This window comes from Brockia lithotrophica (genome assembly GCF_003633725.1).
GTDB lineage: Bacteria > Bacillota > Bacilli > Thermicanales > DSM-22653 > Brockia > Brockia lithotrophica.
In genome coordinates this window covers 193,934-251,604 of record NZ_RBIJ01000001.1, presented here as the reverse complement: position 1 = coordinate 251,604, position 57,671 = coordinate 193,934, and the positions used below count along the sequence as shown (strand labels likewise).

The window sequence follows — 57,671 nt, the reverse complement described above, 5'->3', positions numbered from 1 at the left end:
TCGTTAGGGGGACCGACGAGGACGAAGTCGTTGTGCATGACGAGGCGGTAGTTCGTCACCGTGCCGTCGTCCACGAGCGGCTTTTCGGAGGCGGGAGCGTGCGTGAGGAGGACGTCGGCTTCGCCCCGCTTCCCCATCTCAAGCGCCTGCCCCGTGCCGACGGCGACGACCTTGACCTTGTAGCCCGTTTGCTTTTCGAAGATCGGTACGAGGTAGTCGAGAAGGCCCGTGTCCTGCGTGCTCGTGGTCGTCGCGAGGACGACGTCCCGCACGGCGGGCGCCGGTTGCGGCGTTTCCGCGGACGGAGCCTTCGTTTCCGGGGATGTCCCGGCAGGGGCCGACTTGCCGCAGCCGGCAAGGGCTCCAAAGACGGCAAACCAGAAGACAAGGGCGGCGACCGCCCAGCGGCGCTTGCCCGCGATCGTTCGGAACATGCGGAACCCCCTATTCGTCGTTTGTGTGCCTCTTTTCGTCGGAATACTTGTAGTAGGACCCTACATCTTGTCCGCGGCGGGAGCCTTCCTGCGGGACTTAGACAACAAAACTCCCCGACACCCAGAATCCCAAACGCGGGTTACTTCTGGACTTCCCCCTCTTCCGTCCACGCGAGGGCGCGGGCGTACTCCTCGGGCGTGTTCATGTTGAAGAAGATGCGTTCCGCCTCCTCCGGAGTGAGCCCGAGCTCTTCCGCCCGGACGTAGCGCACACGGATTCGTTCGTACACGTCGACCATGCGCCGCCGCCCTTCGAGGAGCACGGCTTCGAAGTGCGGCGCCGTTTCTTTGCGGTACACCGCATATAGGGTGTGCACCTGACCGCCCACTTCGGGGACCGCGGCGTCGTATCCTTCAGAAAGCTCCACCAGGCGAAGGGCGACCTCCGCGGAGACGAAGGGCATGTCGTTTGCCACGACGAAGACGCGATCGAAGCGGGCGAGAAGGAGTCCCGCGTGTACGCCGGCTACAGGACCCTGTCCCGGGTAGCGGTCGCGTGTCATGGGAAGGCCGAGGTCTTCGTAAGCTTCCGGATCGTTGGTGACCAGACAGACGTCCGGAAAGTGCGGGCGCAAGGTCTCCACGATGCGGCGGATGTTGGGAAGCCCGGCGACGGGGAGAAACGCCTTGTTGCGCCCCATGCGCGAAGATTTGCCGCCGGACAAGATGCACGCGCTCCGCACGCGCCTCCCTCCTTCTCGAACTTTGGAGGGCGAGATCCCTACCGATCTCGACCTTCCTCCGCCTGGGGCCTCCCGTAACCCTCCTCTTCGGCGGCGACGTCTAAGGGGTAGGTAAAGGCGTCCAGGAGGAGGAGCTCGAACGGGTCGGAGAGTTCGAGCGCGGGAATCCCCTTTACGTAATGGCCGCAGCGATCGCACACGTCGACGCGAACCCTGTCGCGATCCACGTCAAAGAAGAGGACTTCCAAATGATTTGGGTCGTCCTCGCCGCAGGCGGGACAGCGAAGCCGCGGAAACTCCCACGCGGCGCCGCAGCTCGGACAACGGAGAACCCGTTCGCCTCGGTCCCCCACGAACTCTCCCAAGTGCGGAAGGGCGCCGCAGAAGGGGCAGCTCCCGTGGCCCCAAACCTCGAGGGGTACCCGATCTTTGCCCAGCCACGCCTCCCGTACGGCCACACGCGTCGGGTACAAGGCGAAGAAGAGCCACGCCTCGAGCGCCTTAGGCTGCACTTCCAGGCGTTCTGCCGCTTCGTGAACGGCAGCTCCCTCCCCCGCCCACGCCGCGGCGAGGAGCGCAAGGCGCTCCGCGGGTAAAGTCTTCTCCAGGACCTCCCAAAGCGAAGCGCGCACTTCTTCGGAAAACCCTTCCCAGGCGGCTACGAGCGGAAGCAGACTTTCCGCGTGGGAGAAATCGACCGAGGCTTCGATCGCCCGAAGAAGTGGCGTTCCCGCCCGAAGGTGCGCTTGAACTTCTTCTTCGGGCACCCGGGGAACCGAAGCGGCAAACGGGTGTGCCGCATACACCCCGAGAAGGTCGACGTACGCTTCCCGAAGCTTTGCAAAACCTTCGTCTTCCTTGATTTCTTCGGGAAAGGGCATCGTCTCCCACATCTGCACAATGCGCTGTACGTCCACGTCCGTCGCTCCTTTAGACGCTTACTCACTCGACCCGGAAATCGCCCCGACGCGCCTCCCGCAGAGAGAGAAGGGCGGGGCTCCTCCGTCTCCTTCGCCCGTCCGGTAGACGAGGAGCCCCTTTGGGGAATCGTCTTTTTCCCTTTGCTCCTTAAGAGGACGAGGTTACGCCTCTCCTGCGACCTTCCCGCCGGTTCCCCGGGTATGCGGGACTTCTTCTCGGGCGAGCACCTGCTTCACCCACTTCGGACTGTGCTCCTCGGCAAACTCCAAAGGAACGTACCCTGCTCCGAACCGGAACATCCCCTTGAAGTCGTCGAAGAGGTAGAGAGCCAGGGGAATGTGGACTACGAGCACGAAGAGCGTCACGAAGAGGGTAAACCACACGTGTACGTCGAAGAAGATCTTATTCCACACGTGCGGCAACGCGCCGGGGAAGAAGTACATCTGCCACCCCGTAACGATCACGGTGGGAATGGCCAAAAGAACGACGACCCCGAAGAACTTTTGGCCTGCGTTGTACTTCGTCTGCGGGTATTCTTTGGGCTTCCCAAGGCGGAGGATCTTCTGCGGGTACCCGCCCAGGTTCGTCCACCACAGCCACGTATCGCGATCCCAGGTGAACATCTCGCGCACGAGGGCGGTAAAGCTCCGCCAGGCAAAGAGAACGTACCCGAGAGACGCAAAGGTGAGAAGCGCCCCGGCGTATACGTGCCACTGGATGAAGGACACCGCCGTAGGTCCGCTCACCCACCCGAATTTTACCCCAAACCCCGTTACCGCAAGCGTAAACCAAGAGAGAAGGAGGAGAAAGTGCATCGTCTGACTCGGCAGGCGATGCTTGAGAATCCACCGCCGCGTCTCGGCCATTGGCCGCCACCCCCGTTTCCACCGCGTTTTCGTGCGGGTTTACCGCCTTCCGCGCTCACTCGCTTTCTTCCTTAATCGTCGGCGCATCCGTCCGCGCGTCCGCGAGGGCGGCGAGGCCGACGAGTCCCGCCGCCACGGCACCGACGACGCCGAGGACGGGAAGTTCGTTTTCGCGGTTCGGCACGGAAACCTCTTCCGGCAGGCCGTACACCTTGGGCTCGTCCAACAGGATGTAGAAGACGTTCAGCCCGCCGGCGATGTCCTCGCCGTACACGCGCGCCTTGTCCTCGCCGCGCGCCTGAAGCTGGGCCACGCGTTCGCGGGCGTGCTTCCGGAGCTCGTCCACGTCGCCGAACTGGATCGCGTCCGTTGGACAGGCTTGGGCGCACGCCGGCTGCATCCCGTGTTGCAGTCGGTCGTAGCAGAGCGTGCACTTTTGCGCCACGTGCTTTTTGGCGTCTACGTGAATCACGCCAAAGGGGCAGGCCCGCTCGCACGAACCGCAGCCGATGCACACGTCCTCCTGCACGTACACCGATCCGAACTCCGTGCGCACGATGGCGCCGGTCGGGCAGACATTCATACACGCGGCGTCCGTACAGTGCTTGCAGGAATCGGAAAGGAAGAGCCAGCGTCCGTTGTGGTTTTCGTCGAACTGCTCGATGAACTTCACGTGGCGCCAGGTGGTCGCCGTAAGGCGGAGCGTGTTGTCGTAGCTGTCCCCGGAAAAGCCGATGTGCTCTTCCATGGGGAGGTCGTTCCACTCCTTACAGGCCACCTGACACGCTTTACATCCGATGCACAACGACGTATCGATGAGCATCCCCTTAGCTCCCAACGCCGACACCCCCTCGTGCTCCCGCGTTTAGCCTTCGACCTTGCGGATGTTGCACGTGAAGACCTTGGATTCGTGGATGCGCGAGTTCGGCTCGCCGACGATTGCCGTCAGGTTGTTCGTGATGTCGCCCTTCACCACCGCTCCGGCGTACCCCCAGTGGATCGGAAGCCCCACGACCTGGTAGACTCGGCCGTCGACGACGTAGGGGCGGATGCGCCGCGTGACGAGGACACGGGCGCGCACGCGGCCGCGTTCGGTGGTGATCTCCACCCAGTCGCCGCTCTTCACCCCGATTGTCTTGGCGAGTTCCGGCGAAATCTCCGCGAAGAGCTCGGGCATGAGCTCCGAAAGCCACGGGAGGTTGCGTGACATGGCGCCTCCGTGCCAGTGTTCCGTGAGGCGGTACGTCGAGATGATGTACGGGTACTTCTCGTTCGCCACGCCGTGGAGGACGTTCCGCGGGATCTTTTTGTAGTAGACGGTCACGGGGTTGTGCGGGTACTTGGGATACAGGAGGTTCCCCACGGGCGTCTCCACGGGTTCGTAGTGCGTCGGAAGCGGTCCGTCGGCAAGCGGGGCAAAGATCCCCAAACGTCCGTCGGCCATCATGATGAATGGATCGCGTCCGGAATGGGCGTCGAGGCCGATCCCGTCGGGCTTCGCCTCGGCGGTGGGCGCCTTGGCCGCCGGGAAGTCCGGAACGTCGTCTCCGACCCACTTCTTTTGCGCCTCGTCCCACCAGATGAGCTTCTTGTTTTCCGCCCACGGACGCCCGTTCGGGTCGGCGGAGGCGCGGTTGTAGAGGATGTGGCGGTTTGCCGGCCATGTAAAGCCCCAGTTCAAGGCGTAGCGCCCCTGGGGATCGCGGGAGGCGGCGCGGTTCGTCTTGGGGTCGGGGTAGATCCCCGCGTAGATCCAGTTCCCGCACGCCGTGGAGCCGTCGTCCTTGAGCTCGAGGAAACTCTTCACGTGGGAGCCGTCGGCCACGTTGTAGCCGTTGATCTCCTTGAGAATTTTGAGGATGTCCGGCCCTTCGTTCGGGTCGCTCCCCTCGTAGTCCCACGTGAGGTGCTGGATCGCCCAATCGCGCGGGTTCGTGCTGTTCGCGTAGAGCTTCTTGAGCCGCTTCCCGAGTTCGTACGTGAAGTACAGATCGCCGCGGGCGTCTCCCGGCGACCTGCCGGCCTTTTCTCGCCACTGCGCCGTGCGCCCAGTGTTCGTGATGCTCCCGGACTTTTCGGCGAAGGCGGCCGCAGGGAAGACGAAGATCTCCGTCTGGATTTCTTCGGGCTTGAGCTTCCCTTCTTTGACCTCTGGCGCGTCCTTCCAGAAGGTCGCCGACTCCGTGAGGAACGGGTCGACGATCACCATCCACTTGAGCTTAGGCAGGGCGTCCGTGCGAATGAACGAGGCGTGCTGCCCGCTCGTGGCGATGTTTTGCCCCATCTGGATGAGACCCTCGACGATCCCCTGGCGCATCTGGTCGAGGATCCCGAAGATCGTGTGGTCTCCGAAGGCCCGCGGGAGCGAGTTGAAGCCGAAGTCGTTTTCGGCCGTCGCGTGTTCGCCGAACCACGCCTTCAGAAGGCTCACGACGTACTTCGGCGTGTTCGCCCACCACCCCGTGGGCTTCGTCACCTTGAGGAGGTACTCCTCGAGGCTGTTGGCACCCTTCTGCGGGAAGGCGATGTACCCCATGAGGTAGTTGGCGAGAAGTGGGAAATCCGAGGCGCCCTGTACGTTGGAGTGCCCGCGCATCGCGGCAATCCCCCCGCCGGGGCGCCCGATGCTCCCCAAGAGTCCGAGGAGGATCGTCGAGGTCCGGATGATCTGCGCGCCTACCGTGTGCTGCGTCCAGCCCATGGAGTAGACGAATGCCGCCGTCTTGTCCGGCCGACCTACCTCCGCGAGCGTCTTGGCGACGTAGAGGAAATCCTCTTTGGATACTCCGCAGATCTTTTCCACCATTTCTGGCGTGTAGCGGCTGTAGTGGCGCTTCAAGATCTGGAAGACCGTGCGCGGATGCTGTAAGGTATCGTCACGCTTCGGCCGCCCGACGCGGAGCTTTTGCGCGACGCGCTCCGTGAGCGTCTTGGGCTCTTGAGAGGAGGGCACGAGCTCCTCGCGCTCGAAGTCCCAGAGCTTCTGGTTGTAGGCGCCCTTCTCCGGATCGTAGCCGACGAAAAGCCCTTCCAGGTCTTCCGTATCCTTAAAGTTCTCGTTCACGAGGAAGGGGGCGTTCGTGTAGTTCACGACGTATTCCTTGAAGTACAGGTCGTTTTGCAAGATGTAGTTCACGAGCGCCCCGAGGAAGACGATGTCTGTCCCCGGCCGGATGGGCACATACTTGTCCGCCGCGGAAGCGGTGCGCGTAAAGCGCGGGTCGACGACGATGAGCTTAGCCCCGCGCTCCTCCTTGGCCTTGAGCACCCAGCGGAAGCCCACGGGGTGGTTCTCTGCCATGTTCGACCCCATGATGACGACTACGTCGCTGTTGTAGAGGTCCTGCACGGCGAGGGTCATCGCCCCGCGTCCAAAGGAAGCCGCGAGGGCGGGAACGGTGGAGGCGTGGCAGAGGCGGGCGTTGTCGTCGACGTTTACGAGTCCGAGGGCGCGCAGGAGCTTGATGTGAAGGTAGAGCCACTCGTTTTCGTTCGTCGAACCGCCGAGGTGGGCGATGGCCGGCGTGGCCATGATGAGGTTTCCGTCCTTGTCCTTCTCGACGAACGTGCGGTCGCGCGTTTCCTTGATGAGCTGGGCGACGCGGTCGAGGGCCCAATCGTACGGCTTCTCTTCCCACTCCGTCCCCCCGGGGCGGCGGTAGAGAACCTTCGTATTGCGCGCGGGGTTGTTCACGAGCTGGAGGGCGGCCGACCCTTTCGAACACAGGGCGCCGCGGTTGATCGGGCTGTCGGGGTTGCCCTCGATGTGGACGATCTTCCCGTCCACGGACGTGGCGAGCATTCCGCATCCTACGGAGCAGTAGGGGCACACCGTCGGGTACGTCTTGCCCTTCTTGATGTCGAGCTGGATCTTCGCCGTTCGGGCAAAGGCCTTCTGCGCTCCCGAAAGGCCAAAGATCGATGCGGCGGTCACGGCAAATCCCGCACGCTTCAAAAATTCGCGCCGCGTGATGACGGCCATGGAACTCCCCCCTCAAGTCGCGTTTAGAGTGAGCTGGCGAGCTCGCTTCCCACCTTGTCCCCCTCGAGCCGGCCGCCCGAGGTGTAGAGGATCGCGTTGCCGCCGCGGACGTAGCCGAGGACGTCCATCCCGAGTTCTCCTGCGAGGAGGACCGCCTGATGCGTCGCCGCACTGCGCGAAGCCGCGACCCCGATGCCATAGCGAGCCGCCTTGAGGATCATCTGAAGCGTGAGCCTCCCCGTTCCGAGGAGGAGAATTTCCTCCCCAGGAATCCCGTGCCGCAGGGCGTAGCCGATCACCTTGTCCACCGCGTTGTGTCGTCCCACGTCTTCCCGAAGGATGAGTTCCCCTCCCTGGGTGACGATGGCCGCCCCGTGGACCCCACCCGTGGCCTTGTACTTTTCCATGGAACGCACCATCGCCGTCATGTAGTCCTTGATCTCGGCGATCGTACCGCGCCAGGCACCGCGCACGGGGTAGATCTCCGATGCCCGCAAAGCCGAGCGCAAGCTTTCGCACCCGTCCCCGATGCCGATGAACCGGGCGAGCTCTTGCCCCGCCCGCTCCCAGGCGCGCCGCGCACGAAGCGGGTCGCGAAGCGCCACGCGGGCTTCGAGGACGAACCCGCGGCGCACGAATTCCACGTCCCGAATGTCCTCAGCCGTTTCGATCATCCGGTTGGCGTACAAAAAGCCGGCAAGCCAATCCTCGAGATCCTCCGGCGTAATTTGAAACGACCCCGCGGCGACCCCCTCTACGACGAGCTCCAGCGTGTACTCCTCGGGCATGCCCTTCATCGCCCTTCACCTCCTCCGCGGGCACCGAGAATACCCCTATAGGCATAGTGGAAAGCGAATGAAATGTAACCGCTTTCACGTCTTCAGCCTTACTCTACCTTTTCTCCCCTTGTTCGACAATAGGTACGCAAAAACGGGACACAAAGTCGGGCTTGCGGGATTGAGAAGAAAAGTACATCCTGTAAAAGAACAGAGGAGAGGGGATTCTACCTGAGAAACGTTCTCATGAACGTCCTTTCACAAAGTCTCGACCGCCGCCCACGCGCAAGGAAAGCAACCCCGCCCGCCTTTGCCAGAAACAACCCCAAAACGCGAAAACGCGGCAGGCACCTTCGTGCCCGCCGCGACGGAAAGGATGAAAAACATGCGAAAAACAAAAAAGCCGCTCGGCCCGGGCTCAACCCCCGCTCACCGGCGGAATTACGGCCACGAGCGACCCCGGAGAAACCGGATCTTCGTCCGAAGCGTAGGCTTCGTCTACGGCAAACGCGGAAACCTCCCAAAGGTCCCGAGCTTCGGGATACCGCTCGGCGAGGGCGGAGCGGATTTCGCCTACGGTGATTCCTTCCCGGTAGGGAACTTCGACCTCGCGTGCGCCGACGCGCTCCGCGACGGCGGAAAAGAGGCGAACGCGGACCGAAGAAGCGGACACGGAGCCCCCACCTCCTCACGAAAACCGGGGCGGAAAAGCGAAACGTCACAGGCGAGGAGTAGGATCAGAGACGACTTCCGTAGTCGAGGAAGCGGAAGGCGTATTCCCGACCGGTCCCCCTCCCCTTTCCTGCCCGACGCTTTCTCCCATCGCCTCGGGCGCCGCTCCCCCACCCGCCGCAGGAGGAGGAGTCTTTCCCCGGTACAGGTGGAGCTTTTCGGCGACCCAGGCGACGAAGACGCTCAACTCGTAGAGGAAGAGAAACGGAAGGAGGGCAAAGAAGCTGGACAGGAGATCGCCGCGGAAGCCGAAGACGACGAGGAGAGCCCCGGCAAAGTACACGTAAGGCCGGAGGCGTACGAGGGAGGCGTGGTCGAAGACGCCGATCTGCCCGAGGAAGAGGACAATTACGGGAACTTCGAAGATGAGCGACACCGGTAAGGCGAGCCGGAAGAAGAAGCTGATGTACGCGTTGGCGCTCAAGAGGAGGGGCAAATCGAGGAGGTTGTTGAACCAGGTGAGCACGTCAAAGAGGACGGGAAAGAGGATCGCATAGGTGAAGAGGATCCCCACGAGGAACGCGAGGACCGTGAGGGGGATGTAGCGGACGGCGATCCTCGCTTCTTCCTCCGTGAGCCCCGGGCGGACGAAGAGGTAGATTTCCCAAAGGGCGTACGGAATGGTCACGAACAGGGCGAAGTAAATCCCCACCTTGAGGTAGAGGACGATCGCGTCCGAAGGGGCAAAGGCGTACCATTGAATCCCCACGGGGTTTAGAAGCGGGAGAATCTTGCTGGAGAGAAAAATCCCGAGAAGCGCGGAAAAGAGAAAGAAAAAGAGGATGCGGATGAGCCGTTGCCTGAGCTCACCCAAGTGCTCCGTGAGGGTCATCCGCTTTTCCGGCCCGTAGGGATCCTCGCGTTTGCGAAACACGACGCCTCACCTGCCCTTTGGGGACACGTCCGGAGTGTGCCCCAAAATCCAAGCCTCCCCGTCCTCCCGGTGTTCCTTCTTCCAAATCGGCGTGATTTCCTTCACCCGGTCGATCACGTAGCGGTTGGCCGCATACGCCTCCGCGCGGTGGGGTGAGGCCGTGGCGATCGCGACGGAGGCTTCGGAAATCGCGATCGGGCCGAGGCGATGGACGACGGCCACCCGTACCTCCGGCCAACGCGCGCGCACCTCTTGGCCAATTTCCTCGAGGGTCTTGAGCGCCATAGACTCGTACGCCTCGTAGGAGAGGGATAACGTGCGCTTCCCTTCCGTCCATTCCCGGCCGACGCCCAAAAAGAGGACTACCGCCCCCATCTCCGGACGGGTCACGAATTCGAGGAGCGGTCCGGGGTCGATCGGCTCCCGAACGAGCCCGAAGCGCCCCCATTCCACCTCCCGCCAGAGGGGGAGTTCCCCATCCCCTCCCGTTTCCCGGCGTTCCATCGTCGCAGATCTCTCCTTTCCGCATCTTCGCCCGTGGTCGATCCCGGGGCGAAAACCCCTTTTCACCGAGCGGACGAACCGGAAAGCTCGTACGTTCGCCGCCCGAATCCCGCCATTTTGCGGTCCAGGCGGCGTACGCCGTCGGCGATTAGTGCGGCGCCACGTCGAGGAGGACGGTTTCCACCTCCGTCCCTGCGGGAAGGTCTTCCCCCGCGGGCAGGTAGAGAAGGGCGTTGGCGCGAACGAGGGTGGAGAGGTACGAAGAGGAATCGGGCCCGAGCGTTCGCGCTACGATGCGACCGCCCTCCCAGCGGTAGCACCCGCGGGCGTACACGGGAAGGCGCCTGCGTCCGGGGATCGCCTCCTCGAGTACGGCGGGAACGCGGGGATGGAGGGCGCGTTCCGGAGAAAGGCCCATATACGCGAGGACGTAAGGGCGGACGAAGATGTAAAAACCGACGAAGGCGGCCCCGGGATTGCCCGAAAGCCCAAAGAGCATGCGCCCGTCGACGTGCGCGACCGTCGTGAGTTGTCCCGGACGAAAGGCGAGGCGGTCGAAGAGGATTTCTCCGCCCACGCGCCGAAACGTCTCGGGGATCAAGTCGTAGTCCCCGACGGCAACGCCCCCCGTCGTAATGAGCACGTCGACTTCCTCGAGGGCCGAGCGGACGCGGGCGTAGAGGAGCTCCCGTTCGTCGGGAACGACACCGTAGACGTGGGCGCCCATACCCAACATAGCGACTTGGGCCCCGAGCATGAAGGAGTTGGACTCGCGGATCTTGCCCAGGACGAGCGGTTCGTCGGGGGCGAGAAGTTCGTCGCCCGTGACGAGAATTCCAATGCGGGGGCGGCGCCCTACACGCACGCGCGTTCGGCCGAACGTCGCAAGAACGGAAATCGCCCCCGGAGTGAGGAAATCGCCGGGACGGAGGAGGACTTCTCCTTGACGGATGTCCTCCCCCGCCTCAAACACATCGCGTCCCGGGGGAAGCGGGCGGCGGACGACGAGCGTGTCGCCTTCGACCTCTCCGTCCTCGAGGCGCAGGAGGGTGTCGGCGCCTTCGGGAAAGGCCGTGCCGGTCATGAGGCGCACGGCTTCTCCCGCACCGAGCGGGGCATCGTACGTCCTTCCCGCGGCGAGTTCTGCCACGATGCGCAGGCGAACGGGACGATCCGGAGAAGCCTTTTCGACGTCTCGGCTCCGGAGGGCAAACCCATCGGCGCCGGCACGGCGAAACGGCGGAAGGGAAAAGTCCGCCACAAGGGTATCGAGGAACACGCGGCCCGCCGCCTCCGCCAGCGGTACCTCTACGGGTTTTGGCGGAGGAACGTGGGCCACGATCCTCGCGAGGGCTTCTTCGTAGGGAATCGGCGTACGTTCGGTAACGGGCAAAAGGTACACCCCTCTTCCTGCTGGATTGGCTGGCGCCCCCTCCCGCGCAGCGATTCTCTCGCCTCGGCTTTTGCCGGCAAACGTCGCGACGCGGCCGAAGGCTGTTCGCTCTAGACGCACGTGCGCGGAAGAGGCTCAGTCCTCTTGTAGTCCCCGGACTTTCCCCCCCGCTTCTCGAGAAGGTACGCGGGGCCGAGGACGAGCGTCCGGTCGACGGCCTTGACCATATCATACACCGTAAGCGCCGCGACCTGCACGGCCGTAAGCGCTTCCATTTCCACGCCCGTCTTCGCCGTCGTCTTTACCTCGGCGCGGATTTCGAGAACGCGCTCCTCGGGAAAGAAGGCGAAATCGATGTCCACGGAGGTGATGGGCAGGGGGTGGCACATGGGAATGAGTTCCCAGGTGCGTTTGGCGGCCAAGATGCCCGCAACCTGCGCGACGGCGAGGACGTCCCCTTTGGCGATCCCCCCTTCTCGGATCCTTTGCAAGGTTTCTGCCTGCATCTGTACGCGGGCCACGGCAACGGCAACGCGCTCGGTTTCCGGCTTCGCGCTGACGTCCACCATGCGCGCCCTTCCGTGTTCTCCGATGTGGCTCAGTTCGTGCTCCATGCTCGAACCCGTCCCGCCGTAGGCGCGGGGACGGAGTTCACCTCCCCTTTCGATTGTCCGCCGCACGGAGGTTCCTCTCCAGATAGCGCGCGATGTCCTCCGCAAGGCAATCTACGTGCGCGAGAAGGCGGCGAATTTCCCCGGGTGTGGCGGCGTCGATGTGGATCCCCGCCGTCACGACCGCGGCGCCGCGCACGCGACTCTCGACGGCCCGGAGGATACGCCGCACCACCTCGTCTTCCCGGTGTCCCTTCCGCACGAAAGGCTTCCCCGAAGACTCGGGTTCTTCCGGAACGAAAATTCCCAAGGCCCCTACGTGAGGTCGGGTTCCGCCGCCCACCACGATCACCACGTCCTCGCCCGCATGGACGAGAAGCGCCTCCACGCGGTACGGTCCATCGCCGCAGGAAAAGCGAAGCGGCATCCCCATTCCCTCGGCGCTCACGCACCACCCTCCCCCGGCGCGGGCACGTGCCCGCAGATTTCCTCCCAGAGGGCGCGCAAATCGCCCGGCACCGGCGACACGACCGCGTGTTCCCCCCGTCCGCGGAGGTCGGGAAAGCGGAGGATCTCTGCGTGCAGGGCGATGCGAAAGGATCCCGGGGGCCTTCCCCCCGACCCTTCGTCCCCGAGATCCTCGGGGACGAGGCGGTTCCCTCCGCCTCCATCGCCTCCCCGTACAGGCTGTCCCCGAGTACGGGATGCCCCAAGGAGGAAAAGTGGACGCGAATTTGGTGCGTTCGGCCGCTTCCCAAGACCGCCCGCACCCACGTGGCCCGACCGCAACGCCGTACGACCCGGAAAGACGTCTGCGCCGGCCGACCTTGGGGGTGCACCTCGCGCACGAGGAGGGAGTCTTCCCGGCGGCGAATCCCCCCTTCGATCGTCCCCGCATCGGCGGGTAGGTCTCCAGCCAACAGGGCGGCGTAGACCCGACGCACCCGACCTGCGGCAAGGGCGCGCGAAAGGGCGTACTTTGCCCACGGGTGCAGTGCGACGAGGACGAGCCCGGATGTTGGGCGGTCGAGCCGATGCACGAGGTGCGGGTACCACGCGGGACCGCGGGTCGACACCAAATACGCGTAGACGCGGGCGAGGAGGCTGTCCCCGCGTTCCCACGGGAGGGGATGAACGAGGAGCCCCGGAGGTTTATCGACCACGAGAACGTCCGCGTCTTCGTAGGCTACGGTCACGGGACGCGAAACCGGCTCTACGCGCCTTTCGGGCGGCGGCGGAAAGACGACCTCCACGCGTTGCCCCGAAGCCAAAACGAACGGCCGACCTCCCGGCGTCCAGGGGCGGTCGTCTACGCGGACACCCCCCGTCTCCGCAAGCTGACGCACGAGCCGCCTGGAAAACCCCCTCCCGCGAAGGAAGGCGCGGACGTCCTTCCCCGCCTCCCACGCGCTCACCCGAAACGAAACTCCGGGGACGAACGCCCGCATATCGCGGTTCACATGCGTTCCTTCTTCTGCACCCAGTTTTGCGGGGGTTCCAGGAGGTGGACCTGTGTCGTCAGCTTTACCTTGCCGCGGTAGAAGGTGAGCGTCACGGTGTCCCCGATGCGCTTCGTGTACAAGACTTGGCGAAACCGCAACTTGTCCGTGACGGGCGTGTCGTCCACGGCGACGATCACGTCAAAGGGCTTGAGTCCGGCATCTTCCGCCGGCTTTTGCGGAGGTTCTTTGATGTACACCCCCTGGTATACGGACGCCGGGAGGTGGAGGTTGCGAAAGTTGTCCTCGGAGAGGTTCATGAGGTTGTCGACAACGAGGCCGATGTACGGCCGCCGTACGTACCCGTACGCGATGATGTCCTCGATGACGGGCCGGGCGACGTTGCTCGGGATGGCGAAGGCGATGCCCTCCACCCCCTGTTCGATCACCTTGGAGGCGTTGATTCCCACGAGCTGCCCGCTCAGGTTGATGAGCGCACCTCCGGAGTACCCTCGGTTCATCGGGGCGTCCACCTGGATCACCTTGAGTTCCCAATCCGGTCCCCGATCCTCGGGACCCAGGTACACCGGAAGCGGCTGCGCGGGATTGGAGACGATCCCGTGCGTCACCGTATCCAGGTACCGCCCGAGGGCAGAGCCGCGGGCCATGACCCACTCGCCCTTGCGCAGCGCGTCGGAATCGCCCCAAACGGCGACGTTTTGCGCGTAGCGAATCGGGACGCGGAGCACCGCGAGGTCGGTGAGTGGGTCGTAGCCGACGACCTCAGCGACCACCTTCTGCCCCTCGTTTCCGCCTACGCGAACTTCGAGCGAAGTCGCCCCTTCGACGACGTGGGCGTTCGTAGCGATGAAGGCCATCCCGCCTTCCCGGGCGACGAACACCCCGGAAGCGTAGTACTCCTCCTCTCGGCCTGCCTCCCCCTTTCGCTTTCCGACAATGCTCACCACGGTGCCGTCGGTGACGGCCGCCGCATGGTCAAACGAAGGGAAAGCCCCGGGCGTTCCGCTCGGATCTCCGGGGGAAAAAGAGTGGGCATGGTTCGCCTTGAGCCACGCTACGCCGTACCCCGCGGCCGCGGAAAAAGATACGAGAAGAAAGAGGATGATGCCCGTACGCGCAACTTCCGACGCCGACTTACGACCCCCGTTCACCGGCTTCCAAGACACCGCAACCCACCTCTTTCCCCGTCGGCCCCCGGACTTCCCCGTAGTGCAACGCAAAGCCCACATGCCGAAGCCGGTGTGCGCCCTGCCGGCGCCCCCCCAAAGCCCCTTCCCTTGGCGGCAGGTTCGGTACGGTGCGCCTTTCGGCTTCATCCGCACCCGATCGTCACGAACGGATCCCACGTCACGCCGCTTTCCCGCACCTCGACTTCCCACTCCCGCTCGGCAAACGCCCGCCGGAGGTACGCGGCTACCTCGGGAACGAACACCGCCTCTACGTCATGTCCTACGTCGAGAAGGGCGATGCCCATATCCAAAGCTTCGCGCGCGCGGTGGTACCCCACGTCTCCCGTGACGAGGACGTCTGCCCCCGCCTCGCGCGCCGCAACTGCCCAAGAGCTTCCCGACCCGCCCACGACGGCGACACGGCGCACCTCCCGTTCGAGAGGGCCCACGACGCGGACGGTTGGCCGTGCGAGACGTCGCTTCACCTCGCGGGCGAATTCGCCGAGGGGGGTGGGAGTTTCGAGTTCCCCGATGCGGCCGAGACCGACTTCGCGCCGAGGCTCCCGAAGCGGGTACACGTCGTAGGCGACCTCTTCGTACGGGTGAACCCGCCGCATGGCCGCAAGGACGCGGGACAGACGTTCTTCCGGGACGATCGTCTCCAGGCGGCGCTCCTCGACCTCTTCGAGCCGCCCCACCTCTCCCACGAAGGGATCGGCCCCGGGAAGGGGGCGAAAGGTGCCGGTCCCCCGCCCTAGAAAGGCCGCGTGGTCGTAATTTCCGATGTGCCCCGCCCCGGCCTCCGCCATCGCCCGCAGCACCTCGCGGGCATGGCCTTCAGGGACGAAGACGACGACCTTGACGTAGCCCACTTCGCTGCCCGGTCCGAAGGGGCGCACGTTCACAAGCCCGATCCGCCGGGCGAGCACGTCGTTCATCCCGCCCGGAGCGGCATCGTAGTTCGTGTGCATCGCGTACACGGAACGGTCCTCGGAGAGAAGGCGCGCGAGGACGGCAACGTTGCCGCGGTCCGTGCGAAGATCGGCCAACGGGCGAAAGATCGGCGGGTGGTGGACGACGAGGAGGTCGGCTTCCTCCGCCTCGGCCTCCGCGAGCACCCACCGGTCGACCTCCAGGGCGACGAGGAGGCGGCGAACGGGCTTATCCGAACGTCCGATCATGAGACCAACCGAGTCGTCGCGAAGGGCGAACGCCCGCGGCGCGAGTTCTTCCAGCACGTCCACGATGTCGCGAACGCGTACCAAGGATTCCCCTCCTTCCATCGGCCCCGTCCTCTCTCCACGACCCGGCGAAGAAAGGAGGTGCCCGATCTGGCTCGGGCATCCTCCTTTCCCTCACGTATCGGAAGACTCGCAGGAAAAGTTTTCCGTACCGAGGGCGCGCCGGAGGAGATCGTAGGCGGCGCGGAAGCGCCGATGCCTGCGCACGCCCTCTGGGGTTCGCGCACGCGCCGTAGAGGCGAGGCGGGCGGCCCTACGGGAAAGCCGAACCTTCCACAGGGCACACCACGCCTTCGGACGGCGAACGTAGAGATGGGGCCCGAGGGCGAACAGGAGGTGAAGCGGATGGGGGAGGAGCGCATCGTACGGCGCGCGAGCCGCCGTGCGATCGCCGAACTCGGCAAGGGAGGCTACGAGGATTTCATACCCGCGGCCTCCGTCCCAGACGACCTCCTCGTCGATGAGAGGAATGTCGTGGCGGTAAAACCAGCGCCGAAGCGGACCGGCTTCGTCCGTCGGCACGACGAGGAGACGGCGGTATGTCGCAAGCTTCTCCCCCGCTTCCTCGAGGATCGCGCGCACGGTTTCCGCGCCGAGTCCCGCGATTACGACGATGTCGACCTCCCCGGGGGCCAGGGGGGAAAGGCCGCTGCCTCTGCGCACTTCCAGCTCCTCACCGAACCCCTCGCGCCGAAGTTCTCCTTGTAAATCCCGCACCACGTGGGGCAACACGTCTATGCCCACGGCGCGAACGATGCGACCGCTTCGGAGGAGAGCGCGCGGGAGTAGGGCGTGATCCGTTCCGACGTCGGCGAGGCGCGAACCCGGCTCGATCCACCGCACAAGGGCAGACAGACGCGGAGATAGTCGGCCCATGCTTTCATTATAAACCAAACGGCGGCCGAGCCCTATTGGGCGAGCCGCCTGCGCAACCGTCGCGAGGGTACCCGTCCGAAGAGCGGACCTTGCCCCTCGCACGGATATTCCCGGATCCAAACCCGCCTCATTCGAGGAAGTCCCGAAGCTTTTTGCTTCGGCTCGGATGCCGCAGCTTCCGCAAGGCCTTGGCCTCGATCTGACGGATCCGCTCCCGCGTTACGCCGAAGACCTTCCCCACCTCCTCGAGCGTCCGCATCTTCCCGTCGTCGAGGCCGAAGCGGAGGCGGAGGACGTTTTCTTCGCGTTCGGAAAGCTCGTCGAGCACCTTTTCGAGTTGTTCCTTGAGGAGCTCGTAGGACGCCGCGTCCACGGGCGAGACGGCGTCTTGGTCTTCGATGAAGTCCCCCAGGTGGGAGTCGTCTTCCTCGCCGATTGGGGTTTCCAGAGAAACGGGTTCTTGGGCGATCTTTTGGATTTCCCGCACCCGCTCCGGCGTGATCCCCATTTCCCGGGCGATTTCCTCCGCCGTCGGCTCGCGTCCGAGCTCTTGGAGGAGTTGACGCGACACCCGGACCATCTTGTTGATCGTCTCCACCATGTGCACGGGGATGCGGATCGTCCGCGCCTGATCGGCAATCGCCCGCGTGATCGCCTGGCGAATCCACCACGTGGCGTAGGTGGAGAACTTGTACCCCTTGCGGTAGTCGAACTTCTCCACCGCCTTGAGGAGGCCGAGGTTCCCCTCCTGAATGAGGTCGAGGAAGAGCATCCCTCGGCCGACGTAGCGCTTGGCGATGCTCACGACGAGGCGGAGGTTTGCCTCCGTAAGGCGGCGCTTCGCCTCTTCGTCTCCCTGCTCGATCCGCTTGGCGAGCTCGACCTCCTCTTCGGGGGTGAGGAGGGGAACGCGCCCGATTTCCTTGAGGTACATCCGCACGGGATCGTTGATCTTAAATCCCGGCGGCAGGGCGAGCTCGGGATCTTCGAGCTCCCTCTGCAGCGTATCGAGGTCGTCGGGGTCGAAGTCGGTGAAGAGGTCGCGCTCGTCCGCCGTGTGGACGACCTCGATTCCGAGATCGGCGAGCTTTTCGTAAAACTCGTCGAGGGCTTCGCTCGAGATGTCGAAGGGGGCGAGTTTTTCCGTGATGGCCTGAATCGTGAGGTACCCCTGCTCCTTTCCGAGCTCGATGAGCTCGGCCTTTGCCCGTTCGAGGTCGCCCTGCAGCTCGGATACCGTTTCCCGAGCGGAATCTCCGGACGTTCCGAGCGTCTCGGACATCTTCATCCCTCCCTTCGCGGGAACTGCCGTCCTACGGCTACGCCTTTCCCGCTCGCGTGTTTGCGCCTGAGCGCGAGGATCTCTTTGGCCAAACGGGAGGCCTCGACCGCGTTGCCCGAGGCGACCGCCTCCCGGTAAGCCGCCTCCAATGCGGGCAATCGCGTGCGCACGTCGAGCTCTTCCCGTACGCGTTCCACCCAATCCCAAAACACCTCTTCGTTTATCGGCTCCCGCACGTCTTCCCGGCGCATGAGTTCGAGAAGCCGCTCGCGCGCCTTCTCCTCCGAAAGCCGGCCCAAAAGTCGGGCAGCCCGCTCCACGGCGGTCGACGCCACCGCGCGTTCTCCTTCTTCGGCGTCGAGGGCGTGGAGTTCTGCAAGGAGGATTTCGTCCTCCGGAAGGAGGAGGCGCATTCCGAGCGCTTCCAAAACCTCGGGGATGCGCGCAGGGGCCTCGAGAAGGGCCCGCATGAGAAGCGTCTCCGCCCGCAAGGGGGCCACACCCGGCGGAGGTTCAGTCGTTCCTATGCGCGGGCGCGTTTCCCTATGCTTGCCCGCCAAGCGAACTCCCGGCCCAAAGAAGGCCGAGGAGCGCCTCTCGCGGGCAGAGGAAAGCGCGCGCCGCGCTTCGTGCAACATGCCGAGAACCTCTTCCACAGGACGGCCGAGGCGCGCCGCGAGGTCGCGGGCGGTCTCTTCCGCCAAAAAGGAGTCCCCCAGCTCCGCCAAAACCGCAAGCGCCGCCCGCAGGTAGGCCACTCGGTCCTGCGGGTCGCGGAGGTCGTGCCCGCGCTCCAAAAGGCGGAGCCGAAACGCCACGTACCCTTCGGCCCGCCCGATCGCCTCCTCCCGAAAGCGCTCGATCCCGAAGCGCCGGACGAATTCGTCCGGGTCGAGCCCGTCCGGAAGGAGGGCGATGCGCACGTCGAACCCCGCCCGGGCGAGGTCCCGACCCACCGAGGCGGCCGCCTCCCTTCCCGAATCGTCGCCGTCATAAACGAGGACCACGCGGGGGGCGAACCGCCGGAGGAGCCGAAGCATTTCCTCCGTAAACGCCGTACCCTGCGAGGCGACGACGTTTTCGAGACCCGCCTGCGCCAAGGTGAGGGCGTCCATCGGACCCTCGACGAGCACCGCGTAGCCCTCTCGGCGGATCTTTCCGCGGGCGTGGAAGAGGTGGAAGAGGAAGTTTCCCTTGCGAAAGAGCTCCGTCTCTGGGGTGTTGAGATACTTGGGCTGTCGCGGCCGATCCCCGAGGAGGCGTCCGCTGAAGGCGACGATCCGACCTTCGAGATCCTGAAGGGGGAGCACGACGCGACCGGACATGCGGTCCCGCAGCGGAGAACCCCCGCGTCCTTCTCCGTCGGACCCTTCTCCCTCTTCTCCACCCGTCACGAGGCCGGCCGCCCGCATCTCGTCGTCCCGGTATCCCCGCCGACGGAGAAAATCTACGAGGGAAGGGATCCTTTCTGCAGGACAACCTTCCGCGGGAGGGGCATAGCCCAGGCGGTACCGCCGCCACGTTTCCGGAGAAAGGCCGCGCCCTTGGAGATATTCCCTTGCAGTCTTTCCACAACGGGTGTTCACTAAAACGCGGTGGTAATACTCCCCCGCGAGGTCGAGAAGGGCGAAGAGGCGTGCACGCCTTTCGGCTTCCGGATCGCTACGTACCCCTTCGTCTTCGGGCCAGGGAATTCCTGCCCGTGCCGCGAGCTTGCGCAGGGCCTCTACGTACGTGAGACCCTCCAGCTCCATGAGAAACTTCACCACGTCCCCCCCACGGTGGCAGCCAAAGCAGTAGAAGAGCTGCTTGTCCGGAGAGACGGAAAAGGACGGCGTCTTTTCCTCGTGGAATGGGCAGAGGCCCATGAGGTTCTTCCCCTGGCGTTTGAGCTGCACGTACTCCCCCACCACTTCTTCGATGGGGTTGGCAGCGCGCACCCGTTCGACGAACTCCGGAGACAGGGGCATGGCCACCCCTCCCGCTCTCTCGCCTCGCATTTTTCTTCGACGCAAAGGCGGGAATTCCTTCTTTCTTCCTACCTCAAGGTAAAAGGAGTTTTTTCCCGAGCACCGCCGAGGAGATCGACTTCGACAGAATGCGCCAAGTGTGGCGCCCCCGAAACTCCGCATTCGGGCGCGGAAGGCGCGGGAAAGGATTCGCACCTAGGCGGCAAAGCCCCCGCGCTCGCCGAAACAACCGGACGCTCCGAGAACCAGTGAAGCACATGAAAAAGCGTCCGCCCTTCGCGACGGACGCCTTCCGCGCCGTTCGGACGACGCCGCAGCTTTTTCGGGTGCGATCCCTACATCGTCCAGCGAAGCTGCCGGCCGCCGATCACGTGGAGGTGGAGGTGAAACACGGTCTGTTGCCCGTGGGGGCCTTCGTTGATCACAACGCGGTAGCCGGAGTCCTTCACTCCTGTAAGTTCGGCGACCTTCTGCACGGCGCGAAGGAGCTTTGCCCAGAGATCCCGTTCTGCCTCAGGGTCGAAGTCGCTCAGCTTCTCGACGTGTTTCTTAGGGATGACGAGGACGTGTACGGGGGCGATGGGATTGATGTCGCGAAAGGCGAGCACGTCTTCGTCTTCGTAGACCACCGTAGCCGGAGCTTCCTTGCGGGCGATCTTGCAGAAGATGCAATCTTGGCTCACGGGTTTTCCCTCCTCTTCGGCCCCAAGCCGCCGTAAGGCCGAACAAAAGCGCATTCCCCTCAAGGCACGGACGTACGAAGAATCTCGATCGCTACACACGTGTGGGTAAGTATACCAAGAACTCGCGGGCAAGGACAACCCCAAAGGTCCGAAACGCCGAGGAACCCGGGTCACGCACCACGATTCCGTACCTCGAAGACGGCAAATTTGAGGTAATTCGTCTCCTCGGCTCCGAGGAGGACGGGATGATCGCGCGCGGCGGTGCGGAATTCCACGAGGCGGAGGAGTTTCCGCGCATCCTGGGCAGCCGCGAGAATCGTGGCGAGGAACGTCTCCCGAGACACAGGCTGAGAGCATGAAGCGGTGATGAGAAAGCCGCCGTCGCGCAGGAGGCGGAGGGCCCGCAGGTTGATCTCCTTGTACCCGCGAAGCGCCCCTTCGAGCGCGCGGCGATGCTTGGCAAACGCGGGCGGGTCGAGGATGACGACGTCGAAACGGGCGCCCTCCGCCTCGAGCCGTCGCAGTTCGTCGAAGCAGTTTGCCCGGCGAAACTCGACGCGGCCGTCTACGCCGTTTATGCGGGCGTTTTCGCGCGCCAGGGCGAGGGACGCTTCCGACACGTCCACAGCGAGGACGCGACGCGCGCCGAAATGGGCGGCGTGCACGGCAAAGGCGCCCGTATGGGAAAAGCAGTCGAGCACCTCGGCCCCCTCCCCATCCGGTCCGCGCATGAAGGGTGCGATCGCCGCTCGGTTTTCCCGCTGATCGAGAAAGTATCCGGTCTTGTGCCCGCTTTGGACGTCCACGAGAAAGCGAAGGCCGTGTTCGCGGATCTCCACGCGCTCCGGCACTTCGCCGTACCACACCCCGGTCTCCAGCGGCAGGCCCTCCACCGCGCGCACGGGAACGTCGTTCCGGAGGTAGATCCCTCGCGGACGGAGGAGCTCGACGAGTGCCCCTCGGATGTACTCCTTCCGCACCTCCATCCCATAGGCGAGGATCTGCACCGACAGGACGTCGGCGAACTTGTCCACCACGAGGCCGGGGAGGAAGTCCGCTTCGCCGAAGACGATGCGCGCGGCGTGGAGGTCGCCGAAGAGGCGCTCGCGATACCGCAGCGCTTCGCGGATCCGGCGGAGGAAAAAGCCCTCGTCTACCGCCTCGGCGGGATCGTAGGTGAGGATGCGCACGAGGATCTGCGGGGCAAGGGGGTTGATGAATCCGTGGGCGAGGAAGACGCCCTCGTGGTTTACGACGTCGACGAGGTCTCCGGGGGCGGGATCGCCCTCTACGCGTGCAACTTCGGTGCGGAATACCCACGGGTGACCTTGTTCGAGGCGGCGGCGCCGCTCGCGCTTAAGCGTCACGCGGGGAAAGGGACGCTTGGCGTACGGCATGCGTTCACAACCTTCCGTTTCCTGGGGCGCATGCGGCGCCCGAAAGGGCGCTTCGGCCAATACTTCGACCCTGCGCCAAAGGACGCAGGGTCGAGAGTTCCGACGTTGGGAGCCCCTTCGGGCAGTCCCGACAAGGGTCGGACGGCGGTTAGGCGGTACCGGCCGCATGGCGGCCTTCCTCGCGCCGCTCCCGCGGCTCTTCGGCGAGGAAGGAAAAGGCGTAGAGGGCCGCCAAGCCGACGAGGACGTACACGGCCCGCGCCCACCACGACGTCATTCCGCCCAAGAGGCCGCCCACGAGATCCCACTGAAAGAGCCCGTACAGAAGCCAGTTCAACCCTCCGATGATGAGGAGGATGAGCACCGCCGTGCGCACGCGTGATCACCTCCTTCGCCACGGCGCCCCACCGGGGTGCCTTTCTCTAGCGTGCGCACGTAGGCGGTGGGCATGTATGGCGAAGGGAGGAAAACGGCGCTCGTCCGTTGCCTACGGAGAAATCTCGTGAACCTCCGGAGCGTCCCGGGAAGTACGCTCCGGTGCCGGGGAAGGCGGCGTTTCGCCCTTGCGCTCCTCTTCGTCCTGCGCGGCACGGGCGAGGAGCGTGGACAGACGGGTCAAATCGATGTTGCCGCCACTCAAGACGAGCCCGACCGTCTTGCCCCGCACACCCAGGGCGTCGGCGGCGGCGAGGAGGGCGGCGAGGGTGACCGCCCCCGCTCCTTCGAGGAGGAGCTTCTCGCGCTCGAGGGCAAAGGATATCGCCCGGACGATGTCCGTCTCGCGGACGACGACGAAGTCGTCGACCAGGTCGCGAATCAGGCGAAAGGTGATCTCCCCCGGCGCGCGCACGGCGATCCCGTCCGCAATCGTGTGTACGTCCGAAAGCACGATGCGGCGCCCGGCGCGAAAGGAAAGGGCCAAGGCGGGCGCTCCTTGCGCCTGTACGCCGACGACGCGCACATCCGGGCGCAAAAACTTGAGGGCGACGGCGATGCCGGAAATGAGCCCGCCTCCGCCGACGGGAACGAGGACGAGGTCGAGGTCCTTGACGTCCTCCCACATCTCCACGGCAACCGTTCCCTGTCCGGCGATCACCGCCGGGTCGTCGAAGGCGTGGACAAACGTATACCCTTCGCGTTCCGCGAGGCGCAGGGCGTGCTCGTAGGCGTCGTCGTACCCCTTCCCGTGCAGGACAACGCGCGCCCCGTAGGACTCCGTCGCCTGGATCTTGGCAAGGGGGGCGGTCTCGGGCATCACGATGATGCAGGGTACGCCAAAGGTACGGGCACTCCAGGCTACGCCTTGGGCGTGGTTCCCTGCCGAGGCGGCGATCACCCCGCGGGCGCGCTGGGGCTCGGGCAGCGTCGCGAGCTTGTTGTAGGCGCCGCGGATCTTGTACGACCCCGTGCGCTGGAGGTTCTCCAGCTTCAGGTAGATCGACGCGCCGAAGCGCTCCGAAAGCGTGCGCGACCCCTTGAAGGGCGTCCGGTGGACGACGCCCGCGAGCCGCGCGCGGGCAGCAAAGACGTCCTGCGGCGTTACCGCGTAATCCCCATCTCCGCCATCACCGTCCTCGAGTCTTTCCCCTTCATTGTACACCGGAACCGTCGCTCACGATACGGGCGGCGTCGGATAGGCGAAATTCCGGTAGACGTCCCGTTCGCGCTCGAAGCGTTCGATGGCGGCGAGATGGCGCTCCGTAAGGGCGATGTCGTCGAGTCCGCTCGTGAGGCGGTCCTTTTCCACGGGAGAAATCGCAAACGAAAACGAGCGGGGTTCCACCGGCGCCTCGTCCCCGACGCGCACGACGTGGACCTTCTGCGCCACCAAGTCCACGGTGAGGGTGAGGCGGCCGCGGCGCGCAAGGCGAAAGAGCTCGTCCACCTCCTCGGGCGCAAGCCGTACGGGAAGAAGGCCGTTCTTTACGGCGTTCGTGTAGAAGATGTCGGCAAAGGAGGGGGCGATCACCGCGCGAAAGCCGTAGTCGCGAATCGCCCACACGGCGTGCTCGCGCGAAGACCCGCTCCCGAAGTTCTCCCGCGCGAGGAGGATCGAAGCCCCGGCGTATGCCGGATCGTTGAGAAGACAGGAAGGGTCGGGCGTACCGTCGGCGCGGTACCGCCAATTGTAAAAGAGGAAGGCGCCGTACCCCGTCCGCTCGATGCGCTTTAAAAACTGCTTGGGCACGATCTGGTCCGTGTCCACGTGGGCGCGGTCGACGGGCAGCACGTGCCCCGTATGCCGGAGAAAGGGTTCCACAATCTCTCCTCCTCTCGCGCACGTAGCGAACGGCCTCGTCTTGCCGGGCCGCGGGACGCCCGGCGGCAAAAGGCGTTCTGCACCCGCAGATTAGGCGCCCTCCCGTTCCGCAAGCCCGAGGGCCTCGAGGAGCTCTTCTTCGGTGGGAATCCGCCCGAGAATCGCGGCGAGAGCTGCGACAGGGGGGCTTGCGAGGTGCGTGCGGGCGTCGCGGCCTTGGCGTCCTTCGAAGTTTCGGTTGGACGTGGAGACGGCGCGCTTTTTGGGCGGGACGATGTCGGGGTTCATCCCCAGGCACATGCTGCAGCCCGGGTAACGCCACTCGAATCCGGCCTCGCGGAAGATGCGGTCGAGCCCTTCCGCCTCCGCGCGAAGCTTGACGCCCATGGACCCCGGGACGACGAGCGCCCGCACACCTGGGTGCACCTTGCGGCCGCGCACGACCTGCGCGGCCAGGCGCAGGTCTTCTAGACGGCCGTTCGTGCACGAACCGATGAACACGACGTCGACCCCCACCTCGGAAAGGGGTGTCCCCGGTTCGAGGCCCATGTACTCGAGGGCGCGGAGCTCCTGCGGGCGACGGGCAGGGTCCTGAGAGGGCTCAGGCACCACTGCCCCCAAGGGAACCCCCAGCCCCGGATGCGTCCCCCACGTCACGAACGGGCGCACGTCGGAAACGTCGAACTCGAGGACGCGATCGTACGTCGCACCGGGATCGGAAGCGAAGGAGAGCCAGATCCGGGCGAGCTCCTCGAACGCCGCTCCCGAGGGGACGTACGGCCGTCCCCGCAGGTACTCCACGGTCGTCGCGTCGGGGGAGACGAGGCCGGCGCGCGCACCCGCCTCGATGCTCATGTTGCAGAGGGTCATCCGTTCCTCCATGCTCATCGCCCGGACGACCTCGCCCGTGTACTCGATGGCGTACCCCTGCCCGACGTCGGGACCGAAGCGGGCGATGAAGGCGAGGATGATGTCCTTTGCCGTCACCCCGGGACGGCGCTTCCCTACGAGGCGAACTTCCATCGTCTTGGGGCGCTTCTGCCAGAGCGTTTGGGTGGCGAGCACGTGTTCCACTTCGCTCGTCCCGATGCCAAAGGCGAGGGCGCCGAAGGCTCCGTGGGTGGACGTGTGGCTGTCGCCGCACACGACGGTCATCCCCGGCCAAGTGAGGCCGAGCTCGGGGCCGATCACGTGTACGATTCCCCGACGCGGATCGTCGAGGTCGAAAAGCGTGATTCCAAAGGTCCGGGCGTTTTCCCGCAACGCCTCCACCTGACGCTTGGCGATTTCGTCCGTAAAGGTGTGCGGGTCGTCCGTCGGGACGTTGTGGTCGATCGTGGCAAACGTGCGGTCCGGCCGCCGCACGCGCCGCCCCGCGAGGCGAAGGCCTTCAAACGCCTGGGGCGACGTGACCTCGTGCACGAGGTGGAGGTCGATGTAGAGGAGGTCGACGCCACCCTCTCCGTGGACGACCGTGTGTGCCTCCCAGATCTTGTCGACGATGTTCTTTGCCGCCACGCGCTCACCCCCGTTCTCGCATGACCCTGCGCAGGACTTCTTCGCGTACGGCGGCCCCGAATTCCGCCGTCGAAAGGACTTCGGGAGCGGGGCACCGGCCCGAGGCGTGTGCCCGCCGACAGGCCTCCGCGAGGTCCGGCGTCACCCGTCCACGGGCGATGGTGGCGAAGACAGCCGCCTCTACGGCCGACGCTGCATCCTCCGCCGCAAGCGTGTGCCGCAGGAACATCGCCACGGTGAGGAGCATTCCCGCAGGGTTTGCGATTCCTTGGCCGGCGATGTCCGGTGCGGAACCGTGCACGGGTTCGTAGAGGTGAGGTCCACCCTCGCTCAGACTCGCCGACGGCAGAAGCCCGAGGGAACCGACGAGTGCACCCCCGAGGTCGCTCAAGATGTCGCCGAAGAGGTTTTCCGTGACGACGACGCCGTAGGCCGTAGGCCTTCGGACGAGGTCCATGGCAAAGGCGTCGACGAGCACGTGCCGCACGGGTACGTCTGGATACTCCGCCCGCTTCGCTTCGACGACTTCCCGCCACAGGCGGCTCGAGGCGAGGACGTTTGCCTTGTCCACGGAAGCGAGGGGCTTCCCCTGCGTGCGGGCGATGCGGAAGGCGACGTCGACGACGCGGGCGATTTCCTCCTCCCGGTAGCGGAGCGTGTCCACGGCCACACGCTCGCCCCCTTCGACGAAGATCCCCCGCGGTTCGCCGAAGTAAATCCCTCCCACGAGTTCGCGGACGATGAGGACGTCGAGGCCGCCTTCGCCGAGGATTTCAAGACGAAGGGGGGAAAGGAAGGAAAGTTCCGGAGGGAGCCGGAGCGGGCGAAGGTTGGCAAAGACGCGCATCTCCTTGCGGAGGCGGAGAAGCCCCTGCTCCGGGCGCCTTTCGGCGGGCAAGTTTTCCCAGCGCGGCCCCCCGACGGCGCCGAGAAAGACGGCTCCCGCCGACAGAGCGGCGGAGAGGGTGTCGGCGGGAAGGGGATCCCCGACCTCGTCGACGGCGGCACCGCCGATCGCGCCCTCGCGGATGTGAAGCTCTGCGGGTAAGGAAGGTTCGAGTTCCCGAAGGAGGAGCACGCCTTCCCGCACGACCTCGGGACCGATGCCGTCTCCGGGCAAAACGAGAAGGTCGAGGCGGGGACGGGCAGATGTCTGGGGTGCATCCGGACCGGAAGAACCGTACGAAAGCATGAGATCACCCTACCTATGCCGGACCCGATGCCGGGGAATCTTCGGCGCGCGTACCCGTACCTTCCGCATCGCCGGCGCGCGCATCCGAGGAAGGTGCGAGGGCAGCGACTTCCACCCCGGCTTCATTGAGGGTGTTTGCCCGATCGCCGAGGGTCTTCTCGCGGATGAGGATGCGGTTCAGCGCGTCGACGTAGGCCTTTGCAGAAGCGAGGACGACGTCGGAATCGACGCCGCGGCCTGTGGAGACGAGCCCGTGCCAGCGCACCTTGACGAACACCTCGCCCAAGGCGTCGGGCCCCTCAGAGGTCGACTGCAGGCGGTAGTCCAAAAGCTCGATCGGCCCGCCTACGAGGCGTTCGATGGCGTTGTACACGGCCTCGACGATCCCCTTCCCCGTTGCCGACTCGAGGCGGGGCGCCTCCCCGGGGACGCGAAGGGAGACGGTCGCCGTGGGAATCACGTGCGAACCGAAAGAACACTGAAGGGAGGCGATTTCGAGGCGCTCGCCGTCGTGCGCCATGTCGAAGGCGAGGGCGAGGATGTCGTCGTCGGTGATCGTCTTTTTCTTGCCGGTGAGCTCTTTGAACGCACGGAAGAGCTCTTCAAACTCTGCTTCCGTAACCGAGAGCCCCAACTCCGCAAGCTTCTCCCGGAAGGCATGTCGCCCCGAGTGCTTGCCGAGGACGAGGCGGTTGGAGCTCAGACCGACAAGCTCCGGAGACATGATCTCGTACGTCGCCGCGTGCTTGAGCACGCCGTCCTGGTGGATTCCGGACTCGTGGGCAAAGGCGTTGGCCCCGACCACCGCCTTGTTCGGCGGGACGGGGAACCCCGTGAGGCGGCTCACGAGCTTAGAGACGCGCACGGTCTCCCGCAAGTTGAGCCCCGTCTCCACGCCGTAGAAGTCGCGGCGGACGTGGAGGGCAACGCCGATCTCCTCGAGCGCGGCGTTGCCCGCGCGTTCCCCGATCCCGTTGATCGTTCCCTCCACCTGCGTCGCCCCCGCGCGCACGGCGGCAAGGGAATTTGCGACGGCGAGGCCGAGGTCGTCGTGGCAGTGGGTGGAAAACTTCACGCGCTCCGCCCCAGGTACGCGCTCCATGATGTAGCGGAACATCGCCGCATACTCTTCCGGCTGCACGTAGCCGACCGTGTCCGGGAGGTTGACGACCGTCGCCCCGGCGGCGATCACCGCGGAGACGATTCGGACGAGAAAATCCCAGTCGCTCCGCGTGGCATCTTCCGCAGACCACTCCACGTCGGAGACGTATCGCTTCGCGTGAAGGACGCTCGCCACGGCGCGTTCGACGACGGCATCCGGGCTTAAGCGCAGCTTGTATTCCATGTGGATCGGAGAAGTGGCGATGAAGACGTGGATCCGCGGTTCTTCTGCCTCCCGAAGGGCCTCGTACGCGGCGTCGATGTCAGCGGGGAGCGAGCGGGCGAGGGCGGCGACGCGTACGCCCCGCACTTCGCGGGCGATCGCCTGAACGGAGCGGAAGTCTTCCGGCGAGGAGGCGGGAAATCCCGCCTCGATCGTGTCCACGCCGTAGGCGACGAGGGCTCTGGCGATTTCGAGCTTTTCCGGGAGGTGCAGGTTGACCCCCGCCGACTGCTCGCCGTCGCGGAGCGTCGTGTCGAAGATCTCCACCCGCCGCATCCTCTTACCTCCTCCGAATAAAGGGCATTTTTTCCCGCAGCGCCTCCCCGACGACCTCTACGGGATGGGTACGCTCGCGGGCGCGCATCGCAGAAAACATGGGACGACCCAAGGCGTTTTCTAAGATCCACTCCCGGGCGAAGCGTCCGCTTTGGATATCCGCGAGGATTTCCCGCATCGCCTTGCGCGAGGCCTCTCCGATGACCTTGGGGCCGCTCACGTAGTCTCCGAATTCCGCCGTGTCGGAGATGGACTCGCGCATGCCCGACAGTCCCTTTTCGTAGATGAGGTCGACGATGAGCTTGAGCTCGTGAAGCACCTCGAAGTAGGCGACTTCCGGCTGGTAGCCAGCCTCGACGAGCGTCTCAAACCCCGCTTGGATGAGGTGGCTCACGCCGCCGCAGAGGACCGCCTGCTCGCCGAAGAGGTCCGTTTCCGTCTCCTCGCGGAACGTCGTCGTAAGTACGGCGGCGCGCCCCGCCCCGAGGGCCTTGGCGTACGCAAGGGCCGTGTCCATGGCGCGACCGCTCGCGTCCTGGTGGACGGCGACGAGGGCGGGAACTCCGCCGCCCTCCGTGTACACGCGGCGCACGAGGTGTCCCGGGCCCTTGGGCGCGACGAGGATCACGTCGACGTCCGAGGGCGGACGAATTTGCCCGAAGTGGATGTTGAACCCGTGGGCGAAGGCGAGGACCTGCCCCGCCCGGAGGTTGGGTCGGACTTCCTGTTCGTACACCTTGGGCTGTACCTCGTCAGGAAGGAGGAACATGACGAGGTCCGCCTCGCGCACGACGTCGGCTACGGGACGAACGTCGAAGCCGTCCTCTACCGCCCGATCCCAAGAATTCCCGGGCCTCAGGCCGACGAGCACGTCGAGCCCCGAGTCGCGGAGATTTTGGGCGTGGGCGTGGCCCTGGGAACCGTAGCCGAGGATTGCCACCGTGCGACCTACGAGCGGCTCGAGGGAGAGGTCTTCGTCGAAGTACATCTGGGCCATCCGAATCGCTCCTTTCGTCGCGTGCACGACCGATCCTTCACACGGGCCTTGGGCAAGAAGACGACGCCCCCTTCCGCCGCCGGGAACGCTAAGACTGGGGCGCCCCCCAAGGGGCGGAGTCCCACCCCAGCCGGGGGAGAAACTGTGGCAAACGCGATCCCGAGGAACCCATCGGCGGACTTCCGCTGCGGGCGGGGGAGAAACCTACACCTCCACGCCTCGGCCTTCCTTAAGTGCCGCACGGCCGTTTCCCGTCTGGCGCTCGCGCGGGAGCGCGGCGAGACCCGTCCGGACGATTTCCAAAACCCCAAAAGGACGGAGGAGGTCGAGGAGGGCGTCGATCTTCGCCGGGCTCCCCGTCACCTCGACGACGACCGTTTCAAACCCCACGTCGATGAGCTGGGCGCGGAACGGTTGGATGAGGCTCTGGAGGTCGCTCCGCATCTTGAGCGGTGCCTCCACGCGGACGAGGCAGAGCTCGCGCGTCACCGCGTCGCGCTCCGTGAGATCTTCGACCTCGAGGACGTCCACCTGCTTGGCGAGCTGCTTGCGCACCTGATCCTTGACCCGCTCGTCGGCAACCTCGAGGAGGATCGTCATCCGCGACACCCCGGGTTCCTCGCAGGCGCCCACGGTGATCGTCGCAATGTTGAACCCCCGACGGAGGAAGAGCCCCGTGATTCGGTGGAGGACACCGGGGTGGTCGTTCACCTTGAGGGCGAGGAGCTGTTTCATTGCGGCTTCACCCCTTCCATCTCGTGAACGCCGTTGCCCGGGGGGACCATGGGGAGGACGTTGGCCATGGGATCGATCACGAACTCGATGAGGTACGGCGCACGCGTGCGGAAGGCCTCTTCGAGCACCGCGCGGGCCTCCTCTTCGGTCTTTACCCGCCGACCGACGACCCCGTAGGCATCCGCCAGGCGCATGAAGTCGGGTTGGATGTTGAAGAGCGTCGCCGAGTAGCGCTCTTCGTAAAAGAGTTCCTGCCACTGACGCACCATGCCGAGGGAATTGTTGTTGAAGAGGAGGACCTTGACCGGGAGGTCGTATTCGCGGAGGAGGATGAGTTCCTGTACGGTCATCTGGAAGCCGCCGTCCCCTACGAAGGCGAGGACGAGGGCGTCGCGGTCGGCGATCTGGGCGCCGATCGCCGCGGGAAGGCCGAACCCCATGGCCCCCAATCCGCCGGAGGTGACGAAACGCCCGGGACGGCGGAAGCGGAAGAACTGGGCCACCCACATCTGGTGCTGCCCGACGTCCGTCACGACGATCACGTCGTCCGAGGCGAGCTCGGAAGCGATTTGCACGACGCGCTGCGGCTGGAGGTAAGGCCGATCCGTCCGGTACCAAAGCGGGTACTCCCGCCGAAGCGACTCGAGGTAGGCGAGCCATTCTTCCGAAGGGCTCGGATCTACGGCCCCGTCCAGGAGGATCTCCAGGGCCTCTCGGGCATCTCCGTGGATCGGGTAGTCCTCGGCGATGACCTTGCCGAGCTCCGCCTCGTCGATGTCCACGTGGGCGATCCGCGCCCGCGGCGCGAAGTGCTCAAGTGCCCCCGTAAGGCGGTCGTCGAAGCGCGACCCGATATTCAGAAGGAAGTCGCACTCGTGGAGGGCCATGTTCGCCCACACGGTTCCGTGCATCCCGCCCATCCCGAGGGAGAGAGGATGGTCGGAAGGAAGCGTCCCAAGCCCGAGGAGCGTGTGCACGACGGGAACCCGGGCCTTTTCCACGAAGGCGCGCAAAAGTTCCGAAGCGCCGGCGTGGACGATCCCCGCGCCCGCGACGATCACCGGACGTTTGGCCCGGGCGAGGTCGCGCTTCACCTTTTCCACGAGCGCCCGGTCGATCTTGGGCTTGGGGTTGTAGGCGCGAAGTTGCATCTCTACGGGTTTCCGGTAAGGAATCTCGTTCGACGTCATGTCCTTGGGAAGTTCGATGAGGACGGGACCTTTACGGCCCGTGCGCGCGAGGTAAAACGACTCCTTGACCACGCGCGGCATATCTTCTCCGCGCATGAGTTGGTAGTTGTGCTTTGTGATCCCCATGGTCATGCTGAAGATGGGAGATTCCTGAAAGGCGTCCGTTCCCATGACGCTCGTGGACACCTGACCGGCGATGATCACCATGGGGACCGAATCGAACCAGGCGTTGGCGATTCCCGTCATGAGGTTGGTCGAGCCAGGGCCGCTCGTTCCCGTAACCACAGGGACCTTGCCGCTGATCCGGGCGTAGCCGTCGGCGGCGTGGATGGCCCCCTGTTCGTGGCGGGCCAGCACGTAGGGGATCCCGGAGTTGTACAGGGCGTCGTAGAAGTTGATCGTAGCCCCGCCGGGAATCCCGAAGAGCATCTCCGCGCCCTCTTCCTTGAGCACTTCGACGAGGAGGTCGGCTCCGCGGTAGACGGGAGGCGGCTCAGGCTGAGGTTCGCCCTCCCGTCCGGAACTTCCTCCTTCGGGCGCTTCCGTCCCGACCGGCGCAGCCGCATCGGGAGAAAGCGCCTCGGCGCGTGCGCCTTCCGGTCCTTCAAAAGACATCTCCTTCACCCTCCCCGAATTCCGGCCTCGCCGGTGTTTGTGCTTGCCCAAAGACGAGACGGCTCGAGATTTCGCCTCGGCCTAATTGGGGACCCCGGAGAATCGCCTCACCACGTCTCCCGAAGGACGGCCCCTGTGTTGGCCGAGGTCACGAGTCGGGAGTAGCGCGCGAGGTACCCGCGGTTGATCTTGGGCGGCAGCGGACGCACGCGCGCCTTGCGCGCTTCAAATTCTTCTGGCGAAATTTCCCAGGAAATCCTGCGGGCGTCGAGGTCGATCTCGATCACGTCCCCGTCCTCGACGTAGGCGATGGGTCCGCCCGCCGCTGCCTCCGGCGAGATGTGCCCGACGGCGATCCCCCGCGTGGCGCCAGAAAACCGCCCGTCCGTGATGAGCGCCACCTGCGTGCCCAGTCCCCGACCGACGATGAGCGACGTAGGCGTGAGCATCTCCGGCATTCCCGGACCGCCCCGCGGTCCCTCGTAGCGGATGACGACCACGTGGCCGGGCTGCACCTCTCCGGAGGAGATCCCGCGGATGGCTTCCTCCTCCGAGTTGTAGACAATCGCCCGCCCGCGGAAGCGGCGCACGGACGGATCCACGGCTCCCACCTTGATCACGCCGCCGTCCGGCGCGAGGTTGCCGAAGAGCACCGCCAGGCCACCGCGCGGGCTGTACGCCCGCTCCGCCGGACGGATCACCTCGGGGTCGCGGATTTCCGCGTCGGCCACGAGCTCCTTGAGCGTACGGCCGGCGATCGTCGGCCGTTCTCCGCGGATTGCCCCGATGCGGATGAGCTCGCGCACGATCGCCCGCACCCCGCCGGCGCGGTCCAAATCGTCCATCGTGTAGCGGGAAGCGGGGGCGAGCTTCGCGAGGTACGGCGTCCGGTCGGCGATGCGGTTGATCCGGTCGAGGTCGTAACGGATCCCCGCCTCGTGGGCGATGGCGAGCGTGTGGAGAACGGTGTTTGTCGATCCCCCCATGGCCATGTCCAGGGCGAAGACGTCGTCGATCGTCTCTTCCGTGACGATCTTACGCGGCGTGAGGCCCTCGCGGATCATGCGCATGAGGTGCTCCACCGCCTCGCGGATGAGCTTGCGGCGGCGGGGGGACGTGGCGACGATCGTCCCGTTGCCGAAGGGGGCGAGCCCCATGACCTCGAGGAGCGTGTTCATCGAGTTCGCCGTAAACATCCCCGAGCACGATCCGTACGTCGGACAGGCGTTTTCTTCGAGGATCTGAAGTTCGCGGTCGTCGATTTCCCCCGTCTGGTAGCGCCCTACCCCTTCGAAGACGTCGACGAGGGAGAGTTTTTCCCCCGTACACGGGTGAACCCCCGCCTCCATGGGACCGCCCGTGACGAACACGGAAGGGATGTCGAGGCGGACGGCGGCCATGATCATTCCCGGCGTGATCTTGTCGCAGTTCGGGATGAAGAACACCCCGTCGAACCAATGGGCGGTGACCACCGTCTCCACCGCATCGGCGATGAGTTCCCGGCTCGGGAGCGAATAGCGCATCCCGATGTGCCCCATGGCGATTCCGTCGTCGACGCCGATCGTGTTGAACTCAAAGGGAATGCCTCCCGCCCGGACGATCTCCTCCTTCACGATTTCCGCGTACTCTTTGAGGTGGACGTGTCCGGGCACGATCTCCACGAAGGAGTTCGCCACGCCGATGAACGGCTTGTCGAGATCCTTAGGCGTTACCTTCCCCGTGGCGTAGAGGAGGCTCCGATGCGGCGCCCGTTCCACGCCGAACTTGATCGTCTCACTCCGAAGGCGCGGCCGCTCCGCGACCTCCGTTCCCGATCCCTGCGCTGCGGTTTCTCGTTCCGATGCTCCGTCGGCGCCGTGCAAACCGCTTCCCCCCTTGGTCGTATTCGCCTTCGGGGATTTCTGTTTCTCCTCACACCCGACGGCCGGAAGGTGCGATGGGCACCCCTTCTGTGCGCGTGAGCGCGCGGAAGGCCTCGAGGAGTTCGCCCGTGATCGGCCCCGGCTTCCCCGCGCCGATCGTCCGACCGTCTACCTCGACGACAGGGACGATTTCCGCCGCCGTCCCCGTGAGGAACACTTCGTCCGCGGTGTAGACGTCCGTAAGCGTAAGGACCTCCTCCCGCGCCGGAATCCCCCGCTCCTTGGCGAGTTCGAGCACTGCGGCCCGCGTTATCCCCTTCAAAATCCCCACCCACGGGGGCGGCGTGAGGAGGGCGCCGTCCTTCACCACGAAGATGTTTTCGCCCGACCCTTCCGTGACGTACCCTTCGGTGTTGAGGAGGAGCGCCTCGTCGTAGCCGGCGCGGCGCGCCTGCACCTTGGCGTACACGTTGTTCAGGTAGTTCAGAGACTTCACCTGCGGGGGAAGGATGTCCTGACGCGGGCGGCGAACGGCGACCGTAAAGAGGCGGATCCCCTTTTCGTAAAGTTCCTTGGGGAAAAGGGCGAGGGGCTCCGCGATCACGACGACGCTCGCACGCGGGCAAGACCGCGGATCGAGGCCGAGATCTCCCCGACCGCGCGTGACGACGATGCGGATGTACCCGGTCGCGAGTTCGTTGCGCCGGAGCGTCTCGAGGACGATCTCTTCGAAGTCCTCGAGCGAGTAGGGCACTTCGAGGAGGATTGCGTGGGCGGACGCGTACAGGCGCTCCATGTGTTCGCGCAGGCGAAAGACCTTCCCTTCGTAGGCGCGAATGCCCTCGAACACGCCGTCCCCGTACAAAAGCCCGTGGTCGTAGACGGAAAGTTTGGCCTCTTCTTTCGACACGAAATCCCCATCGACGAAGACCCAGGCCATGGCACAATCCACCGTCCCCTGTTTTCGCGATTTGTGGACGAGTTCGAAAACTGCGGGTACAACAAAAGCCCTGCAGCACACGTCCGCACAGGACCTGCCGCAAGGGCTTTTGTCCCTACGGTGTACGGCCCGAAGCCGGCTGAGCATCCGCGCACCACTCTGGGAGTCGACCGCCGATAGGGAGACCTCCTCCGAGAATGCGGAGGTCCTCTGACTCGGGTTCGCATCCGCCCTGTCGACGGTCCGCATTTCCGTTCGCCGCGCTGCCCACCGCCGACACGGCCCGCCGGGATCGCTCGGTCCAGACCCTTCCCCGACGGCTCGTAACCCCACCCCGCCTGCATGCCGGGGAAAGCGGAACCCTAGATCCCCTCCTGTGCACCTTCTACCCCGTTCGACACCCGGCAGAAGGAGCGTTTCACGCGTTTTCAGCTGAGAGCCCCTAGGTTTTGCTGAGTATTCTAAAGCCCCCTTGTGAAAATTGCAAGGGGGCGGACGCCGCGTTTTCGCGTGTTTGGAAACGACGAGGAAAGCTTGAATCCGCTTTCACTCCCGTATTTTCCGGGAATCCGGGGAGTTGTTACAAAAGTGTGGAGGCGCCTTCCCTTTGTACCGACGGCCCGCGATCCGTTCGCCCGCCAAGACGCCAAAAGGGTACGAGGCCTACCGGCGCGCACCGCCGATGCGGCCTTCGGCCCTGCCGGCGGTCTACGCCCCACGCGCCTTCTGAAGGGCTTGGGCGAGGTCCCAGAGGATGTCGTCCACGTCTTCGAGACCTACAGAAAGGCGAATCATTTCCGGAAGCACCCCGGCGGAGCGCAACTCCTCTTCGGAAAGCTGGCCGTGGGTCGTGGACGCCGGATGGATGAGAAGGCTCTTGGCGTCTCCCACGTTGGCGAGGTGCGAGTGCAACCGGACGTGGCGGAGGAACTCCTCGGCGTGCCGCTTCCCTCCCCGTAGCCCGAAGGTGACCACGGACGTCGCACCGCGGGGAAAGTCGCGCTGCTGGATCGCGTGTGACGGGTGTTCGGGAAACTCCGGAAAGTTCACCCAGGCCACGTCGGGGTGTTCGCGCAAAAAGGCGGCCACGGCACGGGCGTTGGCCACGTGGCGTTCCATACGGAGGGGGAGCGTTTCCATCCCCAATCCGAGGAGAAAGGCGTTTACGGGGCTTATCGACGGTCCGAAGTCGCGCAGCGCGACCGCCCGCAGTCGGGCGGAAAAGGCGGCGGCGCCAAAGGCCCGGGCAAAGACGAGCCCGTGGTAAGAAGCGTCGGGGGTGTGGAATTCGGGGAACCGCTCCTCCGGCCAGGAAAAGCGCCCGCCGTCCACCACCGCACCGGCGAGGATCGTCCCGTTGCCCGACAGCCACTTCGTCGCCGAATGGACGACGACGTCGGCGCCGAACTCCAGGGGACGGTAGAGGTAAGGTGTGGGAAAGGTGTTGTCCACGACGACGGGTACGCCTTGGGCGTGGGCGACGGCGGCAATTTCCCGAAGGTCCGGAAGAAGGAGCGACGGATTCCCCACCGACTCCAAAAGGACCGCTTTTGTCCGAGGGGTGATCTGCGCAGCGAACTCCTCGGGGTCGAGGCTTTTCGTAAAGCGCGTCTGAATCCCGTAGCGCGGAAGGAGGTTGGCTAGGAGGCTGTAGGTCCCTCCGTACAAAAACGGCGAGGCTACGATCTCGTCCCCCGCCCGGGCAAGGGTGAGAAGGGCGAGGGCGAGCGCGGACTGCCCGCTGGCGGTGAGCACCGCGTCTACGCCGCCCTCGAGGAGGGCGAGACGGCGTTCGATGGCGCGCACCGTGGGATTGGAAATGCGCGAGTAGATGAACCCTTCTTCCTCCAGGGAAAAGAGGCGGGCGGAGTGTTCCGGGCTCCGAAAGACGAAGGAACTCGAGAGGTATACGGGGATTGCCCGTGCTCCAGTTGCGGGGTCCGGTTCCGTGCCTCCGTGAATTGCAAGCGTGGCAAATCCGTAGCGGCGCGGGGGCTCGGAAGGGGGAACGCCTTCGGGATGCATCGAACTTCGACCTCTCTTCCTCGCTTACGGCATCGGACGAATTCTCATTTGCGGGATCGGGCAACTGCGGGGAAAAGAAAACCTCCAGTCCTTGTTTTGCAACGCGGTCTGTCGGACAAAAGCGACAAGGGCAGGGTTCCGCACCGTTTTTCAGCCGGAGATGGGCGACGGCACGGTTTTCTCGGAGGCGCTCCGAGATGCGGCCAGAAGCGCGGCCCCTTCGGGATCCGCCGAGGCGGGCGCGGGATCGGGAAAGAGCTCGGGGGCGTGGCGACGGAGGATTTCGCCCACCTGCTCTCCTTCGACGAGAAAGGCGTCGTGGCCGTATTCGGATGCGACCTCCGCGTAGATCGCGTCCTTTCCGAGGGCACGCAGGTGTTCGACGAAGCTTCGAATCTCTTCGGGCGGGTAGAGGAGGTCTCCGCGGAAGCCTACGGCGACGATGCGGGCGCGGTACCCGCGGGCGGCCTCCCGCCACCCTCCTCGCCCGCGGCCGATGTCGTGGGAATCCACCGCCTTGAGGAGGTAGAGGTAGCTGTTCGCGTCAAAGCGCTCGACGAGCTTCTCCCCTTGGTAGAGGAGATAGCTCTCCACCTGGAAGGCCACCTCCCGGTGGTCGTGGCCCCATCCGTGCTTGAGGGAACGGCCAAAGCGGCGCGCGAACTGTTCGGGGGTGCGGTAGGTGAGAACCCCGATCATGCGCGCGAGGGAGAGTCCGACCGCTGGCGGGTCGTCTTCCGGGTACTCCCCCTCGCGCCAGGCGGGATCGGAGGTGATTGCCAGACGCCCTACGGCGTTAAAGGCGATGGCAAAGGCAGATGTTGCAGGCGTGACGGCCAAGGGGACGAGGAGGTCCATGAAATCCGGGTACATGAGCCCCCACTCGAGTACCTGCATCCCCCCCATCGACCCGCCGATGACCGCAACGACGTGGTTTACGCCGAGCTCGATGAGACCCAGACGCTGCGCCCGCACCATGTCGCGAATCGTGACGAAAGGAAACCGAGCTCGGTACGGCCTTCCATTGCGAGGGTCAATGCTCCGCGGGCCGGTAGAGCCGTCCTGCCCCCCGAGCACGTTGAACGTGATCACGCGAAGACGGCGGGGGTCGACGGCCTTCCCCACCCCGACGAGCGGATGCCACCACCCCGGGGCCGCGGAAGTCCCCACCGTGCGGTGGCTCCCCGTAAGGGCGTGGCAGACGAGGACGACGGGGGCCTCCGCAGGGCCGACGTCTTCGTACGCGAGCTCCACTTCGGGGAGGACCTCCCCCGACTCCAAAGTAAGCGGTCCGAGGCGTACGCGGCCCTCGACGCGGCGAATGCTTTCGCCCATCCCCCTCCTCCTTTCCCGCAGCGCAGTGCGCGCCGACAATCCTTCCTTTTTGCACGTATCCCACGCAAAAAAACAACCCCCTTCCTGCAGGAAGGGGGAAACGGAGCACCCGAAGCGGGCACATCCGGAAGGGTTCGCCGAAGCAAACCCCTCTTATCTCCCAGGAGAACGCCTCTCCTGCAGGATTTAGCACCTCGCCCCGCCGCGCCGTACACGGGGCAGGTTGCCGGGCTTCATCGGGCCAGTCCCTCCGCCGCTCGCGATAAGAGGGTGAATCCGTTGTCAACGGCCGACCGGCACAATTTCGACCCTACGACGACGGGCGCGTGCGGCGTCGTCGTAGCCACGGGCCGAAACGTCCGGGCGCCCGCAGAGTTCCGCGTTGACCGTATTGTACGGGAGATCTTTCCCCGTGTCAAGAGAAAATTCGCACCGCCTCCGCGTTCCCGGATTCGAGGATCAGTCCTTGTACGGATCAAAGTCTTCGGGGCCGGCCATCACGACCACGAGCGGCCGCAGACGGTGGAGGATCTCGATCGTGGGGCCTTGGGCGGCGAGAACTTCTTCGAGTGGGCGATACACCTGCGGTGCCTCGTCCACGTCACCGCCGCGGAGGATTACACCGCGGCTCTTGAGAGCTTCGAGCATTTCCTCCCGTCGCACACGCCCGGGCTGAACTACTTTACCCTTACGGATTTTGCCCTTAGCTTCTGTGCGGCTCATAATCCGGCCAGCACCGTGCACTGTGGAGTAGAGAGCAGAACGCTGAAGCTCTACAACTTCTGGATTTTCCGATTCAGTGCCGCGAAGGATTACTGAGAGGTCCCCCATGCTTCCGCCCACGAAGCTCCTCTGTCCCGGCCACGCCGGAGTCGCACCTTTGCGCACCACGATGAGTTCGCGGCCGTCGTGGACTTCCCGCCAGGCGAAGTTGTGGTGGTTGTGGACAAGGTCGAGCTCTTGGCCACCCAAGATGCTAACGACTTTGCGCGCCACCCACTCGCGCCCAACGTAGGCGTACTCGCCCGCCAGCGTCATGAGCGCCCAGTACCTCTGCCCGAGCTCGCTCCCCAAGTCGAGGAGGGCGAGGTGCTCGGGTACGGAATCGCCCCACTTCTTCCCGGCAGCGAGGGCGAGGAAACCCCGGGCGATCGTGTACCCGAGCCCCCTCGATCCGAAGTGCACGCCGACCCAAATGCGGTCCTCTTCGTCGGCAAAGACGTCGACGTAGTGGTTTCCGCCGCCTACCGTTCCGAGCTGCATGCGCGCCTTTTCGCGAAGCTCCTCCCGCTCCGAACGCGGCGCGGGAATGGCGTCCCACGCCTCGGACTCGAACAGGGGGTGATCCACGGGAGCGTCCGGTGCCCGGTTCGTCCGCCCAAGGCCAAAGGAGATCGTCGCCTGAATTTCGTCGGCGATTTCTTCGAGGTGGTCCTTCAGGTCGTCCAGATAAAGGTCCGTGAGGATCGCCGCGTTGCCGCAGGCGATGTCGAAGCCCACGCCCGCCACGCTTACGGCATGTTCAAAGGCGGCAACGCCGCCTATGGGCATCACGTAGCCCACGTGGCCGTCCGCCATGAGCGCCGCACGGACGGCGTGACGGGCGACGTCCTCGATTTGCCTGAGCGTTTCCTCGTCGTGGCGTCCGAAAACGAAAATCCGTTCGCGGATCGCTTGACGGGAAGCCACCTCTACCACCTCCTTCCCCTTTTGCGGTGTGCGTTGAGGAGAAAGGCCCGCTTCCGACGAGACCCTTCACTACGCGCGTTTCTCACGTCGACGCACCCAGCGGACGAACTCTCCCGTAAATACCGTATCCCACAGCGGCGTAGGCTCGCGAAAGGCCACAACGCGAGCTACGAGCGACGAACCGGATTCCGGCGGGTCCGGTACGGCCACGTACCCCAGGACGCGCGGTGCAAAGACGACGAGGAGTTCTCCGGTGCCGAAATCTACGTCCGTCACGTAGCCGAAGACCTCTTCCCCCGGAGCAAAGACGTTCTTGTCCCTGCCGCCAAAGGGGTCGAGAATCGCCTGCCGGACGCTCACGCGGGGCGGCTCCGCCCGAAGAACCCGGACGTCCACCCGCTCTCCCGGAGAAAAGAGGTCGCGCAGCGTCCCCGGAACATACCCCCAGGCGGCCTCCTTGGGAGGGACGTCGAGAAGATGGCCGTCCACTTCTACCCACAGCCTCCGGTCCTCCACGTGGCGGACGACGCCAGGCCGGACGTCACCCGCGGCGAGCGGAAGCGGATCGAGGGCCCGCAGGCGGCTCCAGCGCCCTTCTCCGAGGGGGACGACGGCAACCTCCTGACCGACGAGTTCGAGGGCGTAGGCGAAGTTGACTTCCGGAAGCGCCGCTTCTTCCCAAGGAACGACCCCCTCGCGCCCGTCGTCCAGGGCGACGAGGAGGCCTCCTCCTTCTATGCGGAGCACGCGGGCGGTGCGTCGGCCTTCGTCCACCAAGGGAAACTTCCCCCTCTTTCTGAGCTTGCGGAGGTGTGCGGCGAAGGAGACGCGGAGGCCGTGCGGCCTACGGCCGCCCTACGCCGCAACTCTCTGCTTTCATTACACCACCCTTTCGGCCGTTTGTCCACCGCTCTCACGTGCGGATGCGGACCGCCCGCCCGCCTTCCAAGGGGATGGAAAGGTCGATTCGCCTCACCTGCTCCGCTTCCCGAGGTTTTTGAGCACGTACGCGAGGTCGCGGTAGTCGACGACGCCGTCTCGGTTGAGGTCCGCGCGCGCCTCGGCAAGCGATTTCCAGGGGGCGCGCTTCCCCAGGTGACGGGTGATCTCCGCGAGATCGCGGGCGTCGATTCTTCCGTCTCCGTTCACGTCACCTGCCAAAAGGAGCGGAACTTCCAGGTAGCGATCTCCGTCCACAAAGACCTGCGTGCGGTAGGAAAGGTGTCCGGGAACGCGGACTTCCACGGTGTACGTCGCCCCGCGCGGGAGCGCGAGCTCGAATCTCCCGTCCGCGTACACCTTGCCCTCCGCGGCCACGGCGCCGCGCCCGTCGTACGCCCGAACCTCGACGCAAAGCACGCCGTCCGGTCCTGCGTACCATACTTCGTCGTAACGAACCTCAGGACCGAAGGCTTGGGCACGGAGATTCCCGCCCACCACGACGAAAGGTTCTCCCGCGCGGAAATTCACGCGCCCAGGCGCGTAGCGGACGGCGACGTTTCCGTAAGCATCTACGCCTTCCACGCGGACGCGGACGCCTTCTGCCTGAAGCCCCGCGGGCACCCGCCAGCGCCCTTCGTACACCCCTGGAGAGATTTCCGGCATGGGGAGTACGGAGCCTTCCGCCGTCTCCGCCACGAGTGGGAGTTCCAACCGGAAGGTCATAAGGAGTCCGCCGTCCCCTTCTGCCCGCACGACGAGTTCCTCACCCTCGCCGAGGGTTACGTCCTCTGCCGGCGCGACGACTTCGTACTCCGGCAACCTCTGCGACATGTACACCGTACGCTCTACCCTCGCCTCGTTCCCCGCGCGGTCCGTGGCTACCACGACGATCCGATTTTCTCCTTCGTCCAAAAGCACGCGGTGGGCGAAGGTGCCATCCTCCCGGACGACGACTCCTTGTCCGTTCACCGTGAGCGAGGCGAGGTACGAATCCCGGACCGTTCCCCGAACTCCGACGGCGTCGCGGTTGGTCCTTAGTCCATCAGGTGGTTCTTCAAGAGCGAGCACGGGCGGCGTGAGCTTTACGATCACCCGAACGGGGGCCGACGGATCCGTGAGCTTGTCCCCCACCACGCCCACGGCCGTAAGTACGTTTTCTCCTTCCCGGAGGTGCACCGTAAGGGAGAAACCGCCGTCTCGAATGGTAGTTTCGCCCGCAAGATCTCCGCCGTTGAATACGCGTACCCTCGCCCCCTCGACGGCAAAGGTACCGCGGACGAGGACGTCCTCCCGATTCGTAAAGGATCCGTCTTCGGGTTCGAGGATCGTCGGCGCTTCTACCGGGTACCGGACGAGGGCGCGGATGAGGAAGTTCCCCTTCTCGCGCTCAGCCTGGGACCAGTCTCCGTCCACGTAGAGCCAATTGCGGCCCGAGTTCGGAGACGTCTCATCCGTCGCCAGACCGGGCGTATACGGGTAATCCGCCGCCTGGATCGCCGCGAGGTAAAAGTCTCCCTCTACAAGGATTGGTTCGTCGAAGCGGACTTCCGTCCACGTTCCGTCGCGCTTGGCCTGCGCCGGCAGGGGACCCAACAGGAGCTTTCCAGGGGCTCCGCCTGGGCCGCTCGCGTCAAAGACCGCCACGCGGAAGTCCGTCCCCCCGGGTACAGGCCAGCTGGTGTCCCAAAAACGGAAGAGGCCGCCCACCACTTGCACGGGGGTGCTTCGGGGGGACATGCGTACGGCAAAGCCGTTCCCCGCCCGGTAGAACGCCCACGCGTTGTCCGCAGTTCCTCCGTCGTAGGCGATCGTGTCCTCGATACCGATAAACGGCTTGAGACGGAGCGTTACAGAGACCGTTTCGCCGCCTGCAACCTCCACTTCCGTCCGCAGCGGGTGGTATTCGGGGTGGGAGACGGAAAGCGTGTAGCGGCCGGCGTAAACCTCGAGGCGGAAGTTCCCCTCCCCATCGCTCGTCGCCGGAGGAACTTGAGCGTCCTCGAGCACGAGGATGCGGGCTCCGGAAAGGGGAGCACCCGACCGTTCGTCCACCACTTGCCCCTCAATCCAGCCGCGTGGGCGCGGGAGGAGGTGGAAGTCCACCTGTACAGTCTGACCGTCCTCTACGCGCACGCGCCGCTCCGCGGGGAAGTAGCCGTAGGCCTCCGCCCGAAGCGTGTGCTCGCCGGCGGGCAGGCGCAGGCGGTAGGCACCCGTCACCGGGTCCGATCGGGTAGAACGCCCCGTTTCGAGCGAGGTCACGGTCGCTGCCAGGGGGATGGCACCCGTGCGTGCATCCACGAGGCCCGCCCCGGGCATTGGAAGGGTACGGCCCTCCCCTCCCTTGAGGCCCGGATCCGGAGCTATAGGAGACGACTCGCGGGAAAGCCTCGGAGGGGGGGAGTCAGGTACGTCCCGGGAGGGCTTCTCCTCGGGGAAAAACGCCTCTTCGTGCGGACCGAGGTCCGTATCTACGTGTGTGGCGTAGACGACGACGTGGTCGAGGAGCCACCCCTGGTACGTCACCGATGAATCGCTCGTGAAGCGAAAGCGAAGTTGGACGACGTGACCCACGTACGGATCGAGGTCTACGCGCACGAACGACCAACGTTTCCCCACCTCGCGGTCCGAATACGCGGCGAGTTCCTCCCAATTCTGGCCGCCGTCGCGCGAGATCTCCACGCGGGCCTTGTCCCAGTACCGTTCGATCTCGTACCAGTGGGCAAACGTAAGTCCGGCGTGCTCCGCATTCCGCAGGTCGATCGGAGGGGCGTATAGGGAAGCGTCCATGTTGTTTTCGTAGTTCCCCGAAAGACCGGTCGCCCACACGTTCGGGGGGATGAGCGCTGCCATCGGCCCCTTGCGCGGCTCCCCGCGGGCCCAAATGTCGTTGCGCCCGCCGTGCGTCCACCCGTTGTCGTCCGGTCCGTTAAAGTCATCCAAGAAGAGCACGGGCGGAACCGTCACGGCGATCTCCACCGGCTGCGATCGTTCGCCAACGGTGCCGTCGTACGTGCGGGCGGCGACGGCAAAGGAATACGTACCGCTTTCGGTGGGGATGTGGAAGGCGGACGTCGTACGGCTATACCCGACCTCCTCCCATACGCCATCCGTCCGAGCCCGATAGAGGACGTAGTCCTTTACGTGTACGTCATCCACGGGATCCCACGCGAGGGTCACCTGTCCCAGATCATTTGCCGAGGCGCGCAATCCTTCGGGCGCTGGGGGCGGAGCTTCCGCAGGCCCCACGAGCGCGACGTCGTCGACGAACCACCCGTCGTACTGGACGGAATAGTCGCTTACGAGATTCCACAGCACCGTGACGACCTGACCGCGGTACGGCGTGAGGTCGATGACCACCTGCCGCCACGTTCGGTCGCGGCCCGTGAATTCAGCCGCCAAGACAGGCTCCCCACCCGTCGATTCGGCGACCACGTACACGCGCCCGAAGTCGTACCGGGGTTCGAGGTCGTACCAATGCCAAAAGGTGAGAAGTGCCATCCCCTCGTGGTCCGTGAGGTCGATCGGCGGCATGCGGACCCAGCTGTTCGCGTTCGGAAGGTAGGTCCCCGTGAGGTTGGAAGCGAGGACGTATTCGCCGCTGTGGGCGCCCATAGGTCCCGTATTCGGTTTGCCGCGAGCCCAGGTGTTTTGTTCCCCGCCCGTGCGGAATCCGTACCAGTCGTGCTCGAAATCCTGAACGTAGCCCGGCTTCACACCCGTAGAGACGGGGATTTCGTAGACGGGCGTTTCGGTCACGTGCCCTCCGTAGTCTTCGGCGCGTATACGGTATTCCACGGCAGGGGGACGGGTAGACGATGCGGGTATGGTCGCCGCATACGTCCCCGAACGGTGGTCGCCCTCGACACGCCGCATGGGAAAGCTCGTCCACTCCTCCGCTCCAGGAGCGCGGACGAAGAGCTCTACGTTCGTCACGGCCACGTCGTCCGTCACGCGCGCGCGGACTTCAACCTCGTCCCCGACGAACACCCCGCCGAGCGTTTCGGGCTCAACAACCGGGGGTTCGCGGTCCTCGCCTTCCGCCGTCACGCGCCCCTCCACGGTCCCGAAGCCGGCGATGACAGAGTTCACCGCAGCATACGCGTCGATAAGCCCGTACCCGTAGCCGTTGTTGGGAACATCCGGGTACTGGTCATCTGTGAGGGGAACTGCCGTCTCGCGCAAGACGGTGACGAGCTCGTCCACCGTAAGCGAGGCGTTGGCCTGCAAAAGGAGCGCTACGACGCCCGCCACGTGCGGAGCGGCCATGGAGGTCCCGCTCCACCCGCCCTGATACCCGCCTCCCGGCACGCTGGAGCGGATGTTTACCCCCGGAGCGGCCACGTCGGGTTTGATCTCGCCGTAGGGAGAAGGCCCGCGGCTGGAAAAGGATGCCACTTCGTTGCGCGCGTTTACGGCACCTACGCCGAAGGATTCCGGATAGTTTGCCGGAGGACCGACGGTGCCCGCCCCTGGGCCGCTGTTGCCGTTGGCGAAGACCGGGAAAATTCCCGCCGCCCGCCACGCCCGAACCATATCGCGGTAGAACTCGTCCATCCCGGGACCCGCACCCCAGGAGTTGTTCACGACGTCGGGCGCCATCTCCGGATGGAGATTCCCTTGGGAGTCGCGGGGCGCAAGGACCCACTCTCCCCCGCGGAGGAGGACGTCCGTGGTCGTCGAATTGCCGACGAATACGCGGACAGCGATCCACGTCGCTCCCGTGGCCACGCCTACCCGGTTTTCTCCGCTTTCCTCGGAGCCGACCATAGTACCCATGACGTGCGTCCCGTGTCCGTTCGTGTCCACCGGCCGCGGCCGCCGCTCGTAAGTGGCGTCAAACCAACTCAGAGCCGGATCGCCCGTCCGACCCCGCCACTTCCGCGCAAGGGCCGGATGCTCTCCGTCCACGCCCGTGTCCAAATTGGCGACGACGACCCCCGTACCGTCGATGCCCATCGCCCACACCTGAGGCGCCCGCACGTGGGCGACGTTCCATTCCACGCCCTCCGCGAGCGCCTCTCCGAGATGGGGCGCGGGAAGCACCGCCGAGGGCGCTGTAGTCCGCCCCCCTTCTATTTCCTGCGTCGTCGAGGCGGGCGAGGCCGCTCCACCTTCCGTCGGTTCGAGAGAAACACCAAGGGGGCCGCCGATGAGGCGCACCTCGGCGTTGGGGAGGATCTTCTCCACTTCCGGACGGAGGGCGAGCTCGTCCAAAACGTCTTTCGTCGAAGTCACCGCAAGGGCGTTGACGACGAAAAACGACTCGTACTCGCGTACGTTACCCCGGTGCTTCTCCGCCTCGAGGAGGCCGACCAAAGGCGCCTGGGTGCGAAGGGCCGTCTCACGTAGCGCGGAGGCGACGGCCTGGCGTACGGCAACCTTTTGGCCTGCGGGGCTTTCCTTTTGCATCACTGCCCGTTTTCGCGCCGAGTCCGCCACCGCCGATACGTCCACCTGTTCCCTCAGCCGCACGAGGTACGTGACCATGTCGCCCTTGGCAAAGGCATCCAGTACTTCCGGAGCGACCTTGCGCATAAGGACTTGGTCGCGGGCACTCAAGGCGGGGCGGCTTTCCTTCCCCGCGCGCATATCCGTTTGCTCCGGACCGGCAAACGCCGGAGACACGCTCGAAAGCCAAAGGAGAAACGCCACGGTCCAAAGAAGCGCTTTCCGGAAAGTAGGGGGGCGTCTGTGCATTCTGAATTCCCTCCTCGCATTTCCGAAATCGTCCCGCGTCTGCTCCAAGCCGCATTGTCCCAACATCCGGAGTACCGGGAGAACGCAAGGCACATCAGAAGAACGCCGAGAGAACCATAAGAACCGGGCACAGAAAATCTCCCGAATCCTTCGCACAACTCGTAACACGCTTCCGGATCGAAAGTAAACATACACCATGGGTACTTTGCCGATCTGTCGGACAAAAGAGGGGACATCCGGTCCAAGATCGCGGTTATGTCGTTCGGCGCGGAGGACAAGGCACCTCGCAACTTTGGGCCATCCGGTCGATGTAGGCGCGAAGCTCGGAGAGGCGGGGCTCGACGCCCAATTTTGCCGCCACCCGTTCGAGGTACGTACGGACGGACGACCGGGTCAGGTAGAACTCCCGCGCGACGGCATCGAGGCTGAGCCCCGCAAGAAAAGCTGCGAGAACCTCGTGCTCTCTTGGCGTGAGGAGGCGGGCGACGGCGGCCGGGATGTACACCGCAACCGTCGGACGAACCCACCGAAGGGCGGAACTCCTCTCCAAGCCTTCCTCCACGTCTCTCCGGATGGCGTGAAGGCTTTCCGCGAGCCACCCAACGTATCCTTCGAGCTCCTCCCGCCGGTCCGCAAAAAGCCCCACATACCCCAGAATCCGGTCTCCACGGAGGCCATCCACGAAAACAGGGGCAGCAAGCGACCAAAAGGGATGAAGTGCAGGACAGGTGTGCTCCCAGCCCCACACGGCGCAAAAATCCCCGCGCCGACGCGCACATGCGAGGGCGTGCACACCGTAGGAACGCTCGTCCGCCCGGACCCCCGTGGGGAAGAGAAGCCGGAGATCGACGCCCTCACGCGCACCCCCTTCCTCGGCGGATATAAATCCCACCACCGCAAGATCGGGCGTGGAAACGACGAACGAAACCTTCCGAAAAATCCCGTACCGTTCCCGCATATCGCGCACCGTGGTCCGGAAGCGTTCGACCAGACGCGTCACGGACAAAGACCCCGCGCTCTCCACCTCAGAGACAACCAAAACCCGCTCGGATGTCTGAGTGCATGCGGCAGAGGCGCCTTGGTGAGCTCGTGCCGTCGAACGGACGTCCGCCGAATTTTCCCCCAAAGAAGCGCCACCCCTGTCCAAAGGCCCACAAGGGGGTGGCACTCCTCCCCGCCCGAGATCGCGAAGAAGGAGATCGCGCTCTTCGGCGGTTATGCACAGTGGACTCCGCCCCCTCCGATCCCTGATCTTCCGGTTCACGCCCACTCCCCCGTCCCCCCGTCTCTAACTCGATTGCCCTGATCCCGGACACACGTCCGAAAAACGGGCAAAACCGGGAGCTCTGCTTTCCTCCCCTTGGCTGCAAATCGACGTAACCGCTCGACGGGATCCGCATTCGGGTGACCGGCCACGGTCCGATTCCGGCACTCTCTCAAGACAAACGGGGTTCCCATGCCGCACCCGTTCGGATACACCGAACCGCGACCGCTTCTCGGTATTCGAAATTTGCGGTGAACGACGAGTATGTTCACTTTAGCAAAAAATACCGGGCCGATAGATGCGGAACTCGTCGACCGCGCTCCGCACAAAAATCTTCCTTATGAGACGCGTATTCCCTTTGACGTTCCCATTTCGGCAGAAGAACGCACGCGCGGTTCCAGAAGGCCGATCGCGAGATCCGAGCCCATAAGGATCCCCCGTCGTTCCGCCATACGATTCACAAGGCAGAAACAGAAAAAAAGGCGGGATCACGCACCGTCCGTACGTGTCCCGACCTCCCCGACCTTTTTCTCTTTGGAAACGCGCTTTGGATGCGCGGCGAGAAACGCCCCCAACGCAAGTCCTACCTTCCCGGAAGTCGACGCGAACCGTCCTTCCCGCCTACCCTACGCGCTTTCCGTATCCACCAGTTCCGCCCGAAAGATCGCCTCCATGTGCCGTAGGGCAAAGTCGTGGGCTTCCCGCGACATGTCGGCAACGGCGTCGCGGAGGACGTACACGCGAAACCCGCGGAAATACGCTCCCTGAGCCGTGGCCATCACGCAGATCGACGTATTGATCCCCGCCAGGTACACGGAATTCACGCCCTCCGCACGCAAGATGTCTTCCAAGTCGGTGCGGAAAAATGCGTCGTACTTCGTCTTGTCCACGAAGTACACTCCTTTTCGGCCGCGCAAGCTTCGGGCAAGTTCGCCCGTGGTCCCGTAGATCTCCTGTCCCCAGGTTCCCTTTACGGCATGCGGCGGCCAAAGGGCAAATTCCGGATCGTCCGGTGTATGCGCGTCCGAGGCAAAGACGACGACGTCTCCTCGCCCGTGAAACGCCTCTACGGCCCTACGTACGGTTTCATCGATCGCCTGAGCAGGAGCGCCGGCGGTGAGCGCTCCTTCCGGATGGGCAAAGTCGTTCAGGTAGTCTACCACGATAAGAGCACGACGAGACATGCACGGTCCGCCTCCTTCCGATGGACAGCTTTTGTTTTCCCACCCGAAAACCGGGAACTGCAGCCCCCAGCGTTTGGTGAACAGGCCCTCCGCTTTATAGACACGCTGACCGGCTAACCTTAGCCCCCAATACAGTCGTCCAAAGCATAGGCCACGAGTCGGCTACCGTCAAGGGAGAGCGATAGCCTGGGCCCCTTTTCTCCCTCGCATAAAACAAAAGACCAAATGCATATTTCGGCGAGGCGCACGGGCCTAATGTCTGTCCAATTTTCCACAACCCCCCTATCTTTAAATTAGATCGGGGACCTTACAGAAACCGCAGGGCTGTGAAATAAGCCTAATCTATAAGGTCGAGCGAGAGCCGTCCATCGGAGATTTCCGCGACTCTTTCGAAGCCGCGTATCCCTTCGGTCCGGTGCGACACCAGGATCACGGTGCTGTCCCGAAGCTCGCTTTCGATCAAATCGGCAAAGATCTCTACGGCTTCCCGGTCCAGCGCCGAGTTGACCTCATCGTAAATCATCACCGGTTTCTTGTTCAGGAGCGAGCGGGCGATGAGCAGCTTCTGCTTCTCCCCGCCCGAAAACCTGGCGCCGAAATCTCCTGGGCGTTTGTGAAACAGATCCTCCTCGTCCTCGATGAGTGTGTTCAGCTTGAGAAGGTCGACGAGCTTCCAGATCGCGCCGACGTTGTAAGACTCGCGCGGGTAGATCATGTTCTCGTAAATGCTCCGGTCGAACAACTCCATATGCTGGGAGTAGTAGCCGATGTCGGCAGCGCTGTGCAAGTACTTGCGGTTGTACAGCACGCGCCCCTGGTCCGGGCTTAGGAGCCCGGCGATCAGCTTGACCAACGTCGACTTCCCGCTGCCGTTCCTGCCCACGATAAGCAGCTTCTCGCGCTGACGGATGTCGAAAGACACCTGCTGGAGCACGGGCTCGCCTTTTTTGTAGGAAAAGGATACGTCCTCGACGGCGATGATCACGGGATCGGGGAGCGAGACAACTTGAACCGGACGGACGCGGGGCGGGTCGCCGTACCCGATTTTCCTGAGAGCGACGTCGAGTCTTCCCAAAAGCTCCAGGAGGGCGAGGAACCGCTTGCCGAACCCAGTGAGGTGGAAGGCCGAATAGATGAGAACGAGCACCAGCGAAGCGTCGAACGACTCGCCCGGCCGGAGGGCAAAGCTCACGGCCACGAGGGCGACCGTGCCGAGCGTCATCCACAGCTGCGTGATGAGATGGGAATGGTCGATCTGCTTCTGCTGGTTGAAGTAGGCTTCCCGCTCCTTATTCAGCAGCTTATCGAAGTTGCGGTTCTCCAGGGCGGTCGATCCCGCGGTGAGAATGGTGGAGATGTTCTTGAAAAAGTCGATTATATATGAGTTCAAGTCAGAGGTCGTGTCCAGGACGCGACGAATCCCGGTTTCGTTTTGCCTCGAGAGCCTTATCGACAGATATAGATAGGAGCCGTACGTGATCAGGTAAAGGAAACCCACAAGCCAGTGATATCGGAACAAAAGGACGGAGTAGACGACAAAGATGATTAAAGATTGCAACAGTAATTGCAGACCCTCGTACTGCAAGGATCTCATCGCGAACGAAATCTCATTCATCAGGTTCTGGTACTCGCCTACGCTCCTGTCTATGAAGTAGGCGTAATCTTTCTTCTGATTCGCGGCCCAAACCACTCGTTTCGAGTGCATCCTCACGGCTTGGAGCATCCAATTGTTGGGGTAGTTCACAAGCGAAATCGACAAAAAAGAAGCAGCAACCCCGGCGAGGTAGCCGAGGTTCATCGCCGAATCGCTCAGCAGCCTCGAAAAGAAATAGGGTTGCAGGCTGTACAACGAGTAGAGGACGACGGTAAGGCACAGGTAGGACGCGACTTTCGCTCCACCGATACTCTTCGCGACTTCATTTATGTAGGATTTCGCGACCTCACTCATATGAGTGGTCCTGCCTCTCAAGCTCGACGAATTCCTCGAAGCTCTGCGCTGGTGAACTCAAGGCTCGCTTGAGTACCAGCCTCCACGTTTGAAAGGTTTGAAAGTCCGCTTCCTTCCAATTGCTCTTTGCCTTGAGAAAGCGTTGAGCCCATAAGACGCCTCATCGAGCAAATCTCCGGGCTTGAATTCCGGATTTGCGCTCATGGAAGGCGACCGTGCGCTTTCGCCTCCTTGTTCCCCGCCTCTTCCTCCCGGCGCCGGATGCATGTCCGAAACGACGCGGAGATCAAAATCTGTTACGATGAGCCCGACGTTGGGCTAGAACATTCCGAGCGTTTCGTAACGCCGATGCCGTCGGCGAAGGCAAGCGACGAACGAAAAGAGGCGTCCCGAGTTCAGAACGGGAACATTCAGCGACCGATCATACCGGCTTCCGCAATGAGGGCGAATGTTCCGCCTGCGAAGATCGCCGAGCACCTCCGCGATCTCCTCATCCGCTGCCCGGATCGCTGGTTCCCGGACCGGAATCCGCTTCTCCGAGGGGCTTCCCACGGTCCTCCCTCCTGCGCCGTTCAATCTCCCGTTTCGTTCGCTCGCCTCCTCGACTCCGTCTTCTGCGCTAAGTTTTTGGGTTTGGCGGAATTTACGACCAGGATAGCATGAAAAAAATGATCGGTCAACGGGACACTCGGCTTTGGCAATATGGCCAAAACGAAACCTCCAGCGTCCAGCGCCCTAAAATGAACCGGCGCCGATTCGGAGGACCATCCCGAACCGGCGCTAGGTGTGCGAGAGGCCTCAAGAACACAACAACACGACCTGTTTTGGGAGAAAAGCATAGCTCGCAGAAGTGAATGGGCGCTTTCCGCCTTCATTCCTCGTGAAGCAGGGTTTCCCCCCAGACCAAAAGCGGAGCCACTAAGAGGAAAAGAACACTTGCGGAACACTGCCCCGTCCCTATCCTGATTCAAGATAGCCCATTTGCCTTAATTGTTCCTTATCTTGACGCCTTGGCGAGCATTTTGGCCGCTCTGTCCAGGTTGTGTGTCAGGATTCCGAACCCAAACCAGCTTTTGGAGCCGACAAGCCCCCGAAACCTGCTGTGACCTAAACCGTACTTTCGCTTGAGATGGCTGATCTTACGCCAAACGCCATGACGGCCGTTTCGTTTTTCCTGCTGGAAAAACCGCGATTCGTCGTGACAGCCGTAGGCGCTGAGCCGAGCCGAAGGTTTCGATGTGAGCTTTAACCGCTGGAATGAGCAATTCATCGCCCGATGGGTTACCGATGTATACGGCACATCCAATAACGAAGGTGCTCTTCGTTAAGATCCTATGCTTCATTGTTACGCTCCCCGAGTTCCCTTAATTCTTCTTGTAAAATTTCTCTTAATTGCGCAACCTCCTGATCCGAAAACGGAATGACTGGAGGATGTGACACATTCAAATCAACCGGAACCCATCGACCGGTATCAATCCCGATTTCCTCCAATTCACGTAGCTCCTCTGAGGTCGCAAAGACCATTCGAACGATAAAATCAGACACATGTAGCAACGTCTCAGTTCCAACTAATAACTCAAAATCCCAAAGGCGATTTGAAACGAATAACTTTCTTGATTCGGGGGTCAACAACCCGAAAACCTCAATAGCTTCTTTCATACCAGGCCATGGCGAAACTTTGATACCGTCCAATGATAAGAAATCGCTCTTTCCACAACCCAACTCCTCGTCGTTGGGGAAACGAACATTAAAGGATTCGGCTCGATTAAGGTAAAAATCCAAAACATCTCGCCATAAACCCTCAGGCAAACCATGAACAAGATAGCCCTTCCTGATCGTCATTCGCTTTGCCTCCTTAAATCCCTTCACCGGCCACCAGCTAGCTCCAACTGACACTGTCCAGGAGAAGATATTAACCCTGGCGGGCAATTCTTGAGCGTCGGTAATAGCCCTTGGCTAGGTCGTTCTACCGAAAGCAGCAAGATGGGAATCGGATCGCCGATGACGATGGCATCGATTATCATCAGTGCGAGGATGGTGACAATTTCTACAAAGGCAATCCAATCCGCGTTACTCGATTGATATGGAATCCCTCGTGCCACAAAATCACATCCTTCGCCAAACCGATCGCATCTTTGACTTCTCCGTAATCCATGAATAGATCTTCCCTCTTTATTCGGAACGCACCGGACGTCCAGCCATTGATCCATCATCTCAACTTTAATTAAAGTATAAATTCTCTTGATTTAATAACTACTTTTTTTACGCTGTTTGTTTATTATTTTCTTGCCTTCGCTGTATGCATTTTTCGTTTGCCATACTACAAGATTTCGCTCTTGTCTGTCATCCATTTAGATGATTTTTAAATGAAATTTCTCTCTTATATCAAACATTCAGGCGACATAAGCTTCAAAGTCAAAATTTACCATCATCCGTTTGCTCAGAAAGCAAGCGATCGATAAACATTAAGATCGACTTCATGCCCGGTTCGATCCCCAACTTCTCGGCGATGCGGACGAGGTGCGTCTTGACCGTCGACCGGCTAAGATGGAGCACTCGGGCGATCTCCCCGGTGCTCGCGCCGGCAGCCAAAAGTTCCAGAACCTCCTTTTCACGGACGGAAAGCTTGGTCGCCACAAAACCCGGAATACGGACGGCCAGCGAAGGGCGAACGACTTTCCACGATAAAGATGAAACGCTCACTCCTTCGCCCTCCTGTCCGGCCAAAGGCGCTCCCAACGAAGTCGAATGCTCTTCTTCATCCTGAACTTCCGCCCGATCTGCTCCGTCACTTCGATCAGCCAAAGCGCGTAGCCGTGCGGGTCTCGATCCGTCGAAATAGGTTTATACGTTTTCATTTCGCAAGACAGTTTCATTCCACAAGGCGACCGTCGATCATACGCAGAATATGGTCGCATTGCTTTGCCACCCGGTCATCGTGCGTCGCTATCAGCACCGCCGCACCGCGCGATTTGATGGATAGAAAGAGCGCCATAATCTCCTGGGTGGTCTTTCCATCGAGAGCAGCCGTTGGCTCATCGGCGAGGATAACCATCGGATCATTGACCAGCGCTCGAGCAATGGCGACGCGCTGTCGTTCTCCCCCCGACAGTTGCGACGCATTTTTCTTCAAAGCCCAACCAAGGCCGACCTCTTCCAGCGCCTGTCGAATTCTCGCCCGGATTTCCTGCCGACTAGGTTTGTGATTTGCATATTGAAGGGGAATCATGACATTACTCTCCACACTTTCGCTCTCAATGATCGCAAATTCTTGATCGATATACCCAAAAAATTTGTTCCGCAACCGAGCACGGCAAAACTCATCACAGGCCACTTCTTCTCCTCGGATCAGCACGCTCCCTTCTGTCGGTCGAAGAATGAGTCCCAGGACCTTGAGCAATGTCGACTTTCCGCTTCCGGACGGCCCCATTAAGGCAACGCACTCACCAGCCGAGATATTCAGGGAGACGGAGCGCACGGCCACGACTTGCGTGCGGCCGTGACCATACACTTTGGTCACATTGCGAGCTTCTAAAATTGGTTTCACACCCACCACCCTATCTCTTCTCGAGAAAGTACTTCACGGGCAGAAGTGATCCACAAGAAAATAAACACAAAAACGAGGGCCAAGCCGACCCAAAGTGCTGCCTCCGGTGCAGGGGCGCCCGCCACTCGGAAAAACATCCACATAAGAAAAAGCAAAATTTCCTGCGGCACCAAGAGGACGGCGGCCAAGAAGCCGCCAATGCGAAGCATAATATGAAGCGGTGTGGCTCCATGCATTTGCCGGATCTTGAATGCTCGACGCTCTTCAAGTAACCTCAGACGTGCAGACGACATGAATGCTGCAAATACAAGGGCAAGAAATGCCAGCATGCCGATGATATACATGGCTGAAGTCATCATGATCTGGCGAAACTTTTGCGGTTGATCGACGGCCACATCCTGGGGAATGAGAAAGAGCCCTCCCTCCGCACACCCAGACACGTACGCATCGACCTCCTCTTCAGACGGACCGAGGAGGACCGCACGCACCAGCGCTTCCTCTCGCTCGATCGGATGGAGGAGAGGAAGTAGCTTCGTTGGGGCACGGATGACGATGCGGTCATCCAAAGGCAAACCAGCAACACCAGGATCGAAAAAAGTGGTTCCCGGCGGTAAAGTGTTTACTACCGGGATGCGTTCTCCAGCGATGATCACCGAGTCGATTTCTTTACCTGCGAGTTTTGCACCGCGCGAGGCACACGGCGCGGGGTCACAAATTTTAAGATCCGGGAACAACTTGGAAATGACGTCCCCAAATAGGACCAGTGTAGGATGCCCACCAGCGAAATTGGGATCATCCAAGCCCATATTGTGCACGACCGCGGTATACGCTTCCTGGCGGTCGATCAGGTCCTTCAAGGACTTCACGATATGGTCATCGACGCTGCTTTCCATGCCATACGGGTAGTAGGGGGTAAAAACAACCGCATGACGTTCGCGGAGTTCTTTGGCCCCCCTAAGGACAGCAACCTGGGCCAGCACGTCCACCAGAGCGAACGACAAAACCGTGCTGGCGACCGCGATCATTCCGGCAAAGGCAAGTGCTGTTGGCCATCGCCGGAGCGCCATGCCAAAGCCGCCCCACACTTCATGCAACAAGAAGATTCACCTCGTAACGTGATTGAAGGGGTATCCAATGCGAATGGTCAGATATAGGGCAACAAACCAGGTGGCGATGCCGCTGACGACGGAGGCGGCCGCAGCGCCTGCGAAGGTAAGGACATGATCCGGGCCGAGGTGTATTTGACCAATTGCGGCAAGCAAGACACCTGCGAAAAGGACTCCTATGGCGCCGCCCAGCACCAAGCCGGGCAAACCGCCCACCAGGTTCTCCCGGACAAGATCCCGCGGGAGTGCACCGTGGCGGCTTCGAAGGCCGAACTCCCGGGCGCGCCCGCGAAGGTTGAGGGACCAGTAAAAAACGGCGACAACGGATCCCGCTGTCCAAAAGAACACTGTGATGACGAGCAACGGATTTTGCATTGCGTAGATAAAAAATGGCACTATTTGCACGTTCTGTGGGATAAGGCCCATTCGGTACAATAAAGCAAGGATCTGGCGCACTTGCGCCGGATCCGTCGTATTTATCGTATATTGTCCGGGCGGCAGTGGATCGCCCCCGATACGCCTTGCATATTGAAGGTCGCTAGCTCGGCGAGGCGCGCGAATCACTCCCTTCACCATGACTCCCTTTGGCAAAAGGGGGGTTATGCGGGATTCCGACCACCGGCGCTCCGAGTACGTGCCTTCAAAAAGATAAACTTCATCTACCGCAAGTTGAGAGTCTTCGGGGTTTCCTCGGGGAAACCACGAAACCACGCCGTGCGGATCGTAAAGAAGGATTTCGGGCCGTCCATCTCCGACTGAGGACACGATCAGAGCAAGCGACCGCTCGCGAAGATACGCCTTTAACTCCTCAAGCGCCACCACCTCATCCGCTTCCGTGACCATTTGAGGTCCCTCGATCATCCGAAGAACGGTGACGTCACCCGGCATGTCGAACGTGACTTCCTTCCAAGATTCCATCACCCACTGAAAAGACCACACCATAAAAGCTGTGAGTATTCCAAGAAAGAAGCTGGTAAAGGCAAGCCTGAATTTCATCCGCAGTCGCTGGTTCACCCGGGCATCCCTTCCCCCCTCACCGCAAAATGCACGTCAATAAAGTTTCCAATCATCAGCCGGAAGCTATTCCAGACCTTAGAACCATTCGAAACCGTACCAGTACTTGGTCGTATACTTGTCGCCCCAGAGCGGAGAATCCCAGACAGAGTCCTTCCGCCACCGGACAGTACAATCATTCGATGATGTCGCCTCCGATGTGTAGAGACGCCCTGTGTCGAGTGGCGGGCCCGCTTCACGCGTAAACCGATGATATCCCCTCTTTGCATGTTTTCCGTTGTCGTTATAGCAGGCTTGAATTTGAACATACCCGTTCCACCTTGCACCTCCCAATGTCTCCCAAGCTTTGGCGTAGTTCATGCCCCCTGCCTGAACAGAACTAGCGATGAAAAAACAACTGTAATCCCGACGATCCCTAAAAAGATCTTGCTCCCCTTCCAAGTTACAATGGGCACCTGCCACCGGGTATTAAGTTTATGCAATATGGATGTCGACCTCCTTGTAAAAGATTTCTTTATCTTTGAATCCCAATACAATTTCATTTAATTATAAACATAAATATAAACATTATAAAAGTTTTCCTTAACTACTACGCTCTTCCAACATACTGATATTCGCTATGGTATCGATTAATCGCTTGATATATTGATTTTTATCTTTATCAAAATATATTTAGCGAAGCCACGGCTAATTTAAACACCTCTTTTTGTTTTCATTTATTTTTCTTCTAACTCTTTCAGTGATAGACTGCCTTACTTTGAATCATTGTAAACATTAACATATCACATACAACTCAACCAAACTAACATAAAGAAAAGATATTTGGCGCCTCTCTGTTTCTTTTTTTACCAAAGCCGGATCGAGATGTAAATACCTCAAGCGAGGTATTTTTCCCCGCCGACGCCCCACCTTTTCATCTTCCCTACTAATTCCCGCAAAGTGCTGACGCCGAGTTTTCGATACATGTTCTTCCGATGGGTCCGGACCGTCCAGACGCTGATGTAAAGTTTCTGGCCAATGGCCTCATCGCTTAG

44 protein-coding genes, 4 pseudogenes and 1 riboswitch (1 of these 49 cut by a window edge) are annotated in these 57,671 nt (G+C 63.0%); of the genes and pseudogenes, 1 reads left to right on the top strand and 47 read right to left on the bottom strand.

What is annotated here, in order from left to right:
- The 42 genes and pseudogenes from C7438_RS01120 to C7438_RS00915 form a co-directional block, all read right to left on the bottom strand.
- Positions 1-434, bottom strand: partial view of an ABC transporter substrate-binding protein gene (locus C7438_RS01120; protein WP_121443512.1) — the 5' end (the start) only. The gene continues 487 nt to the left of window position 1, outside the view; 434 of the gene's 921 nt are visible here — the first part of the coding sequence; its start codon is at positions 432-434; its stop codon lies off the left edge, out of view.
- Between the two features lie 140 nt (positions 435-574).
- Complete coding sequence (gene mobA / locus C7438_RS01115; RefSeq protein ID WP_121443511.1) at positions 575-1,177, bottom strand: molybdenum cofactor guanylyltransferase; 603 nt, start codon at positions 1,175-1,177, stop codon at positions 575-577.
- Positions 1,178-1,215: 38 nt separating this feature from the next.
- The gene (locus tag C7438_RS01110) at positions 1,216-2,094 is read right to left on the bottom strand and encodes a formate dehydrogenase accessory protein FdhE domain-containing protein (RefSeq protein WP_121443510.1); all 879 of its coding nucleotides are present in this window, start codon (positions 2,092-2,094) and stop codon (positions 1,216-1,218) included.
- A 165-nt stretch (positions 2,095-2,259) separates the two neighbouring features.
- On the bottom strand, positions 2,260-2,964 hold the full coding sequence (locus C7438_RS01105; protein ID WP_121443509.1) for a cytochrome b/b6 domain-containing protein: 705 nt from the start codon (positions 2,962-2,964) through the stop codon (positions 2,260-2,262).
- A gap of 55 nt (positions 2,965-3,019) precedes the next feature.
- A complete protein-coding gene (locus C7438_RS01100; protein ID WP_211322003.1) occupies positions 3,020-3,802 on the bottom strand; it encodes a 4Fe-4S dicluster domain-containing protein in 783 nt (260 codons plus the stop codon).
- Between the two features lie 27 nt (positions 3,803-3,829).
- Positions 3,830-6,946 carry a formate dehydrogenase-N subunit alpha gene (fdnG, locus tag C7438_RS01095; protein WP_121443508.1) on the bottom strand — a complete coding sequence of 1,039 codons (3,117 nt, stop codon included), beginning with the start codon at positions 6,944-6,946 and terminating at the stop codon, positions 3,830-3,832.
- Between the two features lie 23 nt (positions 6,947-6,969).
- Positions 6,970-7,743, bottom strand: a complete 774-nt coding sequence (fdhD, locus tag C7438_RS01090) for a formate dehydrogenase accessory sulfurtransferase FdhD (protein ID WP_121443507.1) — start codon at positions 7,741-7,743, stop codon at positions 6,970-6,972.
- 397 nt (positions 7,744-8,140) lie between these two features.
- Entirely contained in the window at positions 8,141-8,395 is a 255-nt protein-coding gene (locus C7438_RS01085) for a MoaD/ThiS family protein (RefSeq protein WP_121443506.1), read from the bottom strand.
- A gap of 45 nt (positions 8,396-8,440) precedes the next feature.
- Positions 8,441-9,328, bottom strand: a complete 888-nt coding sequence (gene tatC, locus C7438_RS01080) for a twin-arginine translocase subunit TatC (protein ID WP_121443505.1) — start codon at positions 9,326-9,328, stop codon at positions 8,441-8,443.
- A gap of 6 nt (positions 9,329-9,334) precedes the next feature.
- Entirely contained in the window at positions 9,335-9,832 is a 498-nt protein-coding gene (locus C7438_RS01075; RefSeq protein WP_121443504.1) for a molybdenum cofactor biosynthesis protein MoaE, read from the bottom strand.
- A gap of 148 nt (positions 9,833-9,980) precedes the next feature.
- Entirely contained in the window at positions 9,981-11,225 is a 1,245-nt protein-coding gene (locus C7438_RS01070) for a molybdopterin molybdotransferase MoeA (protein ID WP_170143462.1), read from the bottom strand.
- A 110-nt stretch (positions 11,226-11,335) separates the two neighbouring features.
- The gene (moaC, locus tag C7438_RS01065; RefSeq protein WP_121443502.1) at positions 11,336-11,839 is read right to left on the bottom strand and encodes a cyclic pyranopterin monophosphate synthase MoaC; all 504 of its coding nucleotides are present in this window, start codon (positions 11,837-11,839) and stop codon (positions 11,336-11,338) included.
- A gap of 37 nt (positions 11,840-11,876) precedes the next feature.
- A complete protein-coding gene (gene lpdD, locus C7438_RS09330; protein WP_245956403.1) occupies positions 11,877-12,284 on the bottom strand; it encodes a prenylated flavin chaperone LpdD in 408 nt (135 codons plus the stop codon).
- Positions 12,285-12,561: 277 nt separating this feature from the next.
- Positions 12,562-13,284: pseudogene (locus C7438_RS09590) on the bottom strand (RluA family pseudouridine synthase); the annotation flags it as partial.
- Positions 13,285-13,292: 8 nt separating this feature from the next.
- On the bottom strand, positions 13,293-14,462 hold the full coding sequence (locus tag C7438_RS01055; protein WP_170143461.1) for a S1C family serine protease: 1,170 nt from the start codon (positions 14,460-14,462) through the stop codon (positions 13,293-13,295).
- Positions 14,463-14,608: 146 nt separating this feature from the next.
- Positions 14,609-15,730 (bottom strand): Nif3-like dinuclear metal center hexameric protein, encoded by a 1,122-nt coding sequence (locus C7438_RS01050; protein WP_170143460.1) that lies wholly within the window; start codon positions 15,728-15,730, stop codon positions 14,609-14,611.
- A 90-nt stretch (positions 15,731-15,820) separates the two neighbouring features.
- Positions 15,821-16,582: a tRNA (adenine(22)-N(1))-methyltransferase gene (locus C7438_RS01045; RefSeq protein ID WP_121443498.1), complete on the bottom strand. Its 762-nt coding sequence runs from the start codon at positions 16,580-16,582 to the stop codon at positions 15,821-15,823.
- A 127-nt stretch (positions 16,583-16,709) separates the two neighbouring features.
- Positions 16,710-17,864 (bottom strand): RNA polymerase sigma factor RpoD, encoded by a 1,155-nt coding sequence (gene rpoD, locus C7438_RS01040; protein WP_121443497.1) that lies wholly within the window; start codon positions 17,862-17,864, stop codon positions 16,710-16,712.
- Between the two features lie 2 nt (positions 17,865-17,866).
- Positions 17,867-19,834, bottom strand: a complete 1,968-nt coding sequence (gene dnaG / locus C7438_RS01035) for a DNA primase (protein ID WP_170143459.1) — start codon at positions 19,832-19,834, stop codon at positions 17,867-17,869.
- A gap of 335 nt (positions 19,835-20,169) precedes the next feature.
- Complete coding sequence (locus C7438_RS01030) at positions 20,170-20,517, bottom strand: histidine triad nucleotide-binding protein (protein WP_245956401.1); 348 nt, start codon at positions 20,515-20,517, stop codon at positions 20,170-20,172.
- A 170-nt stretch (positions 20,518-20,687) separates the two neighbouring features.
- Positions 20,688-21,914, bottom strand: a complete 1,227-nt coding sequence (locus C7438_RS01025) for a class I SAM-dependent rRNA methyltransferase (protein WP_121443494.1) — start codon at positions 21,912-21,914, stop codon at positions 20,688-20,690.
- Between the two features lie 148 nt (positions 21,915-22,062).
- Positions 22,063-22,290 (bottom strand): DUF378 domain-containing protein, encoded by a 228-nt coding sequence (locus C7438_RS01020; protein ID WP_121443493.1) that lies wholly within the window; start codon positions 22,288-22,290, stop codon positions 22,063-22,065.
- A gap of 111 nt (positions 22,291-22,401) precedes the next feature.
- A complete protein-coding gene (gene ilvA, locus C7438_RS01015; RefSeq protein WP_121443492.1) occupies positions 22,402-23,514 on the bottom strand; it encodes a threonine ammonia-lyase in 1,113 nt (370 codons plus the stop codon).
- A 12-nt stretch (positions 23,515-23,526) separates the two neighbouring features.
- Positions 23,527-24,174 (bottom strand): 3-isopropylmalate dehydratase small subunit, encoded by a 648-nt coding sequence (gene leuD, locus C7438_RS01010; RefSeq protein ID WP_121443491.1) that lies wholly within the window; start codon positions 24,172-24,174, stop codon positions 23,527-23,529.
- A gap of 90 nt (positions 24,175-24,264) precedes the next feature.
- Positions 24,265-25,692 carry a 3-isopropylmalate dehydratase large subunit gene (gene leuC / locus C7438_RS01005; protein ID WP_121443490.1) on the bottom strand — a complete coding sequence of 476 codons (1,428 nt, stop codon included), beginning with the start codon at positions 25,690-25,692 and terminating at the stop codon, positions 24,265-24,267.
- 4 nt (positions 25,693-25,696) lie between these two features.
- Positions 25,697-26,884, bottom strand: coding sequence for a 3-isopropylmalate dehydrogenase (leuB, locus tag C7438_RS01000; RefSeq protein WP_121443489.1), 1,188 nt, complete (start codon positions 26,882-26,884; stop codon positions 25,697-25,699).
- A gap of 157 nt (positions 26,885-27,041) precedes the next feature.
- Positions 27,042-28,544, bottom strand: a pseudogene (locus tag C7438_RS00995) (2-isopropylmalate synthase); the annotation flags it as partial.
- A gap of 4 nt (positions 28,545-28,548) precedes the next feature.
- Positions 28,549-29,541 (bottom strand): ketol-acid reductoisomerase, encoded by a 993-nt coding sequence (ilvC, locus tag C7438_RS00990; protein WP_121444021.1) that lies wholly within the window; start codon positions 29,539-29,541, stop codon positions 28,549-28,551.
- A gap of 204 nt (positions 29,542-29,745) precedes the next feature.
- Complete coding sequence (ilvN, locus tag C7438_RS00985) at positions 29,746-30,276, bottom strand: acetolactate synthase small subunit (protein WP_121443487.1); 531 nt, start codon at positions 30,274-30,276, stop codon at positions 29,746-29,748.
- Positions 30,273-32,081, bottom strand: a complete 1,809-nt coding sequence (gene ilvB, locus C7438_RS00980; RefSeq protein ID WP_121443486.1) for a biosynthetic-type acetolactate synthase large subunit — start codon at positions 32,079-32,081, stop codon at positions 30,273-30,275. Before ilvB ends, ilvN begins: the two co-directional genes overlap by 4 nt.
- 107 nt (positions 32,082-32,188) lie before the next feature.
- Positions 32,189-33,943 (bottom strand): dihydroxy-acid dehydratase, encoded by a 1,755-nt coding sequence (ilvD, locus tag C7438_RS00975; protein WP_121443485.1) that lies wholly within the window; start codon positions 33,941-33,943, stop codon positions 32,189-32,191.
- A gap of 49 nt (positions 33,944-33,992) precedes the next feature.
- Entirely contained in the window at positions 33,993-34,883 is an 891-nt protein-coding gene (gene ilvE, locus C7438_RS00970; protein ID WP_121443484.1) for a branched-chain-amino-acid transaminase, read from the bottom strand.
- 708 nt (positions 34,884-35,591) lie between these two features.
- Positions 35,592-36,908 (bottom strand): O-acetylhomoserine aminocarboxypropyltransferase/cysteine synthase family protein, encoded by a 1,317-nt coding sequence (locus C7438_RS00965; RefSeq protein WP_121443483.1) that lies wholly within the window; start codon positions 36,906-36,908, stop codon positions 35,592-35,594.
- A gap of 150 nt (positions 36,909-37,058) precedes the next feature.
- Complete coding sequence (gene metX / locus C7438_RS00960; RefSeq protein WP_121443482.1) at positions 37,059-38,243, bottom strand: homoserine O-acetyltransferase MetX; 1,185 nt, start codon at positions 38,241-38,243, stop codon at positions 37,059-37,061.
- Between the two features lie 150 nt (positions 38,244-38,393).
- A riboswitch (SAM riboswitch) is annotated at positions 38,394-38,512 on the bottom strand.
- Between the two features lie 190 nt (positions 38,513-38,702).
- A complete protein-coding gene (locus C7438_RS00955; protein WP_211322002.1) occupies positions 38,703-39,932 on the bottom strand; it encodes an RtcB family protein in 1,230 nt (409 codons plus the stop codon).
- A 69-nt stretch (positions 39,933-40,001) separates the two neighbouring features.
- A complete protein-coding gene (locus C7438_RS00950; RefSeq protein ID WP_147401948.1) occupies positions 40,002-40,709 on the bottom strand; it encodes a hypothetical protein in 708 nt (235 codons plus the stop codon).
- A 195-nt stretch (positions 40,710-40,904) separates the two neighbouring features.
- Positions 40,905-46,574 carry a S8 family serine peptidase gene (locus C7438_RS00945; protein WP_170143458.1) on the bottom strand — a complete coding sequence of 1,890 codons (5,670 nt, stop codon included), beginning with the start codon at positions 46,572-46,574 and terminating at the stop codon, positions 40,905-40,907.
- Positions 46,575-46,827: 253 nt separating this feature from the next.
- Entirely contained in the window at positions 46,828-47,574 is a 747-nt protein-coding gene (locus C7438_RS00940) for a helix-turn-helix transcriptional regulator (RefSeq protein WP_147401947.1), read from the bottom strand.
- A gap of 890 nt (positions 47,575-48,464) precedes the next feature.
- The gene (locus tag C7438_RS00935; protein WP_121443478.1) at positions 48,465-49,022 is read right to left on the bottom strand and encodes a cysteine hydrolase family protein; all 558 of its coding nucleotides are present in this window, start codon (positions 49,020-49,022) and stop codon (positions 48,465-48,467) included.
- Between the two features lie 337 nt (positions 49,023-49,359).
- On the bottom strand, positions 49,360-50,970 hold the full coding sequence (locus C7438_RS00930; RefSeq protein ID WP_121443477.1) for an ATP-binding cassette domain-containing protein: 1,611 nt from the start codon (positions 50,968-50,970) through the stop codon (positions 49,360-49,362).
- 997 nt (positions 50,971-51,967) lie between these two features.
- Positions 51,968-52,295, bottom strand: a pseudogene (locus C7438_RS00920) (ISNCY family transposase); the annotation flags it as partial.
- Between the two features lie 7 nt (positions 52,296-52,302).
- The gene (locus tag C7438_RS00915; RefSeq protein ID WP_121443475.1) at positions 52,303-52,812 is read right to left on the bottom strand and encodes a hypothetical protein; all 510 of its coding nucleotides are present in this window, start codon (positions 52,810-52,812) and stop codon (positions 52,303-52,305) included.
- Positions 52,813-53,047: 235 nt separating this feature from the next.
- Here C7438_RS00915 and C7438_RS09725 point away from each other — a divergent pair.
- Positions 53,048-53,191: pseudogene (locus C7438_RS09725) on the top strand (transposase); the annotation flags it as partial.
- A gap of 194 nt (positions 53,192-53,385) precedes the next feature.
- Here C7438_RS09725 and C7438_RS00910 read toward each other — a convergent pair.
- From C7438_RS00910 to C7438_RS09585, 5 genes are all read right to left on the bottom strand, one after another.
- A complete protein-coding gene (locus C7438_RS00910; protein WP_211322001.1) occupies positions 53,386-53,673 on the bottom strand; it encodes a response regulator transcription factor in 288 nt (95 codons plus the stop codon).
- 169 nt (positions 53,674-53,842) lie between these two features.
- Complete coding sequence (locus C7438_RS00905) at positions 53,843-54,523, bottom strand: ABC transporter ATP-binding protein (RefSeq protein WP_211322000.1); 681 nt, start codon at positions 54,521-54,523, stop codon at positions 53,843-53,845.
- On the bottom strand, positions 54,514-55,614 hold the full coding sequence (locus tag C7438_RS00900; protein WP_211321999.1) for a hypothetical protein: 1,101 nt from the start codon (positions 55,612-55,614) through the stop codon (positions 54,514-54,516). The genes C7438_RS00905 and C7438_RS00900 overlap by 10 nt, the downstream gene beginning before the upstream one ends.
- Before the next feature lie 6 nt (positions 55,615-55,620).
- Entirely contained in the window at positions 55,621-56,637 is a 1,017-nt protein-coding gene (locus C7438_RS00895) for a hypothetical protein (RefSeq protein WP_121443473.1), read from the bottom strand.
- A gap of 875 nt (positions 56,638-57,512) precedes the next feature.
- Positions 57,513-57,656, bottom strand: coding sequence for a helix-turn-helix transcriptional regulator (locus C7438_RS09585; protein ID WP_353653305.1), 144 nt, complete (start codon positions 57,654-57,656; stop codon positions 57,513-57,515).
- Positions 57,657-57,671: the final 15 nt, after the last annotated feature.

What these genes read in the sequence shown, in the direction of transcription:
- C7438_RS01105 (WP_121443509.1), bottom strand. Translation starts at nt 2,964, where the DNA reads ATGGCCGAGACGCGGCGGTGGATTCTCAAGCATCGCCTGCCGAGTCAG.
- fdnG (WP_121443508.1), bottom strand. Translation starts at nt 6,946, where the DNA reads ATGGCCGTCATCACGCGGCGCGAATTTTTGAAGCGTGCGGGATTTGCC.
- fdhD (WP_121443507.1), bottom strand. Translation starts at nt 7,743, where the DNA reads ATGAAGGGCATGCCCGAGGAGTACACGCTGGAGCTCGTCGTAGAGGGG.
- C7438_RS01075 (WP_121443504.1), bottom strand. Translation starts at nt 9,832, where the DNA reads ATGGAACGCCGGGAAACGGGAGGGGATGGGGAACTCCCCCTCTGGCGG.
- moaC (WP_121443502.1), bottom strand. Translation starts at nt 11,839, where the DNA reads ATGGAGCACGAACTGAGCCACATCGGAGAACACGGAAGGGCGCGCATG.
- C7438_RS01045 (WP_121443498.1), bottom strand. Translation starts at nt 16,582, where the DNA reads ATGGGCCGACTATCTCCGCGTCTGTCTGCCCTTGTGCGGTGGATCGAG.
- rpoD (WP_121443497.1), bottom strand. Translation starts at nt 17,864, where the DNA reads ATGTCCGAGACGCTCGGAACGTCCGGAGATTCCGCTCGGGAAACGGTA.
- dnaG (WP_170143459.1), bottom strand. Translation starts at nt 19,834, where the DNA reads ATGCCCCTGTCTCCGGAGTTCGTCGAACGGGTGCGCGCTGCCAACCCC.
- C7438_RS01025 (WP_121443494.1), bottom strand. Translation starts at nt 21,914, where the DNA reads ATGCCGTACGCCAAGCGTCCCTTTCCCCGCGTGACGCTTAAGCGCGAG.
- leuB (WP_121443489.1), bottom strand. Translation starts at nt 26,884, where the DNA reads ATGCTTTCGTACGGTTCTTCCGGTCCGGATGCACCCCAGACATCTGCC.
- ilvC (WP_121444021.1), bottom strand. Translation starts at nt 29,541, where the DNA reads ATGGCCCAGATGTACTTCGACGAAGACCTCTCCCTCGAGCCGCTCGTA.
- ilvN (WP_121443487.1), bottom strand. Translation starts at nt 30,276, where the DNA reads ATGAAACAGCTCCTCGCCCTCAAGGTGAACGACCACCCCGGTGTCCTC.
- ilvB (WP_121443486.1), bottom strand. Translation starts at nt 32,081, where the DNA reads ATGTCTTTTGAAGGACCGGAAGGCGCACGCGCCGAGGCGCTTTCTCCC.
- ilvE (WP_121443484.1), bottom strand. Translation starts at nt 34,883, where the DNA reads ATGGCCTGGGTCTTCGTCGATGGGGATTTCGTGTCGAAAGAAGAGGCC.
- C7438_RS00965 (WP_121443483.1), bottom strand. Translation starts at nt 36,908, where the DNA reads ATGCATCCCGAAGGCGTTCCCCCTTCCGAGCCCCCGCGCCGCTACGGA.
- metX (WP_121443482.1), bottom strand. Translation starts at nt 38,243, where the DNA reads ATGGGCGAAAGCATTCGCCGCGTCGAGGGCCGCGTACGCCTCGGACCG.
- C7438_RS00945 (WP_170143458.1), bottom strand. Translation starts at nt 46,574, where the DNA reads ATGCACAGACGCCCCCCTACTTTCCGGAAAGCGCTTCTTTGGACCGTG.
- C7438_RS00935 (WP_121443478.1), bottom strand. Translation starts at nt 49,022, where the DNA reads ATGTCTCGTCGTGCTCTTATCGTGGTAGACTACCTGAACGACTTTGCC.
- C7438_RS00930 (WP_121443477.1), bottom strand. Translation starts at nt 50,970, where the DNA reads ATGAGTGAGGTCGCGAAATCCTACATAAATGAAGTCGCGAAGAGTATC.
- C7438_RS00915 (WP_121443475.1), bottom strand. Translation starts at nt 52,812, where the DNA reads ATGACGATCAGGAAGGGCTATCTTGTTCATGGTTTGCCTGAGGGTTTA.